General features: G+C 72.7%; 54 protein-coding genes and 2 pseudogenes (1 of these 56 cut by a window edge). 33 read left to right on the forward strand and 23 right to left on the reverse strand.

Annotation, left to right across the window (positions count from 1 at the left end; all coding sequences use genetic code 11):
• Positions 1 to 172: 172 nt before the first annotated feature.
• A complete protein-coding gene (locus ACFRAV_RS06370) occupies positions 173 to 1,612 on the reverse strand; it encodes a DHA2 family efflux MFS transporter permease subunit (protein ID WP_382552135.1) in 1,440 nt (479 codons plus the stop codon).
• 169 nt (positions 1,613 to 1,781) lie between these two features.
• Between ACFRAV_RS06370 and ACFRAV_RS06375 the strand changes: the two genes are divergently transcribed.
• Entirely contained in the window at positions 1,782 to 2,249 is a 468-nt protein-coding gene (locus ACFRAV_RS06375; protein WP_382552137.1) for a MarR family winged helix-turn-helix transcriptional regulator, read from the forward strand.
• 32 nt (positions 2,250 to 2,281) lie between these two features.
• On the opposite strand, the gene ACFRAV_RS06380 is transcribed toward ACFRAV_RS06375, so the two are convergent.
• Positions 2,282 to 4,111, reverse strand: coding sequence for a serine/threonine-protein kinase (locus ACFRAV_RS06380; protein WP_382552139.1), 1,830 nt, complete (start codon positions 4,109 to 4,111; stop codon positions 2,282 to 2,284).
• Positions 4,112 to 4,384: 273 nt separating this feature from the next.
• Positions 4,385 to 4,960 carry a dihydrofolate reductase family protein gene (locus ACFRAV_RS06385; protein WP_382552141.1) on the reverse strand — a complete coding sequence of 192 codons (576 nt, stop codon included), beginning with the start codon at positions 4,958 to 4,960 and terminating at the stop codon, positions 4,385 to 4,387.
• Between the two features lie 350 nt (positions 4,961 to 5,310).
• Here ACFRAV_RS06385 and ACFRAV_RS06390 point away from each other — a divergent pair, with 350 nt between their 5' ends.
• From ACFRAV_RS06390 to ACFRAV_RS06400, 3 genes are read left to right on the forward strand one after another with little or no spacing between them, the layout of a single operon-like run.
• The gene (locus tag ACFRAV_RS06390) at positions 5,311 to 5,889 is read left to right on the forward strand and encodes a hypothetical protein (protein WP_382552142.1); all 579 of its coding nucleotides are present in this window, start codon (positions 5,311 to 5,313) and stop codon (positions 5,887 to 5,889) included.
• 28 nt (positions 5,890 to 5,917) lie between these two features.
• The gene (locus ACFRAV_RS06395; protein ID WP_382552143.1) at positions 5,918 to 6,589 is read left to right on the forward strand and encodes a hypothetical protein; all 672 of its coding nucleotides are present in this window, start codon (positions 5,918 to 5,920) and stop codon (positions 6,587 to 6,589) included.
• Positions 6,590 to 6,632: 43 nt separating this feature from the next.
• Complete coding sequence (locus ACFRAV_RS06400) at positions 6,633 to 7,499, forward strand: DUF1963 domain-containing protein (RefSeq protein ID WP_382552145.1); 867 nt, start codon at positions 6,633 to 6,635, stop codon at positions 7,497 to 7,499.
• 836 nt (positions 7,500 to 8,335) lie between these two features.
• On the opposite strand, the gene ACFRAV_RS06405 is transcribed toward ACFRAV_RS06400, so the two are convergent.
• Both ACFRAV_RS06405 and ACFRAV_RS06410 read right to left on the reverse strand, forming a co-directional pair.
• A complete protein-coding gene (locus ACFRAV_RS06405; RefSeq protein ID WP_382552146.1) occupies positions 8,336 to 9,292 on the reverse strand; it encodes a zinc-binding dehydrogenase in 957 nt (318 codons plus the stop codon).
• A gap of 323 nt (positions 9,293 to 9,615) precedes the next feature.
• Positions 9,616 to 10,476, reverse strand: coding sequence for a 3-hydroxybutyryl-CoA dehydrogenase (locus ACFRAV_RS06410; RefSeq protein ID WP_382552148.1), 861 nt, complete (start codon positions 10,474 to 10,476; stop codon positions 9,616 to 9,618).
• 180 nt (positions 10,477 to 10,656) lie between these two features.
• Here ACFRAV_RS06410 and ACFRAV_RS06415 point away from each other — a divergent pair, with 180 nt between their 5' ends.
• Positions 10,657 to 11,910 (forward strand): glycoside hydrolase family 10 protein, encoded by a 1,254-nt coding sequence (locus ACFRAV_RS06415; protein WP_382552150.1) that lies wholly within the window; start codon positions 10,657 to 10,659, stop codon positions 11,908 to 11,910.
• A gap of 54 nt (positions 11,911 to 11,964) precedes the next feature.
• Here ACFRAV_RS06415 and ACFRAV_RS06420 read toward each other — a convergent pair whose 3' ends face one another.
• Positions 11,965 to 12,189 carry a DUF1918 domain-containing protein gene (locus ACFRAV_RS06420; protein ID WP_382552152.1) on the reverse strand — a complete coding sequence of 75 codons (225 nt, stop codon included), beginning with the start codon at positions 12,187 to 12,189 and terminating at the stop codon, positions 11,965 to 11,967.
• A 242-nt stretch (positions 12,190 to 12,431) separates the two neighbouring features.
• Here ACFRAV_RS06420 and ACFRAV_RS06425 point away from each other — a divergent pair, with 242 nt between their 5' ends.
• Both ACFRAV_RS06425 and ACFRAV_RS06430 read left to right on the forward strand, forming a co-directional pair.
• The gene (locus tag ACFRAV_RS06425) at positions 12,432 to 12,887 is read left to right on the forward strand and encodes a GNAT family N-acetyltransferase (protein ID WP_382552154.1); all 456 of its coding nucleotides are present in this window, start codon (positions 12,432 to 12,434) and stop codon (positions 12,885 to 12,887) included.
• A 90-nt stretch (positions 12,888 to 12,977) separates the two neighbouring features.
• Complete coding sequence (locus tag ACFRAV_RS06430; RefSeq protein WP_382552155.1) at positions 12,978 to 13,571, forward strand: histidine phosphatase family protein; 594 nt, start codon at positions 12,978 to 12,980, stop codon at positions 13,569 to 13,571.
• A gap of 59 nt (positions 13,572 to 13,630) precedes the next feature.
• Here ACFRAV_RS06430 and ACFRAV_RS06435 read toward each other — a convergent pair.
• Positions 13,631 to 14,089, reverse strand: a pseudogene (locus ACFRAV_RS06435) (DUF6314 family protein); the annotation flags it as partial.
• Positions 14,090 to 14,211: 122 nt separating this feature from the next.
• Between ACFRAV_RS06435 and ACFRAV_RS06440 the strand changes: the two are divergent.
• The 4 genes and pseudogenes from ACFRAV_RS06440 to ACFRAV_RS06455 all read left to right on the forward strand — a co-directional run bounded on the left by ACFRAV_RS06440 (position 14,212) and on the right by ACFRAV_RS06455 (position 17,625).
• Positions 14,212 to 15,234, forward strand: coding sequence for an LLM class flavin-dependent oxidoreductase (locus ACFRAV_RS06440; protein ID WP_382552156.1), 1,023 nt, complete (start codon positions 14,212 to 14,214; stop codon positions 15,232 to 15,234).
• Between the two features lie 130 nt (positions 15,235 to 15,364).
• Positions 15,365 to 15,631 (forward strand): hypothetical protein, encoded by a 267-nt coding sequence (locus ACFRAV_RS06445; RefSeq protein ID WP_382552158.1) that lies wholly within the window; start codon positions 15,365 to 15,367, stop codon positions 15,629 to 15,631.
• A gap of 102 nt (positions 15,632 to 15,733) precedes the next feature.
• Positions 15,734 to 16,690 (forward strand): annotated as a pseudogene (locus ACFRAV_RS06450) (GlxA family transcriptional regulator); the annotation flags it as partial.
• 296 nt (positions 16,691 to 16,986) lie between these two features.
• Positions 16,987 to 17,625 (forward strand): DJ-1/PfpI family protein, encoded by a 639-nt coding sequence (locus ACFRAV_RS06455; protein ID WP_382552326.1) that lies wholly within the window; start codon positions 16,987 to 16,989, stop codon positions 17,623 to 17,625.
• Positions 17,626 to 17,672: 47 nt separating this feature from the next.
• On the opposite strand, the gene ACFRAV_RS06460 is transcribed toward ACFRAV_RS06455, so the two are convergent.
• The 3 genes from ACFRAV_RS06460 to ACFRAV_RS06470 all read right to left on the reverse strand — a co-directional run bounded on the left by ACFRAV_RS06460 (position 17,673) and on the right by ACFRAV_RS06470 (position 20,628).
• Positions 17,673 to 18,536, reverse strand: coding sequence for a class I SAM-dependent methyltransferase (locus tag ACFRAV_RS06460; protein WP_382552160.1), 864 nt, complete (start codon positions 18,534 to 18,536; stop codon positions 17,673 to 17,675).
• A 521-nt stretch (positions 18,537 to 19,057) separates the two neighbouring features.
• Positions 19,058 to 19,792 (reverse strand): response regulator, encoded by a 735-nt coding sequence (locus ACFRAV_RS06465; RefSeq protein ID WP_382552162.1) that lies wholly within the window; start codon positions 19,790 to 19,792, stop codon positions 19,058 to 19,060.
• Entirely contained in the window at positions 19,789 to 20,628 is an 840-nt protein-coding gene (locus ACFRAV_RS06470; protein WP_382552164.1) for a sensor histidine kinase, read from the reverse strand. The genes ACFRAV_RS06465 and ACFRAV_RS06470 overlap by 4 nt, the downstream gene beginning before the upstream one ends.
• 138 nt (positions 20,629 to 20,766) lie before the next feature.
• Here ACFRAV_RS06470 and ACFRAV_RS06475 point away from each other — a divergent pair, with 138 nt between their 5' ends.
• Complete coding sequence (locus ACFRAV_RS06475) at positions 20,767 to 21,477, forward strand: ABC transporter ATP-binding protein (RefSeq protein ID WP_382552166.1); 711 nt, start codon at positions 20,767 to 20,769, stop codon at positions 21,475 to 21,477.
• A gap of 29 nt (positions 21,478 to 21,506) precedes the next feature.
• Complete coding sequence (locus ACFRAV_RS06480) at positions 21,507 to 23,783, forward strand: FtsX-like permease family protein (RefSeq protein WP_382552168.1); 2,277 nt, start codon at positions 21,507 to 21,509, stop codon at positions 23,781 to 23,783.
• 161 nt (positions 23,784 to 23,944) lie between these two features.
• Here the strand turns inward: ACFRAV_RS06480 and ACFRAV_RS06485 are convergent, their stop codons facing one another.
• Positions 23,945 to 24,232 (reverse strand): SUKH-4 family immunity protein, encoded by a 288-nt coding sequence (locus ACFRAV_RS06485; RefSeq protein ID WP_382552169.1) that lies wholly within the window; start codon positions 24,230 to 24,232, stop codon positions 23,945 to 23,947.
• A gap of 109 nt (positions 24,233 to 24,341) precedes the next feature.
• Entirely contained in the window at positions 24,342 to 24,530 is a 189-nt protein-coding gene (locus tag ACFRAV_RS06490; protein ID WP_382552171.1) for a hypothetical protein, read from the reverse strand.
• An 84-nt stretch (positions 24,531 to 24,614) separates the two neighbouring features.
• On the opposite strand from ACFRAV_RS06490, the gene ACFRAV_RS06495 reads away from it, so the two are divergent.
• Positions 24,615 to 25,700 carry a hypothetical protein gene (locus ACFRAV_RS06495; RefSeq protein WP_382552173.1) on the forward strand — a complete coding sequence of 362 codons (1,086 nt, stop codon included), beginning with the start codon at positions 24,615 to 24,617 and terminating at the stop codon, positions 25,698 to 25,700.
• A gap of 83 nt (positions 25,701 to 25,783) precedes the next feature.
• On the forward strand, positions 25,784 to 26,242 hold the full coding sequence (locus ACFRAV_RS06500) for a PPOX class F420-dependent oxidoreductase (protein WP_382552175.1): 459 nt from the start codon (positions 25,784 to 25,786) through the stop codon (positions 26,240 to 26,242).
• Positions 26,243 to 26,302: 60 nt separating this feature from the next.
• Here the strand turns inward: ACFRAV_RS06500 and ACFRAV_RS06505 are convergent, their stop codons facing one another.
• Positions 26,303 to 26,821, reverse strand: coding sequence for a hypothetical protein (locus ACFRAV_RS06505; RefSeq protein ID WP_382552177.1), 519 nt, complete (start codon positions 26,819 to 26,821; stop codon positions 26,303 to 26,305).
• Positions 26,822 to 27,011: 190 nt separating this feature from the next.
• Between ACFRAV_RS06505 and ACFRAV_RS06510 the strand changes: the two genes are divergently transcribed.
• The gene (locus ACFRAV_RS06510; protein WP_382552178.1) at positions 27,012 to 27,575 is read left to right on the forward strand and encodes an MOSC domain-containing protein; all 564 of its coding nucleotides are present in this window, start codon (positions 27,012 to 27,014) and stop codon (positions 27,573 to 27,575) included.
• 61 nt (positions 27,576 to 27,636) lie between these two features.
• On the opposite strand, the gene ACFRAV_RS06515 is transcribed toward ACFRAV_RS06510, so the two are convergent.
• The gene (locus ACFRAV_RS06515) at positions 27,637 to 27,969 is read right to left on the reverse strand and encodes a hypothetical protein (protein WP_382552179.1); all 333 of its coding nucleotides are present in this window, start codon (positions 27,967 to 27,969) and stop codon (positions 27,637 to 27,639) included.
• A gap of 201 nt (positions 27,970 to 28,170) precedes the next feature.
• Here ACFRAV_RS06515 and ACFRAV_RS06520 point away from each other — a divergent pair, with 201 nt between their 5' ends.
• From ACFRAV_RS06520 to ACFRAV_RS06530, 3 genes are all read left to right on the forward strand, one after another.
• The gene (locus tag ACFRAV_RS06520) at positions 28,171 to 29,868 is read left to right on the forward strand and encodes a hypothetical protein (RefSeq protein ID WP_382552181.1); all 1,698 of its coding nucleotides are present in this window, start codon (positions 28,171 to 28,173) and stop codon (positions 29,866 to 29,868) included.
• Between the two features lie 61 nt (positions 29,869 to 29,929).
• On the forward strand, positions 29,930 to 30,733 hold the full coding sequence (locus ACFRAV_RS06525; RefSeq protein ID WP_382552182.1) for a hypothetical protein: 804 nt from the start codon (positions 29,930 to 29,932) through the stop codon (positions 30,731 to 30,733).
• An 87-nt stretch (positions 30,734 to 30,820) separates the two neighbouring features.
• Positions 30,821 to 32,197, forward strand: coding sequence for an FAD-dependent oxidoreductase (locus tag ACFRAV_RS06530; protein WP_382552183.1), 1,377 nt, complete (start codon positions 30,821 to 30,823; stop codon positions 32,195 to 32,197).
• 283 nt (positions 32,198 to 32,480) lie between these two features.
• Here the strand turns inward: ACFRAV_RS06530 and ACFRAV_RS06535 are convergent, their stop codons facing one another.
• Positions 32,481 to 33,065, reverse strand: a complete 585-nt coding sequence (locus ACFRAV_RS06535) for a TetR/AcrR family transcriptional regulator (RefSeq protein ID WP_382552185.1) — start codon at positions 33,063 to 33,065, stop codon at positions 32,481 to 32,483.
• A 142-nt stretch (positions 33,066 to 33,207) separates the two neighbouring features.
• Here ACFRAV_RS06535 and ACFRAV_RS06540 point away from each other — a divergent pair, with 142 nt between their 5' ends.
• Positions 33,208 to 34,056: a class I SAM-dependent methyltransferase gene (locus ACFRAV_RS06540; protein WP_382552187.1), complete on the forward strand. Its 849-nt coding sequence runs from the start codon at positions 33,208 to 33,210 to the stop codon at positions 34,054 to 34,056.
• A gap of 42 nt (positions 34,057 to 34,098) precedes the next feature.
• Here the strand turns inward: ACFRAV_RS06540 and ACFRAV_RS06545 are convergent, their stop codons facing one another.
• The gene (locus ACFRAV_RS06545; RefSeq protein ID WP_382552188.1) at positions 34,099 to 35,991 is read right to left on the reverse strand and encodes a DNA/RNA helicase domain-containing protein; all 1,893 of its coding nucleotides are present in this window, start codon (positions 35,989 to 35,991) and stop codon (positions 34,099 to 34,101) included.
• A 610-nt stretch (positions 35,992 to 36,601) separates the two neighbouring features.
• On the opposite strand from ACFRAV_RS06545, the gene ACFRAV_RS06550 reads away from it, so the two are divergent.
• Complete coding sequence (locus ACFRAV_RS06550; RefSeq protein WP_382552190.1) at positions 36,602 to 37,246, forward strand: hypothetical protein; 645 nt, start codon at positions 36,602 to 36,604, stop codon at positions 37,244 to 37,246.
• On the opposite strand, the gene ACFRAV_RS06555 is transcribed toward ACFRAV_RS06550, so the two are convergent.
• Entirely contained in the window at positions 37,189 to 37,806 is a 618-nt protein-coding gene (locus ACFRAV_RS06555) for a TetR/AcrR family transcriptional regulator (RefSeq protein WP_382552191.1), read from the reverse strand. The genes ACFRAV_RS06550 and ACFRAV_RS06555 overlap by 58 nt on opposite strands.
• 88 nt (positions 37,807 to 37,894) lie before the next feature.
• On the opposite strand from ACFRAV_RS06555, the gene ACFRAV_RS06560 reads away from it, so the two are divergent.
• The gene (locus tag ACFRAV_RS06560; RefSeq protein WP_382552193.1) at positions 37,895 to 38,356 is read left to right on the forward strand and encodes a nuclear transport factor 2 family protein; all 462 of its coding nucleotides are present in this window, start codon (positions 37,895 to 37,897) and stop codon (positions 38,354 to 38,356) included.
• Between the two features lie 189 nt (positions 38,357 to 38,545).
• Positions 38,546 to 38,974: a hypothetical protein gene (locus ACFRAV_RS06565; RefSeq protein ID WP_382552195.1), complete on the forward strand. Its 429-nt coding sequence runs from the start codon at positions 38,546 to 38,548 to the stop codon at positions 38,972 to 38,974.
• A gap of 497 nt (positions 38,975 to 39,471) precedes the next feature.
• On the opposite strand, the gene ACFRAV_RS06570 is transcribed toward ACFRAV_RS06565, so the two are convergent.
• Positions 39,472 to 40,293 carry an aminoglycoside 3'-phosphotransferase gene (locus ACFRAV_RS06570; RefSeq protein WP_382552196.1) on the reverse strand — a complete coding sequence of 274 codons (822 nt, stop codon included), beginning with the start codon at positions 40,291 to 40,293 and terminating at the stop codon, positions 39,472 to 39,474.
• A gap of 88 nt (positions 40,294 to 40,381) precedes the next feature.
• Here ACFRAV_RS06570 and ACFRAV_RS06575 point away from each other — a divergent pair, with 88 nt between their 5' ends.
• From ACFRAV_RS06575 to ACFRAV_RS06605, 7 genes are all read left to right on the forward strand, one after another.
• The gene (locus tag ACFRAV_RS06575; protein WP_382552197.1) at positions 40,382 to 41,668 is read left to right on the forward strand and encodes a helix-turn-helix domain-containing protein; all 1,287 of its coding nucleotides are present in this window, start codon (positions 40,382 to 40,384) and stop codon (positions 41,666 to 41,668) included.
• On the forward strand, positions 41,665 to 42,213 hold the full coding sequence (locus tag ACFRAV_RS06580) for a hypothetical protein (protein ID WP_382552198.1): 549 nt from the start codon (positions 41,665 to 41,667) through the stop codon (positions 42,211 to 42,213). Before ACFRAV_RS06575 ends, ACFRAV_RS06580 begins: the two co-directional genes overlap by 4 nt.
• A 241-nt stretch (positions 42,214 to 42,454) precedes the next feature.
• Positions 42,455 to 43,495 (forward strand): N-acetyl-gamma-glutamyl-phosphate reductase, encoded by a 1,041-nt coding sequence (argC, locus tag ACFRAV_RS06585; RefSeq protein WP_382552200.1) that lies wholly within the window; start codon positions 42,455 to 42,457, stop codon positions 43,493 to 43,495.
• Positions 43,492 to 44,643, forward strand: a complete 1,152-nt coding sequence (argJ, locus tag ACFRAV_RS06590; RefSeq protein ID WP_382552202.1) for a bifunctional glutamate N-acetyltransferase/amino-acid acetyltransferase ArgJ — start codon at positions 43,492 to 43,494, stop codon at positions 44,641 to 44,643. Before argC ends, argJ begins: the two co-directional genes overlap by 4 nt.
• Positions 44,640 to 45,605, forward strand: a complete 966-nt coding sequence (gene argB / locus ACFRAV_RS06595) for an acetylglutamate kinase (protein WP_382552203.1) — start codon at positions 44,640 to 44,642, stop codon at positions 45,603 to 45,605. Before argJ ends, argB begins: the two co-directional genes overlap by 4 nt.
• A gap of 38 nt (positions 45,606 to 45,643) precedes the next feature.
• The gene (locus ACFRAV_RS06600) at positions 45,644 to 46,813 is read left to right on the forward strand and encodes an acetylornithine transaminase (RefSeq protein WP_382552328.1); all 1,170 of its coding nucleotides are present in this window, start codon (positions 45,644 to 45,646) and stop codon (positions 46,811 to 46,813) included.
• Positions 46,814 to 46,864: 51 nt separating this feature from the next.
• Positions 46,865 to 47,416: an arginine repressor gene (locus ACFRAV_RS06605; RefSeq protein WP_351112351.1), complete on the forward strand. Its 552-nt coding sequence runs from the start codon at positions 46,865 to 46,867 to the stop codon at positions 47,414 to 47,416.
• Positions 47,417 to 47,444: 28 nt separating this feature from the next.
• Here the strand turns inward: ACFRAV_RS06605 and ACFRAV_RS06610 are convergent, their stop codons facing one another.
• The 3 genes from ACFRAV_RS06610 to ACFRAV_RS06620 are packed head-to-tail and all read right to left on the reverse strand — an operon-like array spanning position 47,445 to position 49,492.
• Positions 47,445 to 48,149 carry a L,D-transpeptidase gene (locus ACFRAV_RS06610; RefSeq protein ID WP_382552204.1) on the reverse strand — a complete coding sequence of 235 codons (705 nt, stop codon included), beginning with the start codon at positions 48,147 to 48,149 and terminating at the stop codon, positions 47,445 to 47,447.
• A 10-nt stretch (positions 48,150 to 48,159) separates the two neighbouring features.
• Positions 48,160 to 48,747 (reverse strand): pyridoxamine 5'-phosphate oxidase family protein, encoded by a 588-nt coding sequence (locus tag ACFRAV_RS06615; protein ID WP_382552206.1) that lies wholly within the window; start codon positions 48,745 to 48,747, stop codon positions 48,160 to 48,162.
• 55 nt (positions 48,748 to 48,802) lie between these two features.
• The gene (locus ACFRAV_RS06620) at positions 48,803 to 49,492 is read right to left on the reverse strand and encodes a hypothetical protein (RefSeq protein WP_382552208.1); all 690 of its coding nucleotides are present in this window, start codon (positions 49,490 to 49,492) and stop codon (positions 48,803 to 48,805) included.
• 172 nt (positions 49,493 to 49,664) lie between these two features.
• On the opposite strand from ACFRAV_RS06620, the gene argH reads away from it, so the two are divergent.
• Complete coding sequence (gene argH, locus ACFRAV_RS06625; RefSeq protein ID WP_351112344.1) at positions 49,665 to 51,092, forward strand: argininosuccinate lyase; 1,428 nt, start codon at positions 49,665 to 49,667, stop codon at positions 51,090 to 51,092.
• Positions 51,093 to 51,241: 149 nt separating this feature from the next.
• On the opposite strand, the gene ACFRAV_RS06630 is transcribed toward argH, so the two are convergent.
• On the reverse strand, positions 51,242 to 52,357 hold the full coding sequence (locus ACFRAV_RS06630; protein ID WP_382552209.1) for an FAD-dependent oxidoreductase: 1,116 nt from the start codon (positions 52,355 to 52,357) through the stop codon (positions 51,242 to 51,244).
• Between the two features lie 54 nt (positions 52,358 to 52,411).
• Here ACFRAV_RS06630 and ACFRAV_RS06635 point away from each other — a divergent pair, with 54 nt between their 5' ends.
• The gene (locus ACFRAV_RS06635) at positions 52,412 to 53,119 is read left to right on the forward strand and encodes a TetR/AcrR family transcriptional regulator (RefSeq protein WP_382552211.1); all 708 of its coding nucleotides are present in this window, start codon (positions 52,412 to 52,414) and stop codon (positions 53,117 to 53,119) included.
• A gap of 69 nt (positions 53,120 to 53,188) precedes the next feature.
• Here the strand turns inward: ACFRAV_RS06635 and ACFRAV_RS06640 are convergent, their stop codons facing one another.
• The gene (locus ACFRAV_RS06640) at positions 53,189 to 53,878 is read right to left on the reverse strand and encodes a lysophospholipid acyltransferase family protein (protein WP_382552212.1); all 690 of its coding nucleotides are present in this window, start codon (positions 53,876 to 53,878) and stop codon (positions 53,189 to 53,191) included.
• Between the two features lie 277 nt (positions 53,879 to 54,155).
• Here ACFRAV_RS06640 and ACFRAV_RS06645 point away from each other — a divergent pair, with 277 nt between their 5' ends.
• On the forward strand, positions 54,156 to 54,310 hold the 5' portion of the coding sequence (locus ACFRAV_RS06645; protein ID WP_382552214.1) for a glycerophosphodiester phosphodiesterase. The gene runs 1,066 nt beyond the window's last position; the window shows 155 of its 1,221 coding nt (coding positions 1-155); it begins with the start codon at positions 54,156 to 54,158; the stop codon falls past the right edge of the window.

A 54,310-nucleotide genomic window follows, 5' to 3' on the forward strand; every position in this document is an offset into this window, starting at 1 on the left:
CGGCGGCTCCGGTCGGTTGGCCGGTAGCTCCGGTCGGTTGCCCGGTTGCTCGGCGACTCCGGTCGGTTGCCCGGTGGCGGAGTCGGGCGCGGTGACGGTGACCCGGGCGGTTCCGGCCGGTCGCTCCGCGGCGGCGCGCGGCACGGGGCACCGCGGCGGAGGCCGAGGCGGCTCAGGCGTCCACGGTCTCCCGCCGCGCGGCGACGGTCCGGTCCGAGGCGGCGATCCGCGCGGCGCGGTCCGGCATCGTGAAGGCGAAGACGGCGGCGAGCGCGGAGACCACCGCCAGCACCAGGTACGCCTGCTGGAACGCGGAGACCGGCGGATGGGCGTCGGCCCCGGTGCCGACCACCGCGGCCGAGGCCAGCACCACGGTCGCCACCGCCGGGGCGGTCGCGCCGGCGGCCTGCCGGACCACCGTGTTCAGGGTCGCCGCATGGGAGACGTCCGCCTTCCCGATGCCGGTGAACGAGGCCACCGTGGTGGGCATGAACACCCCGCCCATCGCCGCGCCCAGCAGGAACATCAGTCCGCGGAACGTCCACAGCGAGGAGTCCGCGTCCAGCCGGGAGAAGGCCACCAGCACCAGCGCGACCCCGAGCAGCCCGAACCCGACGAGCTTGCGCGGACCGATCCGGGCGTAGAGCGGCGTGACGAGCTGCATGGTGAGCAGCACACCGAACGCCTCGGCGAAGGTGCTGGAACCGGACTCCCAGGCACTCAGGCCCAACCCCTGCTGCAGGAACAGCGGTCCGACGAACATCGCGCCCATGAACGCGGTGAAGCCGAGGAACGCGATCACGTTGGTGTCCCGGAACAGACGGTCGGTGAACAGCCGCACCCGCAAAGCCGGTTCAGGCACCCGCAGCTCCACCGCCACGGCCGCCGCCAGCAGCACCGCGCCGCCGACCAGACCTGTCACCACCGGCACGCTGCTCCAGCCCATCTCGGCGGCCTCGCTGACGCCGAACATCAGCCCCGCCGTGCCGAAGGCGGTGAGCACCAGACCGGGCACGTCCAGCCGCCCGGGAACGTGGTCGCGGTGCTCCTCGAGGAAGAGCAGTCCGAAGACGAGGACGGCGACGCCGATCGGCAGGTTGGCGTAGAAGACCCAGCGCCAGGTCATGTTGTCCACCAGCCAGCCCGCGCCCATCGGGGCCAGGGCGGGCGCCACCTGCTGCGGGATGATCATGTAGCGGGAGACCTTCACCTGCTCGGACAGGCTGAAGGTGCGGTACAGCAGAGCTCCGGTGACCGGCAGCAGGATGCCGGCGGCGAAACCCTGGAGGGCGCGCCACAGGACGAGTTCGCCCAGTGACCCGGCCACGCCGCAGAGTCCGGAGGCGACGGTGAAGACGGCGAAGGCCGTCAGGACGGTGCGGCGCCCGCCGAAGCGGTCACCGAGCCAGGCCGACAGGGGCACGGCGAGGCCGACGCAGACGGGGTAGACCACGACGACGGCGTCGAGACCCGCGGTGGCGAGTCCGAAGTCACGGCCGATGGAGGGCAGGGCGACGGTGGTGCCGGCTCCGTCCACGATGGACATGAACGCGGTGACCACACAGACGACAGGGACGACTATGCGCTGGTCGAGGCGCAGCGAGCGAAGCATGTGCTGAGTATACTCAGTATGTGTAGGCTCAGCACATCCGTTCCGGTCGGCACGGACCGAATTCGGGTCGGCACGGACCGATCCGGGCCACCGGGCCCGTTCCCGCCGCGCGGGTGCGGTAGGAACGGGGGCGAGAACCGCCGACCGCCACGAGCACAGGAGCACCAAGGTGAGGAACGTCCCGGGCAGCAGTGACCCGCTGATCGACGAGCTGTTCGCGACGACCCACCGTCTGCGGCTCTTCGTCGACGGCAGGCTGGCCGAGAAGGGCACCACCGTCGCCCAGTTGCGCGCCCTGCGTTTCCTCGCCCACGCCGCCGAGCCGATGCGGATGCGCGACCTCAGCGACATGCTCGGCGTCGCCGCCCGCACGGCCACCAGCCTGGTCGACGCCCTGGAGCGCGACGGCCTGGTCGTCCGCCTCCCGCACCCCACCGACCGCCGCGCCCACCTGCTCGCCCTCACCGACGCGGGCCGCGCCTGCCACCAGGAGGCCGAGGCGATGGACCGCGAGGCCCTGCGCACCGCCACCGGCGCCCTCACCCCCGAGGACCGCACCGCCCTGCGCACCCTGCTGGGCCGCATCCGCGACACCGTCGCGGCGGCCGAACAGGCTGGTGCGGGGTCCCGGCGGTGACCGGACCGTCGGAGGTCGGGTGCGGCCCGCGGTCAGGTGCGGTCGGCCGAGAAGGTCGTGCAGTTCGCCCCGTAGACCCGCCCGTCCATATGACCGGGTGCCGAAGGGTCGTACGCGGCCTGGAGGTCGACCGTGAGGTAACCCGGGGGCTGCTCGATCCAGTTGGTCGCCCGCAGCGTGAGCACCCCGCTCTCGAAGGTCCCCGCCACGGCGAACGACCCGCGCGGCACCGTGGGGTTGGAAGGCGCCGGGTAGAACGCGAACACCCCCGTGACGCTGCCGTCCTGGTACTGATCGACGGTGAGGACCAGGCCGGTGATGCCCTGGTTGCAGACGTAACTGCCGTTCCACCGCCCCGACAGGTCCGTCACCACCTCGGACGGTGACGGCGACGGCGAGGGATCGGAGGGAGCGTCCGCGGGAGGGCCGGTGCTGGAGGAGGCGTCGTACGGGGTGCCGGACGGTGACGATGACGGTGACGCGGTGTCCGAAGGGGTCGGGCCGGCCTCGGGCTGCCCGTCGGACCAGGCGTCGGAGGGCGGGGCGGAGGAGCCGGAGTCCGTCCCGGAGGCCCCGCCGAAGAGGGCGTCCGCCTGCCAGGCCACCAGTCCCGCCGCAAGGGCCGCCACGACGAGCGGGACGATCACCGCGGCACGACGCCTGCCGGAGGCCCCCGGCGGCCTCCCCGGAGGCATCCCCCCGGACCCCCCGGCCCTCGCGCCGCCGTCCCCCGCCCCGGGCGCGACCGCGGTGGGCGTGTACGAGGGCGGGGTGGTGGGCGGCGCGGCGGGCGTGCTGTACGCGGGCGGATCGGTGGGCGGTGCGGTGGGCGTGTGCGCGGGCGAGGGAGTGGACCGGGCCGGCGCGGTGACGGTGGGTGCCTGCCGGGTCGGCGGCAACGGCGCGTCCCCCGCGTCGTGCTGCCCGGCGGAACCCGCGGCGGCGGTCCCGTCCCGTACCTGCCGCACCGTCGCGGCCACCGCCGGCGGAAGCCACGCCGCCCCGGCGAACAACAGCTCCGTACGCGCCGCACCCGCCGCATCCGCCGTGTCCGTCGCATCCGTCAGCTCGGCCAGCAGCTCGCCGACGCCCGGCCGGTCCTGCGGCCGCTTGGCCAGGCACCTGCCGACCAACCCGCGCACCGCGTCCGGCACCGCGGCCAGATCCGGTTCGGCGTGCACGACCCGGTACATCAGGCCCTGCGCCGAACCCGTGCCGAAGGGCCCGGCGCCGGAGGCCGCGAACGCGAGGACGGCGCCCAGCGCGAAGACGTCACTGGCGGCCGTGACGGGTTCGCCGGTCAGCTGTTCCGGGGACATGAAACCGGGTGTCCCGATCACCACCCCGGTCCGGGTGATCACGCTCGCCTCGGCCGCCGTGGAGATGCCGAAGTCGATGACCCGGGGACCGTCGGCGGCCAGCAGCACATTCGACGGCTTGAGATCACGGTGGACGAGTCCCGAGGCGTGGATCGCCTCCAGCGCCTCGGCCAGCCCGACCGCCAGGGTCGTCACCCGGGAGGCCTCCCACGCCCCGTGCAGGGCGACGGCGGTGTCCAGCGAGACGCCCGGTACGTAGGCAGTCGCCAGCCACGGCGGGTCCGCCTCCGGATCCGCGTCCACCACGCCGGCGGTGAACACCCCGTTCACCCGCCTGGCGGCCGCGACCTCGCGCGCGAACCGCTGCCGGAACTCGCGGTCCTCGGCCAGCTCGGGCCGCACCACCTTCACGGCCACCGCCCTGCCGCCCTTGGACCGCGCCAGGTACACCCGCCCCATCCCGCCGGCCCCGAGCCGCCGCACCAGCCGGTACGGCCCGACCCGCTCCGGATCCCCCGCCCCGAGCTCCTCCGTGAACCCCATGCGTCCCCCCACGATCTCCCCGTGATCTCCCCCTGCGAGGGCTCACATCATGACGCCGGCGAACATCGGAAGACGTCCGTTTTACGCAGGCTCGGTACAAGTCGCAAGAACATGAACCGAGTTGGGCAGAATCACGCCAGGTCGAGCGGAATCGGACCAGGCCGGCCCGCGTCCAGGCGGGCCGCGTCCTGGCTGCCCGCGTCCCGTGGGAAGACCGCACCGCGGCTCGGAGCGAGAGGGAACGCCGTCCTCGGGCGTCGGGCGTCGGGCAGGTCAGTGCGGGGTGGGCCGGTAGACCAGCTCCTGGACGCGCCCGTCCAGGGTCCGGCTCTCCAGCAGTTCCAGGTCGAAGTCCTCGGCGCCCGCGAAGACCGGGTCCAGCCCCGTCCGGCCCGTGACGACGGGGAAGAGCGTCACCTGCAGCCGGTCCACCAGCCCGGCCGCCATCAGCGCCCGGTTCATCGACAGGCTGCCGTGCGAGCGCAGGGGCACGTCCGACTCCTCCTTCAGCCGGGCCACCACCTCGACCGCGTCGCCGCTCGCCACAGTGGCGTCCGGCCAGTCGAGGGGCTCCTCCAGCGTCGTCGACACCACCGTCAGGGGCAGGTTCCGCATCCTCGTCACCCACGGGTCGCGCACGTCGGAGTCCTCCGTGCTCTCCGCCAGCATCCGTGCGAACAGCCGGTAGGTGTTCGCACCCAGCACCATCCGCTGCTCCGCCCCGTACAGCCCGAGACGGTGTTCCAGCAGCTCAGGACCTTGCTTGCCCCAGTAGCCGGTCCAGTCGCCGCCGGCGGCCCCGAAGCCGTCCAGGCTCACGAAGACGTCGAAGGTGTAGGTGGCGGTCATGTCGTCCTCCTCGGATGCGGCCGGACGCGGTGACCGGCCAGGTGGGATCCTTCGTCGAACCGTCGTCCCACCTTCGACCCGCGGTCCCCGCGGAACTCATCGCCATGCCCGCCGCCCCCGGCCCCGACCACTCGAACGGCAGGCTCCGGCTCCGCGGAGGAAGCGGGCCGCCGCCGGCGGGCCTGCCGTCGATCTCCGTCGCGTCACACCGGTGTCCCGCCCGTCACGCCTTGTGCCCCGGTGGGTAACAGACGCCCCCTGCCTCTCATCGCTTCGCTACAACTCCAGTGCGGCGCCGCACCGACGGTCCGCCGAATCGGAAAGGGCCCGCCCATTACCCGGGAGGACGCGTGGACGAGGTGACGGTCGAGGGCCTCGCGGCGCAGCTCGACGAGCTGGCCGATCTCGTCGTCGTGCTGTCCGACAAACACGACCACAGGATGGAGGTACTGGAGCAGGCGCTCACGGACCTCCAGGACGGCGTCGTGGGATACGTCTCCCGCAAGGTGTCCGGCGCGGGGGAGAAGCCGCCGCCCGAGCCCTGGACCGCCCGTGCCACCCTGTCGCAGTGGTCGGAACTCGCCGACTGGGTCGACTGGTTGCGGGCCCGGTACCAGCCGGAGGGCGAGTACGGCATCCCGCCGTGCTGGCCCTGCCACCCCGGAGCCGCGGAGGAACTCGCCGCCCTGTGGGCCGCCTGGAAGGAGGCGATGCGCGCGGCCGAGCAGACCCGGGACAACGGGAACCACGCCCTGCTCTGGCACGAACAGCACCTCTGGGGCGCCCTCCTCCGGGCCCACCGCGTGATCCCCGAGGCCTGCCTCGACACCGGCCACGTTCCTGCCGCCACGCCGGAGCCGACGGAACGCATCTGGGGCCTCGCGGCCGAGGAGCCCCCGCGGAGCCCGGGAGCCGAAGACGACGCCTAGCGCATCCCGACGAGAGGACCCGGCTTCCATGAGCCACGTGACCACACCGACATCTCCGCCGCAGTCGGTGATCGCCGGCAAGGCCCGGTTGGACGACGTCCTTGCGGAGCTACGGGCGGCACGGCCCGTCTTCCACTCCGAGGCCGACCTCCAGCACGCCTTCGCCCAGGCGTTGACCTCCGTCGCTCCGGACGTCCGGGCACGCCTCGAAGTGCCGGTACGCCGACCCGGGCTCCGTGCGGAGTACCTGGACCTGCTGTGCCTGGGACCTACGGCCCGGACCGCTGTGGAGTTCAAGTACGTCACCCGACGGTGGGCCGGCGAGGCGGGCTCCCCGCCCGAGGATTACGACCTCCGCCACCATGGGGCGCCGGACCTGGCCCGGCGCAACTTCGTGTTCGACATCGAGCGGCTGGAACGCTTCTGCCGCCGCGAGGACCAGAACGGCCTCGCCCTGCTCATCACCAACGAGGCGGCCCTGTGGCTTCCCCCGCCTCAGGGCCGCCCCCGCACCAGGGACCACGAGTTCAGACTCCACGACGGGCAGACGCTGGCCGGCACCCTCCGCTGGGCCGAGGGCGGCTACGCCCCCCACACCCGCGTCCTGCGCGGCATCCATCCGCTCACCTGGCGCTCGTACGCGCAACTCGGCGGTCCCGGCGGCGAGTTCCGCTGCCTGGCTGTCCTCGTCGATCCGTGACCACGGTCCCCCGGGGGCAAGCTTCCGGACTATCTTCACGGGCATGGATCATCAGGGGGAGTTTCGTCGCGCAGCGCGCGAGTTGGGCATCCCGGACGACGAGATCGGCAGGTTCAGCACGCACCTTCGTCTGGCGATCGGGCTGTCCGCCGGTGGCGGCGGCTCTCCGGTCGGGCACATCGGTGGGCTGCCCCGGCTGCCGGTGGGCACGACGTGGCCGTCCGCCGGGGACCTTCCGTTGCCGTTGCTCCTGTCCGTCGACTGCGGGGCGCTGCCGAGGATCGACGGCTTCGACCTGCCGGCGGACGGGACTTTGCTCTTCTTCGTTCACCAGGAGAGGGACTTCCGCGAGGTGCGGGCCGAGCCGGGCCGGTACGCGCGAGTCGTGTACGTACCGGACGGCGCCGAGACCGCGGTTCCGGAGCCCCCGGACGCCGCGTGCGCCGGCGAACGGATCGACGTCTGCGCCGAACTCGAAGCCGATCTGCCCCTCTGGCTCAAGGAGGGCGACGAGGACTGGCACGAGTTCTGGGAGGACCTCGAGTGGGACGACATGTACCCCTTCCAGCAGCGGCTGGCCCGGTACATGGAGCGTGAACTGCCCCACCTGGACGAGCTTCGGTCCCTGGCCCACGGCCTCTGGTCGTCCGGTGCGTACCTGGTCCTCGGCGGGTACGCCGACGACGAGGCGACGGTCGGCGGCATCACGGCGAAGGCCCTGGCGGAGGGGAAGCCGTTCGCCCCTCTGCCGGAAGAGGACGCGTTCCGGCTGGCGGGCGAATGGATACCCCTCGCCGACGAAGGGCGCGCCTACGAGGAGTACTCCACGAAGTTCATGATCCGCCACGACGACCTGGCCGCAGCCCGGTGGGACAAGGCCCTCACCGTGACGTCCTTCGAGGCCCCCTGACCCGGTTCGTCGCCCTCTGCAGGGAGCCGCCGGTCCGGCTCGGCCGGCACGGATCGCGGCTCCCCTCCGACGCGCTGTGCGTCACCGCGTGGGCCTCGTTGCCCCGGTCGATGGAACGGCACATCGCCGCGTCGACCAACGAGGGTCGCGGCTGAAGGGGTCCGATGCCCGCCCGTCCACCTGGAGCGTCGGTGGGCGGGCGCTGCCCGTGTGACGGGGCAGACCCCCGAAATCAGACCTGACCCAGGGGGAACAGTCATGAGCAACACAAAGCGACGCGTGGCTTCGGTGACAGCGGCCTTTGTCCTCGCGGCCGGCGTGGTCGTCGCCGGCGCGGGGTCGGCGGCGGCCGAGCCGTACTGCAACTACATCTCCGACTCCTCACGCCCCACCGTCTACCCGGGCAGACCTGCAACGGCACCGTCGGCGGCGCGGACGGGATCGTCGGCACCAGCACGTGGTCCCGGCTCTACGCCCCGAAGGCGGCCTGCGCCCTCCAGGCCGTCGGGGGGCGACCGCCGCGCAGGGTGGTGAGCCTGTGCTCGGCCTGGTGCTGCTCCTGGGCGCCGACCGCCGCGGTCCGACCCACCCACCGCGGGCGTGGTCGCGCCCGTGCCCGCTCCTGGAACGCGGTGCCGCACGGGCCGTGCGTGCCGCGGGTACGACCGAGGGCTCCGAGCCGAACTGGCGGCTCGGAGCCCTCGGTCATGCAGTGGGGCCGGCCGCCGGCCGCCGGACGCCGGCCGTAGGGGCGGAGGCCCGAGCCCGTCCCGCGGCCCGAACGGGGCCCGGCCCGGCCTCGCGGCGGCCGATACTCCACGGCAAGTCCTCGGCGGCTAATCCTCGTACAGCGCGATGAGACGGCCCACCACGCCGCCCTTGCGCAGATCGTCCAGCCCTTGGGGGATCCGATCAGGAGTGATGCGCTTCAACGGCGGGTTGAGGTCGCCGGAGCGCATGAGGTCGTACAGCTCCGCCAGGTCCTGCTTCGTGCCCGACTTGGAGCCGTGGATGTTCAGTTGCTTGAGGATGATCTCGTTGGTGCTCACGGTGGATTCCAGACGGCCCATGCCGACCTGCACCAGGGTGCCGAACTCGGCGAGCGTCTCGATCGCCTGGGCGGTGGTGGTGCCGAAGCCGGCGTAGTCCACGACGAGTTCCAGGTTCTTGTCCTTGAACTCGGTGATCGACTCGGCGACGCCGCTGAGCCCGATCTCGTCGGCCAGTTCGCGGGTCTGCGGGTTCACCTCGGCCGCGTACACCTCGGCCCCCTTGAGCACGGCGACGCGCGCGCCGATGTAGCCCAGGCCGCCGAGCCCGATCACTCCGACGCGCATCCCCTGCTTCGCCCCGCCGCGGGTCACCATCGCGTGGTACGAGGTGAGGCCGGCGTCGGTGGCCATCGCACCCAGTTCGAAGGAGACCTCGTCCGGGAGCCGGACCAGGTTGGCGTCGGTGGCGCGGACCCGCGGCCCGTATCCGCCGTCCCAGGCGCCGTACCCGATGGCGTCGCCGTCCGGCATCATCGGCGAGAGGCCGACGCGGTCGCCGGCCTTCCAGTGCTCCATGCCGTCGCCGACCTCGCTGATCACGCCGGCGTTCTCGTGCCCGAGCGTCATCGGCGTACGCGGGAACAGGGCTATCCAGCCCGGGTCGTCGAGCGCGCTGACGTCCGAGTGGCACAGGCCCGCGGCCTTGACGTCGACGACGACCTCACCAGGACCCGCGTGCGGCGCGTCCACCTCTTCCAGGGTCAGCGGCTGATCGGTTCCGTGGAAGCGCCAGGACTTCATGAGCGTGCGTCCTCACATGTCAGCGGTCGGGGGGACCCGACGGAGGGGGCCACGTCCGAACCACGGTGGGAACGCGTGCCCCCTGCATCCCACTATGCATCGCTGTGTTCCGGAGTGCGCGACGTGCTCCCCTCCGGCTTCGGTCGCAGTCCGTGCCGGGCCGCCGGCTCCGCCGCGTGCCGGTGACGCCTCGCTGGACCACCGGCCGCACCACCTCGAGCAGCAGTCCGAGCAGCTCTCGTCCCCCCGACCGCCCGCCCGCGTGACGGGCACGACCACGGGCCCTGAGCTGAACTCCCAGCTCAGGGCCCGTGGTCGAGCGATCAGCCGTACGTGTAGAAGCCCGAGCCCGTCTTGCGGCCCAGACGGCCCGCGTCGACCATCCGCTGGAGCAGCGGGGGAGCGGCGTACAAGGGCTCCTTGTACTCCTCGTACATGGAGTAGGCGACCGAGGCCACCGTGTCCAGGCCGATCAGGTCGGCGAGCTTGAGGGGGCCCATCGGGTGGGCGCAGCCCATCTCCATGCCGTTGTCGATGTCCTCACGGCTCGCGATGCCGGACTCGAACATCCGGATCGCCGACAGGAGGTACGGGATCAGCAGCGCGTTGACCACGAAACCGGAGCGGTCCTGGGCGCGGATGGAGTGCTTGCCGAGCGCCTTCTCGGCGAACAGCTGCGCGCGGCCGAGGGTGCCCTCGGAGGTGGTCAGCGCGGGGATCAGCTCGACGAGCTGCTGCACCGGCGCCGGGTTGAAGAAGTGGATGCCCACCACCTGGTCGGGCCGCGAGGTGGCGACCGCGAGCTTCACCAGCGGGATGGAGGAGGTGTTGGAGGCCAGGATGGCGTCCGGGCGGGTGACCACCTGGTCGAGGACCTGGAAGATCTCCGTCTTGACCTGCTCGTTCTCCACGACGGCCTCGATGACGAGGTCGCGGTCGTGGAACTCGCCGAGGTCGGTGGTGAAGTCCAGGCGCGCCTCGGTGGCCGCGCGCTCCTCCTCGGTGAGCTTGCCGCGCTCCAACGCCCGCTGGAGAGAGGTGAGCACCCGGGTGCGTCCGAACTCCAGGGCCTCGCCGGTGGCCTCGGCGACCTTCACGTCCAGACCGGCGCGGGCGCAGACCTCGGCGATACCGGCTCCCATCTGGCCGGAGCCCACCACTCCCACGCGTTCGATGTCGCTCACATCGTCCCTTTCGTGATCATCGGGTCGGACAGGTTGCCATCGGTCGGCGCCTGCTCCGATCGAGCACGTTACCTTCGCGGCTCCGACGATCGATCGTTCGGGTGGGGCATGCTGGGTGACCGCTGTCCCAGCGGTACTGCCCGTGGCCGGGCGGCCGCGAAACGTGAGGGGTCTCATCCGATGGCAGGACTCTCCCGCAGGACATTCGCCACCGCCGCCGTCACGGCGCTGCCCGCCCTGCTGGCCACGGGGGCCGCGGCGCCGGCGGCCGGCGGTTCGGCCGTGACGGCCCCGGCGGGCGCGGGTGGCGGCGCCGCGGCGCCGGCCAGGGCGATGCGCGGGATGTGGCTGGCCACCGTGGGGAACCGGGACTGGCCCTCACGCCCCGGACTGAGTGCCGCCCGCCAGCGCGACGAACTGCTGCGCCACCTCGACGCCGCGGTGCGACGGCGGCTGAACACCGTGATCTTCCAGGTCAGGCCCACCGCGGACGCCCTCTGGCCGTCCCGGCACGAGCCCTGGTCCGCCTACCTCACGGGCACCCAGGGCAAGAACCCCGGCTGGGACCCGCTGGGCACCGCCGTGACGGAGGCGCACGCCCGGGGGCTGGAACTGCACGCCTGGTTCAACCCGTACCGGGTGGCCGCGCACACCCAGCCGTCCCGCCTGGTGGCCGGACATCCCGCACGCAAGCACCCGGGCTGGGTGGTGCCCTACGGCGGCAAGCTGTACTACAACCCGGGCCTGCCGGAGGTCCGCGCCTTCGTGCAGGACGCCGTCCTCGACGCGGTGGAGCGGTACCCGGTCGACGCCGTGCACTTCGACGACTACTTCTACCCGTACCCGGTGGCGGGACAGACCTTCGGCGACGCGGCCGCCTACAAGGCGCACGGGGCCGCGTTCTCCTCCCGGGCCGCCTGGCGGCGCAACAACGTCGACCTGCTGGTGAAGGAGACCGCCAAACGGATCCGCGCCGCCCGCCCGGGAACACGGTTCGGGATCAGCCCGTTCGGCGTCTGGCGCAACGCCTCCACCGACCGGCGCGGTTCCGACACCCGCGGCGGCGTGCAGACGTACGACGACCTGTACGCGGACACCCGCAAGTGGGTGCGCGGCGGGTGGATCGACTACGTGGTGCCGCAGCTGTACTGGCACATCGGGCAGAGCGCCGCGGACTACGCGGTGCTCGCCGAGTGGTGGGCGGACACCACGCGCGGCACCGGCACCGCCCTGTACCTCGGCGAGGCGCTCTACAAGGCGGGCGACCCGAAACAGGCCGCCGCCTGGCAGAACGTGCGCGAACTGTCCCGCCACCTCGAGCTCGCGGCCGCGCTGCCCGAGGTGGGGGGACACGTCTTCTTCTCCGCCAAGGAGGTCGCGGCCGACCCGAGCGGCGCCATGGCCCGGGTGGTCAAGGACCACTACGGCGGCTGAGCGCACGGGGACTTCGCGGCGGCCGGGCGTTGCCGCCACCGCGTTCGGGCCCCGCTACAGGCGGTGACTGCCGCTGGCGGTGACGCCCGGACCGGTGGTCAGGTGCTTCACCTCGGTGTCCGGGCCGGGCCAGACCATCGCCTCGTTGCCGTCCTCGAACCGCACCCGGTAGGGCGGGGAACCGTCCGGGCCGAGCACCTCGATCACCTCTGCCGTCCGGTCGGCCGCTCCGACCACCCTGCCGTGCGTCAGCAGCCGGTCTCCCACACGTGCGTACATCGGCGGGCCTCCTCGTCCAGTCGTCGTCTCGTCCAGCGATACTTTCCCGGGAGCCCCCTCGTCCGAGTCTACGAGCGGCACGCGCGTCCGGCAGGGGCAGCGGGCCGGGCGGGTGCGGCATGCGGGTCCCGGGCGCGAGGGCCGGGCGGGTTCCGGGCGCGAGGGCCGGACCCCGCGCCCCGCGCACCCCCGCGCCGCATATCGCGTTGCGGCGTCCCGACGGCCCGTGGAAGCCTCCCGTCATGACGCTTCCGCCGGCCCTGCCGTCCCTCCCGCCCCTGCCACAGGGATACGAGTTCTCCGCCGACCCGGCCCGCGTGGACGCCGACCGGGTGCACCACTGGCTGTCCACCGACGCCTACTGGGCGCTCGGGCGTTCCCGGGAGAAGCAGGACGCGGCGATGGCCGGTTCGGTGAACTTCGGGATGTACGACGTCGTCACCGGGGCGCAGGCCGCCTACGCCCGCGCGGTCACCGACCGGGCCACCTTCGCCTGGCTCTGCGACGTCTACGTCGACCCCCAGGTGCGGGGCAAGGGCCTGGGCAGTGCCCTGGTGGCCAGGGTGCGCGAGGAGCTGAGCGGCCTCGGGCTGCGCCGCATCATGCTCGCCACGCACGACGCCCACGACGTCTACGCCCGCCTCGGCTTCGAGCCCCTCGCACGACCGGACGACTGGATGGCGCTGCAGCTCCACTGAGCACCCGGGCGCACGCAGGGGTTACCGGGCGTGTTACCCGCCGGTGTCGGCCCTCTTGACCCGCCCTCCCCGCGGGTCGACCATCACCGCATGCATGTTCGGGTCACCTTCGTTGCAGCCGCGAGCAGCACCCGCCCGATCGCCGAGCGATTCGACGACGACAGCCCGTTGGACCGGGAGGGCTGGGAGGGGATCCAGCGCGTCGTCCCCGGCCTGGCGCCGCTGGCCGCCGCCGACCTGCGCTACTGCTCGCCCACCCCGCGCAGCCGGGCCACCGGGGACCTGTTGGGCTACGTCCCGCTGGTGCAGCCCGCCCTTCGCGACTGCGACATGGGGCGGTGGCGCGGCATGACGCTCGCCGAGGCGATGGCCCGCGAGCCGCAGGCCGTCGACGCCTGGCTGGCCGACCCGCGCTCCGCGCCGCACGGCGGGGAGTCGTTGCACGCCTTCATCACCCGGGTCGGCGGCTGGCTCGACACCCGGCCCGCGGACGACGGGGCCACCATCACCGCCGTCGCGGAACCCGGGGTGATCCGGGCAGCGCTGATCTACGCCCTCAAGGCGCCGCCGTCCGTCTACTGGAACGTCGACGTCCGCCCGCTCTCCGCGATCACCGTCCTGGGCCGCCCCGGCCGCTGGACCCTCCGCCTGGACGTCCCCTACGCCCCGCCGGTGCGGGCCTGACCGGCGACGCCCTCGCGGTGTTCCGTCGTTTCCGGGGCGTGCGAGACCCTCGCCGCCTCCCGCGCGTACTCCGTGGTGAGGACCAGGTCCTTGGCCGGCCCGCGCACCCGCCACACCGTGCGCCACCGGTCCTCGTTCAGCACCGTGAACTCGCCCTCGTACAGGTCGGCGGCACAGGGGTGCGGGGCGACGAACCGTCCCGTCGACAGGTCCAGCGGGTGGAACTCCCGCCCGTCGGCGAAGCGCACGTCCGCCGAGGCGGCCGTGCTTCCGGGCAGCAGCCTCCCGGGCAGCAGCCGCAGCGTGCGACCGGCCGGACGGGAGACGCCCTGCCACACGAAGTCGCCGTCCTCCCGCTGCAGCAGCCCGCCCTCCGGCCCCGGCGACGGCTCGAACGCGGTCGTCCCACGGAACCGGCCCTCGTCCCCGGTGGCCAGGTCGCGCACGGTGCGCTCGGTGCGCCAGGTCCCGGGCAGATACGCCCACAGGTCCGGCACCGGGTGGAACTCCTCCGGCATGACTACCCGCCTCCCCTTCCCGCCTGCGACTCCTCGGGGCGGTCCGCTCCCGCCCCGGCCCCCGCCATCATCGCCGCTGCTCCCGGACGGAATGAACCCGGCCCGGAGGCGTTGAAGAACATATGAAGAAGATCGGCTTCCTCTCCTTCGGTCACTGGTCGGACACTCCGCACTCGCGGACCCGGACCGCCTCCGACGCACTGCTCCAGGCGATCGATCTCGCCGTAGCCGCCGAGGAGGTGGGCGTGGACGGCGCGTACTTCCGCGTGCACCACTTCGCCCAGCAGTACGCCTCCCCGTTCCCGCTGCTCGCGGCGATCGGCGCGCGCACCAGCCGGATCGAGATCGGCACCGGCGTGATCGACATGCGCTACGAGAACCCCATGTACATGGCCGAGGACGCCGGCGCCGCCGACCTGATATCCGGCGGCCGGCTCCAGCTCGGCCTCAGCCGCGGTTCACCGGAACAGGTGATCGACGGCTGGCGCTACTTCGGTTATCAGCCGCCGGAGGACGGCAACGACGCCGACATGGCGCGCAACCACACCGAGGTCCTGCTCGAGGTGCTCAAGGGCAAGGGTTTCGCCCGCCCCAACCCGCGCCCCATGTTCCCCAACCCGCCCGGTCTGCTGCGCCTGGAGCCGCACTCCGAGGGCCTGCGGGAGCGCATCTGGTGGGGTTCCGGATCCAACGCCACCGCCGTATGGGCCGCCCAGCTGGGCATGAACCTCCAGAGCTCCACGCTCAAGGACGACGAGAGCGGCGAGCCGCTGCACGTCCAGCAGCGCAAGCAGATCGAGGCGTACCGCGAGGCGTGGAAGGAGGCCGGGCACGCGCGTGAGCCGCGCGTCTCGGTGAGCCGCTCGGTGTTCCCGCTGGTCGACGACCGCGACCGGGCCTACTTCGGCAGGGAGACCGACTCCGAGGACCACTTCGGCAACATCGACCCCACGACGCGGGCCGTCTTCGGCCGCTCCTACGCCGCCGAGCCGGACGTCCTGGCCGAACAGCTGGCGAAGGACGAGGCGATCGCCGCAGCCGACACGCTGCTGCTGACCGTCCCGAACCAGCTGGGCGTCGACTACAACGCCCACGTCCTGGACGCCGTCCTCACCCACGTCGCCCCGGCCCTCGGCTGGCGCTGAACAGCAGGTCCTGCCCGGGGCTCCCGCAGTCCCGGGCAGCGAGCGGTGATCGCTTGCCTCCGGCCGCACCGGCTGGCAGAGTGCGCCCGTCCGCCGCCGACCGTGCGGCACCAGCACGAAGGACCAAGCCGTGGGCGCTGCCCTGTTCATCCTGATTTTCGCTCTCGCAGGCATCACCGGCGGCGCGGTGGCCGCGTTCAACCTCGGTGGTGCGGCCGACAAGTGGGTGGCGCGGCACAACGCGGTGCGCCGGGAGAAGGCGGCCCGCACCATGGACTTCGCCCTGCTCCAGCCGTCGGGAATGGGGCGCTGGTACTTCACGGTGCTCGGCGCCGTCATCCTGGCCGCCTCCCTGGTCATGCTCGTCGCCGCCATGGCGCTGCTCGCGGGGGTGTGAGTCCGTCCTGCCACGCGCTGCGGCACGGTGCCGCAGCGCGTGGCAGGAAAGGTGGGAAACCCGTCGTTGCCGCCATGACGGGCCCCTGCCAGGCTCGGAGGCATGAGACAGCGGAGCGTGCTCGTCGTCCTCTACGACGGAGTGCAGAGTCTGGACGTCACCGGGCCTTTGGAGGTCTTCGCCGAGGCAGGTGAGGCCGCCGGGCGGCCGGACGCCTACCGGGTGTCCACCGCCGGGCCCGGCGGTGGACCGGTGCGGACGTCGAGCGGGCTGCGCCTGCTGCCGGACACCGACCTGGACGGCGTCGAGCCCCCGCACACGCTGGTGGTGCCCGGCGGCGTGGGGACCGCCGCACCGGACCCGGCGGTGGTCCGCCGGATCCTGGACCTGGCGGCCGGGGCGGAGCGGATCGTGTCCGTCTGCACCGGCGCGTTCCTGCTGGCCGAGGCCGGTCTGCTGGCCGGGCGGCGGGCCACCACCCACTGGGCGTACTGCGACGCCCTCGCGCGCCGCTTCCCGGACACCGAGGTGGCCCCGGAGCCGATCTTCGTGCGGGACGGGAACGTCGCCACCTCGGCCGGGGTCACCGCCGGCATCGACCTCGCCCTCGCGCTGGTCGAGGAGGACCTCGGCCGGGACGTCGCCCTGCTGCTGGCCCGCCACCTGGTGGTGTTCCTCCGACGGCCGGGCGATCAGGCCCAGTTCAGCACCCAGCTCGCCGCGCAGCTCGCGGAGCGGCACCCGCTGCGGGAGGTGCAGAACTGGATCGCCGACCACCCCGACGACGACCTGAGCGTCGAGGCGCTGGCCCGTCGGGCGGCCTTGTCGCCGCGCCACTTCGCGCGGGCCTTCGCCGCCGAGGTCGGCGTGACGCCCGGACGGTACGTGGACGCCGCCCGGCTGGAGACCGCGCGCCGTCGGCTGGAGGACACCGAGGACGGCGTGGAGCGGATAGCCCGGGCCTGCGGATACGGCACACCCGAGGCGATGCGGCGGGCCTTCGTCCGCGCGCTGTCGGTGCCGCCCGCCGAGTACCGGCGCCGCTTCCGGCCGTCGTCGTCCGCCGCGCGCACCGTGCGGGGGACGGCCGGCGGCGGACCCGCGGACGCCACCGCCGCCGTCACCGCCACCGTCGCGTCCACGTCCGGGGGCGCCGCACCGGCCACCGGGGCAGCCGCCGCCGTTGGGCCGCCTGCCGTTCGGCCACCCGCCGTTGGGACGTCCATGGCCGAGACGGCCGCTACGGGCACGTCCACCGCCCACGCACCCGGCACCTACGCATCCCCAACCGACGCATCCACAGCCGACGGGCCGTCGCACTGGCCCGACACACCTCACGGAGGTAACCGATGAGCATGAAGATCGCCGTCCTGCTGTACGACAACTTCACCGCGCTGGACGCGGTCGGGCCCTACGAGGTCCTCTCCCGCATCCCCGGCGCGGAGGTCGTCTTCACCGCCGCCCGACCCGGCCCCGTGCGCACCGACATGGGCAGCCTCGCCCTCACCGCGGACGCCGGGTACTCCGACGTGACCGACGCGGACGTGCTCCTCGTGTCCGGCGGCCCCGGCTGCGCGGACCTGCTCGACGACGGACCCACGCTGGACTGGATCCGCAAGGTCGACGCGGGCGCCACCTGGACCACGTCCGTCTGCTCCGGCTCCCTGCTGCTCGCCGCGGCCGGCCTGCTCACCGGCCGCCGGGCCACCTCGCACTGGATCTGCCTCGAGATGCTGGAGGCGTTCGGCGCGACCCCCGTCGGTGACGAGCGGATCGTCGTCGACGGCAAGTACGCCACGTCGGCCGGGGTCTCGGCCGGGATCGACCTGGCGCTCCACCTGGCCGGCCTGACCGCGGGCCAGCGGGTCGCCGAGTCGATCCAGCTGGTCATGGAGTACGCGCCCGAGCCGCCCTACGCGACCGGCTCGACGGCCGACGCCCCGCCCGAGATGGTGGAGGCGCTGAGGGCGAGCAACCTGGTCGTCGAGGGCTGAAGGCCGGGGGCCGGGGGCGATGGATCCAGCGCTCCCGGCCCCGCGCTTCAGGCGTCCGTGCCGTCCGTGCCGCGGGTCGCGGTGATCATCAGGAACTCCCAGTCCATCACGAGGCCGTCGCCCTCACCCCGGTCGTGCTCCCGGGCGAGGTCGGCCAGGCCTCGGTCCAGCTGGGCGATGCGGTCCGGGTCGTCGCCGATGGCGCGGTAGGCGGCGATGGTCGGGCCGTACCGCTCCCTGAAGTAGTCCCGGAACTCCTCGGGTGACGCGAACGCGTCGACCACCAGCTCGCGGCGTTCCGCGCTCAGCCCGCCGACCCGGTCGCCGAGGAGCTCGCGGACGTGCTCCTCCCTGCCCCAGAGCGGGGGCGGCTGAGCACCGGGCGGCAGCGGCGGCATGAACGGCTTCATCACCGCCAGCATCTTGCCCAGGAAGCCCTCCGGGGTCCAGGCGATCAGCCCGATCGTGCCGCCCGGGCGGGAGACGCGGAGCAGTTCGTCGGCGGCGGCTTGGTGGTGCGGCGCGAACATGATGCCCACCACGGAGAGCACGACGTCGAACTCGGCGTCACCGAACGGCAGTCGCTCCGCGTCCGCCTCGCGCCACTCGACCTCCACGCCGCGCTCGGCCGCCAGAGCGCGCCCGACCTCCAGCAGCTCGGGGGTCAGATCGCTCGCGACGACCTCCGCGCCGGTCAGCGCGGCCGGAATCGAGGCGTTGCCGGTACCCGCCGCGACGTCCAGCACCCGCTGCCCAGGGCCCACCCCGCTCTGCTGCACCAGCAGGGGGCCCAGACCGGCGATCAGATCGGCGGCGATCGAGGGGTAGTCGCCCTGCGCCCACATCGCCCGGTGCTTGGCCTTCAGCGCGTGGTCCGCCGTGGCCGCGTCGTCGGCGTTCGGGTTCGTCATGCGGTCTCTCACCCTCCAGGTTCAGGCTTCCTCGGCCTTCCTCGGCGTCGTGCGGCCCTCGGGCGCCGCCGTCGGCCGTCCCTCCACGATGGGGACCGCCCGACCCGGTGGACGCGCAGCCGCGCCGGGCCGGGGGCGGGCGTCACCGGGATGGTCGCCCGGGGGACCGATCCCCGGGGAACCGGAGAGGGCGCGGCACCGGCGGCCCGGGCGACGAACGCCTCCATCGCGTCACGGGCCTCCGCGCCACGGCGGGCGAGCTCTCCCGGGTCGGCCGCCTTGTGCATCCCGGCGGCGAGTCCCCAGGCCCTCCGCCGGCGAGTGCGCCCGCGAAGTCGCTGAACACGGCGAGCCGTTGCGAGAGCCGCTCGGCGCGGTACTGGTTGCTCGTGACGGGAATCAGCTGCTCGGCCACGCGGCGGTGAGCGTCCTCGACGCCCCGGGTTCCTGGCGGTGGGGGGCAGGTCGGTGTGCCGGAAGCCCTGGCGCGGCGAGTCGTCGCCGGGGGCGGCTGCGTGGACTCACGGCTCGCTCGGGCCGGACTCCTTGGTGGAGGCGTCGGCGAACTCTCCTGGCGAGACCAGTCCTGTCTCGTAGGCGACGACGACGGCCTGGGCCCGGTCGCGCAGGGTCAGCTTGGCGAAGATCCGGGCCACGTGGGTCTTCACCGTCGCTTCACTGAGCGTCAGCCGCCGCGCCAGTTCGGCATTGGACAGCCCCCGCCCCATGAGCGTCAGCACCTCGAGCTCGCGCGGCGTCAGCGCGGTCAGGTCCCGGTGCACGGCCGGTGTCGCGAGATCCGCATCGGCGCTGCGGTCGCTTGAGGCGAAACGCTCCACCAGGCGGCGGGTGATCGAGGGCGCGAGCAGCGCGTCACCTGTGTCGACCAGGCGCACGGCGGCGGCCAGATGCGCGGGGGTGACGTCCTTGAGCAGGAATCCGCTGGCTCCGGCGGCGAGGGCGGCGTAGACGTAGTGGTCGAGGTCGAAGGTGGTCAGCATGATCACCCGGCAGTCCGGAGACTGCCTGAGTATCCGGCGGGCGGCCTCCAGGCCGTTCATGGTGGGCATGCGGATGTCCATCAGCACGACGTCGGGCCGCAGCCTCCGCACGGCGGCCACGGCCTCGGCTCCGTCGCCGGCTTCACCCACCACGTCGATGCCGCGGGCGGTCAGAATCAGGCGGAAGCCGGTGCGGACCAGTTCCTGGTCGTCGGCGATCACGACGCGAGGGGTGGGTCCAGGGTGCGTCGTCATGGCCGGTCCAGCGGGATCCGTGCGCGGACGCGGTAGCCGCCGCCGAGTCGGCGGCGGGCGTCCAGGTCGCCGCCGTAGAGGGCGACCCGCTCCCGCAGGCCGATCAGCCCCCGTCCCGTCCCGTCCGGCCGGACCGGGCGCGGCCCACTCGGCGTGGGCCGGCTGCCCAACAGGGTGCTCGGTCCGCTGTTCAGCACCTCGACCCGCAGGTAGTGGTCCGCGTATCGCACCGTCACCTCGGCTGATGCTCCGTCTCCGTGTTTGAGGGCATTGACCAGGGCCTCCTGGATGATCCGGTAGGCGGTGACGTCGATCCCGGTGGGCAGCGGGCGGGGCTCGCCGGAGACGCGCATCTCCACGGGCAGGCCGGCGAAGGCGATCCGGTCGATCAGCGGGCTGAGACGGGTCAAGCTCGGCTGCGGTGACAGGTCCGTTCCGTGCGACTCGTCCTCGCCGTTCTGCGCGGGTGCGAGCAGGCCGAGCAGGTGCCGCAGTTCGGTCATCGTGTTCCGCCCGGCGGTCTCGACGGCGCTCAAGGCCGTCGCGGCCTCCTCCGGCATGGTGGCCAGCACCTCGCGGGCGGCCGCCGCCTGGACCACCATGAGGCTCACGTTGTGGCTGACGATGTCGTGGAGCTCGGTGGCGATCCTGGCCCGCTCGGCGTCGACCGCGATACGCGTCGCGCTCTCGCGCTCCCGCTCCAGCAGCCAGCCGCGCTCCTCGACGGCCGCCCGGTGCAGTCGCCGCGCCCTGGCCAGCGCCCCGTACAGATACCCGGCGGCGCCCACTGCCGCAGCAAGGGCGACGACCAGTACGAGCGTCCCGGATCCCCACACCGGACCATCTTCGCAGCCGCACGACGCGCCCCACATCGGCCCGGGGATGCAGCTCCGTACATCCCCAGGATGACCTGCCCGGACGGTTACATCCGGGAGCCGACGCTCCGTCAGGGGACGCCGCCCTAAGTTCGAGCCATGACAACTGATCACGACAGTGCCCGGCGCACGGTGGTGCGGCTGGACGGCGTGCACAAGGAGTACGGCGACGCGAAGGCCCTGGACGGCCTGTCGCTGGAGATCCGGGCGGGCGACGCGGTCGCCGTGATGGGCCCCTCCGGCTGTGGCAAGTCCACCCTGCTCAACATGGTGGCCGGCCTCGACCGGCCGACCTCGGGCACCGTCGAGGTACAGGGACATGACCTCGGGAAGCTGAACGAGACGGGACTGGCCCTGTTCCGACGGCGGAACGTCGGCATGATCTTCCAGTTCTTCAACCTCATCGACGATCTCCCCGTCCTGGACAACGTGGCGCTGGCCGCGCAGCTGACCGGCACGACCGTCAGGCAGGCGCGCCGCCGGGCCCTTGAGCTCCTGGACGAACTCGGCGTCGCCGAGCGCCGGAACAACCATCCGGTGACGCTCAGCGGTGGAGAGCGCCAACGCGTCGCCGTCGCACGGGCCTTGATGAACCGCCCGGCCCTGCTCCTGGCCGACGAGCCGACCGGCGCCCTCGACAGCCGGTCGGGCGAGCAGGTGATGGACCTGCTGATCGACCTCAACCAGATAGGCCAGACCCTGTTGATCGTCACCCACGATCCGCAGCTGGCCACCCGCTGCGCCAGCCGGCTGATCGAGGTCGCCGACGGCAGGGTCGCCCGTGAGAGCACGCTGGAGGCGACCGCGTGAGCGCCGTATGGACAGCCTCTCGCGCGGCTGTGAAGCGCCGTCGGCTCCAGACCTGCGTCATCGGACTCGTCGTCCTCTGCTCCACCACGACGGTCCTGCTCGCCCTGGCGCTGCTGAGCGCCGCCTCGAGTCCCTTCGACAAGGCCTACGCCGCACAGCGCGGGGCCCACACGGTGGCGGCTTTCGACGCCACGCAGGTCTCGCGAGGGCAGCTGGCGCGGACCGCCCGGCAGCCCGGAGTGGCGGCTGCGGCCGGACCGTTCGGGCAGACCGTCGTCGACATCCCCAAGGACTGGCTGTGGATGGCCGGCGGCACCCTCACCGTGGTGGGCCGGGCCGATCCGGCCGGCCCCGTGGACCGGATCGAGCTCCTCGCGGGCCACTGGGCCACCGCACCCGGCGAGATCGTCGTCAACTGGCCCGCCCAGGGTTCCCCCGGCACGGACCTCCTCGGCACCGAGCTGGAGATCCCCGGCAATGTGACGCTGACCGTCGTCGGATTCGCCACCAGCATGAGCAGGTCGGCGAGCGCCTGGGTCTCGCCCGAACAGATGACGGCACTGCACCCGGCCTCCGCCCAGATGCTCTACCGCTTCACGAACTCCTCGACGGAGGCACAGCTGAGCACCGGGCTGACGCGGGCCACCGCAGGACTGCCCGAGGAAGCGCTGACCGGCGCGCAGACGTACCTCACCCTCAAGCAAGCCTTCTCCGCGCTGGCCGACTCCTACCTTCCGTTCATGACGTTCTTCGGCGTCCTCGGCCTGCTCGTCTCCGCCCTGATCGTCGGCAACGTGGTCAGCGGCGCGGTCGTCTCCGGGTACCGGCACATCGGAGTGCTCAAGGCCCTGGGCTTCACGCCGAACCAGGTCGTCGCCGTCTACCTGACGATGCTCTCCGTACCTGCCGTGGTGGGCTGTGTACTGGGCACGCTGGCCGGCAGCGCACTCGCCGGGCCGATCCTGAAGGTCGCGTTCACCGGCATCGAGGTGGGCCGCGCCACGATCGGCGACGTCAGCCTGTGGCCGTCCGTCGCCTGCCTCGTGGGCATGCCCGCGCTCGTCCTGTTGGCCGCGCTGGTCCCCGCACTGCGAGCCCACCGCCTGTCCGCGGCACGGGCGATCAGCGCGGGCGGCACGCCGCGCACCGGGCACGGGCTGCGCGTCCAGCGGATGCTCGGCGCCACCCGGCTGCCGCGCCCGGTCAGTCTGGGCCTGGGCCAGCCGTTCGCCCGTCCCGGCCGCACCCTGCTGACCATGGCGGCCATCGTCCTCGGGGTCACCACGGTGACTCTGTCGACCGGACTGACCAGCACCATGGTGGCGTACGGCAACGTCGGAAGGGAGGGCGGAGGCGCCCGGATCCACGTGACGACCGAGGTCTCGGGCAACGACCGGACTCCGTCCGGGCTCAGCGACCTGGAGATCGAGGAACACCTGCGGTCCCTGCCGGGCGCCGAGGGCGTACGCGCCCGCGCGTTGTCCCAGGCGAACATGACCGGGCAGACCGAGCCCGTGTTCGCCGACTTCTACCGCGGCGACGATTCCGCGTACGAGCACACCATCGTCGAAGGCCGGGCGCCGGCCGCGGCGGGCGAGATCGTGGCCGGGCCCGCTTTCCTGACCCAGCGCGGGCTGACGCTCGGCGACCGGGTCACCCTGGGGCTGAACGGCAGGAAGATCACCGCCACCGTCGTGGGCCGGCTCATGGAGGGCGATGCCCGGGCCCTGGAGGCCGACTGGGCCAGCCTCACCCGACTCGCACCCGACGCCCACGCCACCGAGTACATGGTGCGGCTCACCCCGGGCGCCGACGCGCGCGCCTACACCGAGGCGGTCGCGGCGCTCGACCCGGACCTGCGCGCGTCGGTGACGGACTCCGGCAACGCCGGCACCGCCACCGTCGTCACCTTCTCGGTGGTGTTCACGGTGGTGCTGGCCCTCGTCGCCTCGCTCGGCGTCTTCAACACCGTCCTCCTGAACACCCGTGAGCGGCGGCGTGACCTGGGCATGCTCAAGGCGATCGGGATGACCCCCCGGCAGGTGGTGGTGATGACGGTGACCTCGGTCACCGGACTCGGTGCGGTCGGCGGGCTGCTCGGCATCCCGCTCGGGATCGTGGCGCACCGTCTCGTCGTGGACAACGTCGGGGTGGTCGACTTCCCCGCGTACATGAAGGACGTGTGGCACACGCCGCAGCTGGCCGCGATGTTCCTGGCAGGTGTGGCGATCGCCGTCCTCGGCGCCCTGGTCCCGGCCCGGTCGGCAGCCCGGACGACCATCGCCTCGGTGCTGCACACCGAGTAGACGACCGCTCGGCACCGACCCTGTGGAACCGGACCAAGGCAGCCGACGGCGTCCGCCGTGGGCTGCCTTGCTCCGCCTGCGCTCATGTGCCGGGCCTGGCGCGGATCACGGCTCACGATCCGTGCGGGGCCGCCCGGCAGCTCCGAGCCGTGCTGCCGTCGTCAGATGGCGTCGAACTCCACCTCCTCGTACACCCGGCCCCACCAGGCGTCCGGATCGAACGCCGGCGGGTCCAACTCGCGCCTTCGGTCCCGCACGGCGAGGCCGAAGGCGACCCGCGCCTCCCCGACGGGGTCGTCGTCAGAGTCGGGGTCGTCCGGCTCCAGGTCGTCGAAGTCGTCGAGATGCTCGCAGCGGTGCTCCCAGGCCGCGAGAGCGTCCAAGCAGGCGAGCAGTGAGGAGTTGACGAAGCGCTCCGCCGGATCGACGCCCGGGGCGAGCGCCCACACGGCCGTGCCCGTCGAGCACGAACTCGGGGGTGTGCATCGCCTCGTCCACGGCCAGTCGCCAGAAGCGGTCGTCCACCCGGGAGAAGGGAGGGCGGTCCGCCGTCCCCGGTCAGCAGTGATCCGCCTCGGTCGGCAGCCCGTACCGGTGCGCCACCTCCAGCGCCCGGCGCACCGGCGCCGCCCAGGCGGCCACCTCCGCCGTGTCCGTCGGAGGAAGGCCACGCAGACCCTCCGCGCCCCAGTGGGCGTCCCGCAGCCACCCGCAGGTGTACCCGTCGTCGCCCTGTCCGTCCGTCATCCCGAACTCCCCTCCCCACGAGCGCCTTGGCGGCTGTGGCACGATCCCCCACGCATCGTCCGCAACGTCCGTGGGGGCACGCCCGTGACCGTCACCGCCCGGCACCTCGCCACCGTCCGCGTTCCGCTGGGCAGTTCGGACCGGCTCGAGCATCTGGGCGTGCTGTGTCCGCCCGGTGGCGGCCGGAGGCTGCTGGTGCAGCGGGGCGACGCGGAGGTCGCCGTCCTGGACCTCGACGCCGAGGGCGCTCCGGAGATCCGCATACCGGCACCCTGGCCCAGCGGCTACGGCACCGTGACCGTGTCCCCCACGGGGGACCTGGCCGTCTTCTCCGGCGTGCACGCCGTCCGTGCCGTTGACCCCACGGGCGCCGTGCGCTGGGAACTGCGGCACGGCTGTTGGTCGGAAGCGGTGTGCGAGGCGGCGCACCTCTCCTTCGACGAGTACGCGAACGACTGGCACCACGCCCACGCGAGCCGGGCCTCCGCCGCGTTCTCGTCCGACGGCAAGCTGGTGTGGGCCCACATCTGCCGCGGACCGGACGCGGACCACGAAGAGGAGTGGGTCGTCCTGGACGCCGCCGCCGGCACCCTCCTGGGAAGCGCGCGGACCGGCACCGTCGGCTCCAGCTTCCACACACCGCACCCCGACCCCGCGCGCATGGGCCTGACCGTCGGCGAGGGCGACGAGGAGTCGCCCGCGCTGTGGGGGCACTGGGACGGCCGGACCCTCACCTTCCGCCGACTGGACGAGACGGTGCTGCTCGCCGCGAGCCCTGACGGCCGGCACGTCCTGGCCACCGACCCGGGGCAGTGGTCCCTCTCCCTCCTCCGGGCCGAGGACGGCGGGGAACTCCGCCGGGCGGCCGGGGACTGCCCCCGTACCGCGGACGACGACGCCGTGCCGCCCGCACCGGGTGAGGACCAGGTCTGGTGGGGCTACCAGGCGGCCTTCCCGTACGACGACGCGGCGGTGGTGGGCAGCGAGGTCCACGGGGAGGCAGCGATCCCGCGGCACTGGCTCCTCGACCCGTCCGCCATGACCGTGCGCGGGCCGGTCTCCTACCCGTTCACCGTTCACGGGAGTCCGCTCGGCGCAGGCCCCGGCCAGTGGTGCACGGTGTCCGAGGACCGGTCGGCGATCCACCTCTGGGCACTCGACGGACGCTGACCCTGACCGCGCGGATCCGAGGGTCCATGCGGTCCATGTCGACTGCCGGAAATAGCGGACAGAAGTCGGGAGTTGGTGCCGTCATGACTCAAGGACCCGCACCCCGCGCACTGTCCGACGACGCTCTCTCCGACCTGCTCGGCGGTCAGCAGTTCGGCACGCTGGCCACCATCAAGCGCAGCGGTCATCCCCACCTCACCACCATGCTGTACCACTGGGACCCCGAGGCCCGCGTCGCCCGCTTCTCGACCACCGCCGACCGGGTCAAACTCCGGCACCTGCGGCACGACCCGCGGGCGTCGCTCCACGTCCAGGGCGGCGACGTCTGGTCGTTCGCCGTGGCGGAGGGCGAGGCCGAGGTCTCCGACGTCACGACGGAACCGGGTGACGAAGTCGGTCGCGAACTCCTCGCGATGGTCCCGGAGCGCGCGAAGCCCGAGGACGAGCGCGCGTTCCTCGAGCAACTCGTCGCCGAGCGGCGCGTGGTGATCCGGCTGAAGGCGGACCGGCTCTACGGCACGGCCCTCGACGTCGAGGGATAGCGCCCGACGGGCCGGCACACGGCGCTGCCGGCGCCCGCTGAGGCCGCAGCCCCGCCACCGTCACCGCGGGGAGAGGCCCTTGGGAGCAATGAGCCCCTTCGACGGGTGGGCGCGGAAGGCGGCCGTCCACGCGGTGGGCGGGCAGGAGACGCCGTTGGGGTGCTGCTCCGTGAGCTTCACCCGCCGGGTGTCCGTCGTGACGACGCGCTCGTCCTTTCCCGCTGTCACCGTCAACCGCACGGTGACCGTCTTCCCGCCGATGTCCTGCTTGAGCGGCACGGTGAGCCGCAGCACGGGACCATCCGCATCGACGGAGAGCCTCTCCTTGCACTTGCCGTCCACGCACACCCGGACGATCGTGGCCTCGTCGGGGAAGTCGGCGGTCCGCCACCCCACGGAGACACCGGAGTCCATGCCGATCATCGTGCATATGGGGCCGTTGCCGGGGCCTGAGCAGCCCATGAGCGTCGTCAGGGCCGTCAAGGCGCCCGTCGCGAGCGGCAGACGGCGCCGCCGCATGCCGGCGCCTCGCACGACGGCGCGGCCGCACCGGCCCTGTTCCGTAACTGCTCCGGCCATGACTGGGGGTCCTTCCGATGGATGCGCGACGGCCTGCCAGGACTGTCGGGACCGCAGGTACTGCCGGGACGCGACATGTCGGCGGCCCCCGCCCGCTCGCCGGTCATCATGCCACCGCCGTGCACCGCGGCATCCCCGGCGGACGTGACCGCGACGCCCTCTATGATCGGCCGCCGCAGACCGACGACAGATGGGGGACTACGCCATGGCCGAAGGCCGGATCACCGCGGTGAGCCGCAACGCGGAGTACTCGTTCAGCAAGCCCAACCAGTCGTCCGTCACGCTGCTGGAGGGCCTCGGCGTGGAGGGCGACGTCCACGCGGGGAGGACCATCCGCCACCAGTTCCGCATGACGTACGAGCCCGAGCTGCCCAACCTCCGCCAGGTCCACCTGATGCACGAGGAACTCTTCGCGGAGCTCGCGCTGAAGGGCTTCGACGTCTCCGCCGGCCAGCTCGGCGAGAACATCACCACCCGCGACGTGGACCTTCTCGGCCTTCCGACGGGCACCCTGCTCCACCTCGGACAGGACGCGGTGATCGAGGTCACCGGGCTGCGCAACCCGTGCGCGAAGATCAACGACTTTCGCCAGGGCCTGCTCGGCGAGATGTTCACGATCGACCCGTCCTCCGGTGACTTCACCTTCAAGGCGGGCGTCATGGCCGTGGTGCGACAGAACGGGACCGTCCGCCCGGGCGACGCCGTCACCGTGGAACTTCCGCCCTACCCACACCGGCCGCTGGAACGCGTCTGAGGCGGGGCCGGGCAACAGCCCGAGGTCGGGCGGGGCGAGCAGGGAGCGATTCTCGCCGCCCTCAGTAGTTCTCCATGAATCGCCGCCGCCAATGTCCGCACGCTCCGAACGGTGGCGTCAGCACGAGGTGAGGGCTGAGGGGGACGAACCTGCGGTCGAACTCGGCGTCCAGCTTGGCCACGATCCTGCCCAGGTCTGTCCGAGCACCACGGGGAAGCCGCAGCAGCGCGGCCTCCAGGCAATCCCGCGCCACCAGAGGATCACAGTGGCTGCAGTTCATCTCCGGATCCGGCAGGAAGCGCCCGGGCTTCTCCAGATACCGCCGGCACTCCGCCAGGTCGGCGGCGACAGCGCCCGGCCACAGGAGCTCCTCCTCCAGCCTCCTGATCGCCACGCGAGTCGCCGCGGAAACACCGCGGACCTGACGAACCGGGACGCCTCGTGCGGGCCGCCAACGCTCAGCGCGCAGCCCTTTCGGACGCCTACGCGGCATCGGTCCTTCGGATCAGCATGCCGTCATCCTGCCAGGCCCGCGCCACCGCCGCCCGGGAAAACCGCTGGTGGAGCGGGTGGCAGCCCGCGTTACAGTCCGTCCATGACGGCGTACGGACTCGGCCCCACCCAGCTCCACACCCCGGCCGAACGGCTGTTGCACGGCAGGAGCGTGACGTCGTCGGCCGACGCATGGACCGCGGAGGAGTGGGTCGACCTCGACAGCGAGGTGCACGTGAGCACCGCGGGGGAGTTCGGCACCTGGAGATCCGAGGGAAGGCGACGGGTCGGCTTCCGGTGGTTCGACCGACGGGAGATCGCGGACTGGAGCCGGGCACCGTACTGGCAGGACGGCCCAGGTGCTGCCGGCGCTCCCTCCTGGAGTTCGCCGCCCACCTCGTCCGAGATCGCCCTGTGCCTCAGTCACGTCGACCCGCGCGTCCGCATGGCGGCGCTCGGCCTTGCCGCGCCCGGGACGCTGCCCGATTCCCTCCTGCCGCTCGTCCTGATCCGCACCGCGGACCCGCACCGGCGGGTTCGGGACCTCGCCCGCGCCGTCGCCCACCAGGCCCTCGCCGCCGCGGACCTCGTCGCCTCGCGGCAACCTGCCACCCTGGCCGCTCTGGCGGTGCTGGTGGCGCAGTGGCGCCACGGGGTCTGGGTTCGGGACGCGGTGCTGGGCCGTCCGGGCGGGCTGCCCGGACAGGCGCTGACCCAACTCCTGTCCGGCAGTGCACAGGAGACCCGTCTGGCCGGCCTGAGCGCGGGTGCCGCCCACGGACGGCTCGGCCTGGCACGGGCCTGGGAGGTGGCGGCGAACGACCCCGTGGAGAGCGTGCGGGTACACGCCGTTCGCACCGCGATACGCCTCGCGCTCGCGTCCGGCAGCCCTGCCGACGTCGTCGACGCCCGCACCCGGGTCCTCGCCCGTCTGAACGCCGACCGCGCGTGCGGCCCCCGCCTCGACGTGCTCGCCTCGGCGGTGGAAGCAGAGCTGCTCGACGCCCAGGACCTGGCCGGACTCGCCGTCGCGCACGGGTACCGGAAGCTCCGGCGGCACGCGTGCGACGCCGTCCTCGCTCACCCCGAGGCGGACACCGTCCTCGGCCAACTGCTGTCCGCACAGGACACCTACGTGCGGTCCGCCGCCGTGACGCGGCTGAGCGAGAGCGACCAGGCCGACCGGGGCGGCGAGCTGCTGCGGTACCTGACCGACCCCTCCGGCGGCGTCCGCGTGGCGGCGTGCCGCGGCCTCCGCGCCCTGGGCGAGGCCCCCCGCACCCACTACCTGGCCCTGTGCACCGACCCGGCCGCCGTGTGCCCCGCCGCGGTGATCGGCCTCGCCGAGCAGGGGCACGCGGAGGACGCGGCCCTGCTGCGCACCTTCACCCGCCACCCGGACGCCGCGATCCGTGCCCGCGCCCTGTCGGCGCTGCGGCTGCTTCGCGCCCTCCCCGACGAGGCGCTGCAACCGTTCGCCGACGACCCCGACCCCCGTGTGCGCGCCACCGCCCTCACCGGCATGCGGGACAGCGCCCCCCTCCTGCGCGGCCAACTCCACAACCGGCACGCGGGCGTGCGTGCCCGCGTGCGGGACCTCCTCGAATGGCACCGTTGGCACAGGGCGGACACCTGCCGCTGCTGCGCGACTCCGGCAGCCGTGCGTCCTGTCCTGCGGCGGGGAACCGGGCCGGCGGTGTGGAGACCGCAACCCGCTGAGCCCCAACCGACCATGACCACCCGCCCGGACGCCACGCCCTTCGGCGCGTTCCCCTCACCCGACCACCGCACGAGACGCTGACGGCGACCCCCACGGTCTCCGCCCGCCCGAGACGGTGAACTGACCTGCGACGATGGGCCGCATGTCCGACAAAGCGAGCCCCCTGCAGAGCCAGTGGCCGCCCGCGCCGTCCGGGGCCGCCGACTGGCTGCGGGAACTGTGCGGCGACGGGATCACCGGCTTCATGCCCCCGGCGATGCCCGACGCGGTATGGGTGCTCAACGCCATGTACGAGCACGAGCGCGGGCCCGGCGAGGTCACGTACGACGATCACCACCGGGCGAGCGCGGCGGACGGGACCGTGCAGCGGCACGTCGTCGGGGACATCGACCTCGACGCCGTGGGCGTCGCCACGGGCGGAGGCCTGGGCCGGGCCCGGCACCCGGGCCCCGCCTGGCGACGGCTGCGCTGGGCCGAACTCGCGCGGCGGACCGGCGACCCGGTCGTGCCGGACGGGCTGTTGCCGTGCTTCCGCTGCTTCCCCTCGGCAAAGAAGGGTGGCAGCTGGCCCCTCGGCGTCGTCCCGCCGGCCGAGGGAAGCCTGGACCGCGAGACCTGGACCCGGCTGATCGCCGTCCTCGCCGACCACAGCCCCGCCGGCCCGCACACCCCCTGTCTCGCCTATTACAGCCCCCTGTTGCTCGGCGACCTCGACGACGTCGACGCCCTTGACGTCCGTGTCGGCCGGCTCGGCGACGCCGAGGTCCTGTACGACTGCTCCGAGGCCGACTTCAGCCCGTCCAACCTCTGGGCAGCCGACCGCTCCTGGGTCCTGTGCACCGACTACGACCTCTGGGGCACCAAGATCGCCGGTCCGCCCGGCCTCGTCGAGGCGGTGCTGAACGACCCCGACCTCGAGGCGCTGCGCCTGCCCTGGGCCCACTGACGCGACAGCCCACTGACGCGACATGGGACCCGTTCACGCGGGGTTCAATGCCCGGGCTCTACGAGGGCCCCGTCTAGCCTGAGCCCCATGGGCGCGACCGAGGTGGATCTTGCTGTCATCGGTTTCGGCAAGGGTGGCAAGACGCTCGTCGGGGCGCTGGCCACGGCGGGCAAGCGGGTGATGCTGATCGAACAGTCCGATCAGATGTACGGCGGGACCTGTATCAACACCGGCTGTGTCCCGACCAAGGCCATGATCTTCCAGGCCGAGCACCCCGACCCTCGGGTCGACGCGGCGACCTGGTTCCACCAGGCGGCCGAGAAGAAGACGACCCTCGTCGAGGCGATGCGGGCGAAGAACTTCCAGCTCTTCGACTCGCCCGAGACGTCGACCGTGATCACCGGCCGGGCCCGTTTCGTCGACCCGCACACCCTCGTCGTCGCCGCGGGCGGGGACGAACTCACGGTCAGGGCCGCCACCATCGTGATCAACACCGGCTCGGTCTCGCGACTGCCGCCCATCCCCGGCCTCGCCGACTCGAAACGGGTGGTGACGAGTACCGGGCTGCTGGCACTGACCGAGCGGCCGCGTGAACTGGTCATCCTCGGTGGCGGTTACGTCGGGGTGGAATTCGCCTCGATGTACGCCGCCTTCGGCGCCAAGGTCACCGTGATCCAGCGTGGCGCGCAGCTGCTGCCCGCCGAGGACCCTGACATCGCCGCCGAGGTGCGGGCCCTGCTGACGGCGGCGGGCGTCACGGTCCTCACCGACGCGACCGCCGAGGCGGTCACCGACGACGGTGACCGGGCCGTGGTGACCTACCGCGCGGCCGACGGGGCGAGCCGCACGGCGGCGGGGGAACTCGTGCTCGCCGCGTTGGGCCGGCGTCCGATGACCGACGGGCTGGGGCTGGCGGAGGCCGGCATCGAGGTCGGCCGGCGAGGCGAGGTCGTGGTCGACGAGCACCTGCGCACGACGCTGCCCCACGTGTACGCCGTCGGCGACGTCAACGGCGGGCCGCAGTTCACCTACGTCTCGTTGGACGACTTCCGCATCGTGCGCGACCAGCTCACCGGAGCCGGCGAGCGGTCGACCGCGGATCGCGCCTTCGTGCCGCACGTCGTGTTCACGACCCCGCCGCTCGCGCGGGTGGGCATGACCGAGGCGGAGGCCCGTGCCACCGGTCGGCCGCTGAAGACCGCGGTACGGAAGGTCGCCGAGATGGCGACAGTGCCGCGCGCCAAGATCGTCGGTGACGCGCGCGGCATGATGAAGGCGATCGTGGACGCCGAGACCGACGAGGTGCTGGGCGTGGCGATGCTCGCCCACGACGCGCACGAGACGGTGAACACGCTCGCGGTCGCGCTCCGGCTCGGTGCCACCGCGAGCGTGTTGCGCGACGGGATCTACACCCATCCGTCGATGACCGAGGCGTTCAACGATCTTTTCGGCAACTTGTCCTGACGGGACCGGACCGGACCGGACCGGACCGGGGCGGCGCCGACCTCGACCCGAAGCACTGAAGGCCCGCAACCCGGCCGGAGGCCGCGGTCAGTCTCACCGTCCAGGACGTCGAGAACCCGTACCACCCGGTGGACGTCCGCGGCACCGCCGAACTGATCGAAGAGGGGGAGGAGCCGCTTCGGGGCGAGCGCTCGCGGAAGCGCCGCGGCGAGGACCGCCGGCCGAGTCGGACGCGTCCTCCGGTCGGCCGTCCGGGTGACCGCGCGGAAGGTCTCCGGCCTGGCTACCCCTTCACCATTTCCGCCACCAGGCGCTCCATCCGCGACCGGGGATCGGGGCTGCCCGGCCAGGCGGTCATCAGCAGATGGTGGGCCGCCCCGACAACGGCCAGGGCGGCGGTGTGCGGGTGGAGGCGCTGAGGTATCCGCCCGAGCTCCCGTTCCTCATCCAGGTAGCGGACGACGGCCCCCTCGATCGCGGTGAAGCCGGGGGCCCCTGCCGCCAGGGCCTCACGGAAGCGCTGTGCGGCCGCGGGGCGGACCATGGCGAGGCTCGCCAGGGCGGGTCCTCCCGAGTCGAACATGACGAAGGCGACGGTACCGAGGTTCTCCTCGACCGTGTTCCGGCCCACGAGGCCGGACAGCTCCCGCGCCTTCGCCGCCGTCCGCGCCAGGCGGTCCAGGCAGAGCTCGGCGACGAATTCGTCGAGCCCCGCGAAGTGCGCGTGCAGCAGGCCCTTGGCGCAGCCTGCCTCGGTGGTGACGGCCCGGCTGGTGAGCGCGCCCGGGCCGTCCCTCCCGACGACGCGCTCGGCGGCCGTGAACAGCCTCTCGCGCACGTCCGGAGTGGCCACTCCGCGCGGTGCCATGGATCGGCCTCCCGGGTTCCCTGTCGCTTGCTGACTTCAACAGGGCCGATTCTAACCGGGGTTGTGAGAATGGGCGCTCGCCCATACTGTTTGGGCGAGCGCCCAAACCTCGCGCTCCGTCAATCCGTCTCCAGGGGGACTCGTGTTGGAAGTCGTCAACACCGAACAGGCGCAGGCGTGGAACGGTCCGGAGGGCGACCACTGGGCCCGCCACCAGGACCGCTGGAACGCCGTGAACGAGGGCTTCAACGAGCCGCTGCTCGACTCGGCGGACATTTCGGCGGGCCATCGGGTGCTGGACCTCGGCTGCGGCTCGGGGCAGACCACCCGCCTCGCCGCCCTCCGGGCGTCCGCGGGGAACGCGGTGGGACTGGACCTCTCCGCCGCCATGCTGGCGGAGGCCCGGTCCCGAGCGGACCGGGAGGGCGTCGCCAACACCTCGTTCATCCAGGGTGACGCCCAGGTACACGCCTTCGAACCCGGCGCCTTCGACACGGCGATCAGCCGGTACGGGGTGATGTTCTTCGCCGATCCCGTGGCGGCCTTCGGCAACATCGCCCGTGCCCTGCGCCCCGGCGGGCGGCTGGCCTTCGTCTGCCCGGCCGACCCGCCGCTCAACGAGTGGGTGGCGGCCCTCGCCTCGCTGGGTGACGTCCTGCCGGTCGGCGACCTCGGCAGGCCGGGCCTCCCCGGGATGTTCTCCCTGGCCGCCCGGGACCGCGTCCTCGACGTCCTCGGCAAGGCCGGGTTCACCGACGTCGCGGTCGAGCGGACCCAGGCGTACGGCAGATGGGGGCACGGCGCCGAGGACGCCGCGCGGTTCATGCTGGGATCGGGACCCGGCCGGCACCTGCTGGCGCAGACCGACCGGGCCGGAAGGGCGCGGGCGCACGAGGTCCTGACGGGCCATCTGCGGGACCACGGCGCGGAGGACGGCACAGTGCGGCTGCTCAGCACCTCGTGGCTGGTCGTCGCCGACCGCCCCGAGTAATCCCAGGGCGGTAGCCCGAAGCCCCGTCGGCGGGCGGGAGGCCTAGACGCGCAGAGAGCAGTCGGTACCGACGGACCCGGGGACGAGGGACCTGAGCTTCTCCCTGGTCTCGGGGTCCGTCGAGTACACAACCGTGCCGATCATCCCGCGCGTCAGGAGCACCTTGTACGTGTTGCGGACGAGGCGTCCGAAGTCGTCGTCCGAGGTCGCCTTGGTGAAGACCGGGTCCTTGGACGCGGAGCGGTCGACGACCCAGCGATCCGTACGCCAGACCAGGTCGGGGCCGATGACGACGCCCGACCAGTCGTACTCGAAGCCCTGAGCGGTGTAGACGCAGCCCACCTGGCCGAAGCCGGCCGGGTCCGTGGCCCAGAGCGCGGCGGGCGGGGCGCCCAGGACGGAGCGGTCACCGTAGACGTTCCAGGGCCGGGCCCAGTCGCCGATGACGACGTCCGCGGGCAGCGCCGTCATGTCGGGGGTGACCTTCTTCGTCCACGGCCAGCAGTAACCGGCGGTCATCCGGGCCGTGTAGCCGCCCTCCCGACGGGAGGAGAGGAACGCCTCCATCTCCTGGGGCGTCTCCGCGGTGAGCAGTTCCACCTTGCCGTCCGGTTCCCAGGCGACCGGGCCTTCGCCGTCCAGGCCGAGGAGCGAGGCGACCCACGCCACATAGGCGTCGCTGCCGCCGCAACGGAACTGGCTGTCCAGCTCGACCACCGTGCACCGCAACCCCTGCGCGGCGGCCGCGGCCTTGATCTCGTCAACGGTGCCCAGCTCGCCGGGACGGACGACCTGATGCTGGTCGAGCAGGAACACCGGCACCCGCGCCGCGTCGATCAGTTCGTCGATCTGGGGGCGATCGGTGCGCAGCGACGCCCTGGTGTAGCGGTTGGCGGACGTCCGTCGGAGGCGGTGTGCCTCGTCGCAGATCAGCACGTCGAGGTCGTTGGGTTCTGCCTCCATGAAGCTGTTGAAGTACTTGAACAGCCCCTGCACCTCGGGCTTGCGGGCACCCGCCACCTTGCGCATGGTCTTGGTGAACGACTGCGAGCCGGTGGCGTGCAGGGCTGCGTTGCCGCGTCGGTACAGCTCACCCAGGAGGGACAGGGCGATCACGCTCTTGCCGGAGCCGGGGCCGCCGGCGACCACCACCACCTCCTTGTGATTCGATCGCTGCGCCGTGCGGACGGCCTTCATCACCAGCTCGTAGGCCAGCCGTTGCTCGGCGACCAGGACGAACTGCTCACGGTCACGGATCTCGGCCGCCGCGACGGACAGCAACTGCTTCGACGGGCGGATCCTGCCGCTCAGCAGAGCGTCGGCGGCGTCGGCCCCAGGGGTGGGCGCGAGCCTGCCGCGCAGGAGGTCGAGGAAGGCGCCCCGCTGCTCACCGGTGTACAGGCGGCCGTGCGGCCCCTCGGGCACGTCCCGGAGCCCCGCCACGCCGAACTCGGTGGCGTTGTGCAGGTAGGCCACGCCGGCCAGCGCCTCGGGCGTCTTCTCCAGGGCGCCGTTGAAGGCGAGGAGGTACTCGCAGTATCCGCGAACCTGCTCGATCGGGTTGAGCACGGGACGCGGGTAGGCGTCGATGCGGCAGAGGAGCGGTTCGTCCTCCTCCGGGTACGCGCTGCTCCACTGCTTCAACTCGACGACGACGTAGGAGGGCTCACCCGTCCTCGGATGGTGCCCGGCGAGTATCGCGTCCACTCGCCGACTGGTCAGCGGCAGGCTGTACTCAATGATCATCTCGACGTCGCCGAGCCCCGCCTCGAGCAGAGCGTTCGTGAGGGCGGGAAGACTGCGTTCCCACGACCGGACCTCCGAGGTGCCGGGGCGACGGTTGTGCTGGTGCACGAAGTTGTCCGTCAGTTGCAGAGGCAGCGATCCGTCCATGATGCGGGCGGCCACGGACGCGGCGGACTCGCGGAACAACAAGAAATGCCCCCAGGCAGCACGAAGAAGACTCGTGCGGGTGGGGGCATGTCCGTTGGTCCGTTGTCATGGACCGGAAGCCCGTCGGGCCGCATATGACGTGGTCTCATGTTAAACGAGTTGGCGCGTGTGACACCCGACGGTCGAGGAGGTAGCTCACCGGGGGCGGGGAACAGGGCGACGCGCGGCTCGTCCTTGTCGGCCGTGCCCGGGAGGAAGCGCACGCGGGCACGACGGGAGACGGAACAGCAGCACATCGTCGGGGCGCCGTTCAGCGACTTCACGACATCTCTGGCGTGACGAGTTGCCGAGCGTTCGCGACGGTGGAGTCTGACCATTTCGTCAGACAAAGCGATAACAGCAAGAAGCGGCGACAATCTGGAGCAAGGACCGCCGGGGTCTCCGGTGACCCTGGGCGCCTCCCTGACTTCCTCAACCCAGACCGAAAGGCCCCGCGCAGGTCAGCCAGTTGCTCGACGGCCGGGGGCCGGATACCGTGCGCCGACCTGTCCGCGGTGATCAGGTGATCAGGTGATCAAGGGAGTCACGGAGCATGGGCCTTGTCACGAGTGTTCGCGGCGAGGGCGACGCGAGGGCGCCCGAGTGTGACTCCGTGCATGAGGATCTCCTCGTCCGCACCGCCGACGGCGTGCGGCCGTGGCGCCGACCTCCCGCAGGGGCCGGCCGTGTGGTCGGCCTGCTGCTGTCCGTCGTCCTGCTCGCCGGCGGACCGGTCGGGTGTTCCGTGCTGTCCCCGTTCGAGGGCTGCGAGGGGACGGAGAGCCTGATGCGAGAGCTGGAGGACACGCCCTTGCTGGCCTCCCCGCCGCCCGGCGCCAAGGCGGCCGGGGGAGACGCCGCGGTTTCCTCCTCGTGCTCGGACGAGAGCGGTGACGCGTGGCTCTCGGCGCGGCGGCTGTTCGTCCACCCCGGTACCGCGGAAGAGGTGATCGCCCATTACCGCCGGGTGGCGCGCGCGGACGGGTGGAGGTACTTCGCGTACCCCGAACCCTCCGACGTCCCACCGCCGATGGAACTTCCGGCACCCCCGCCTGGCGCCGGGAGTCGGCACCAGGACGTGTGCTTCACCAAGGGCGGCGACGGGAGCGCGCGGGTCGTCACGCTGTACTTCACCAGCGCGGAGGAAGTCCGTCGCACGTACGGCCGGGGCCTGGGGTCCGACATCCCGTCGGGGCAGCTCTACGAGATCGAGGCCGGAGCGGAACCGGACGGGTCCGTCGTCTCGCCGCCCTGCTGAGCCAGCAGTGCCGCCACGGCCGACCGCGCCTGCCGGGCCGACGCCGGATCCCCGGTGATGCCCGCAGTGACGACGGCACCCTCGGCCAGCAGGAAGACCGCGTCGGCGGCGTCCGGCGCCCCCGCGGCGCGCACCCACTCGGCGATCTGCGAGCGGAACGCCCGCTTGTGGGAGCGGACTTCGGCGAGGACGGCGGGGGAGGAAGAGCCGAGCTCGCCATGGGCGTTGATCCAGGCGCAGCCCCGGAAGCCGGGCTCGGCGAACCAGTCGGCCAGCCAGTCGAAGACCGTCAGGACGCGTTCCCGGGGATCGGTGACCTGCTCCACGCGATCGGCCAGGCTCGCGCGCCAGCGCAGGTCACGGCGTCGCAGCATCGCCACCACCAGGTCCTCCTTGGTGGGGAAGAGGCGGTAGATCCGCTTCAGGGGGAGATCGGATGCCGCCCGGACCTGGTCCATGCCCACGGCCTGGACGCCCCGTTCGTAGAACAGCTTCTCCGCCGCGTCCAGCAGGTCCTCGCGTGCCCGGCGGTTCTGCTCCTCCGTGAGTGGGGCGGGCATCGGCGACTCCTTGCGTCGAGAACGGGCGTTCTCTACCTTAGTCGGCGAGGCGTGGAGAACGTGCGTTCTCCACCTGGAGGAGGCTGACATGACCGACGATCGACCGCCCTACCCGCCGTTCACCCGGGAGACCGCCCTGCGGAAGGTCCAGGCCGCCGAGGACGCCTGGAACACCCGCGATCCGCTGCGCGTGGCGTCGGCGTACACACCCGACTCGGTCTGGCGCAACCGCGACGTCTTCGTCCGAGGGAGGGAGGAGATCGTCGCGTTCCTGACGCGCAAGTGGGAGCGCGAGCTCGACTACGCGCTGCGTAAGAGCCTGTGGGCCTTCGACGGCGACCGGATCGCGGTGCGCTTCCAGTACGAGTGGCGCGACGCGGAAGGCCAATGGTGGCGCAGCTACGGCAACGAGCTCTGGGAGTTCGACGGACGTGGGCTGATGCGGCGGCGCGAGGCGAGCATCAACGACGTCGCCATCGCGGAGGCCGACCGGCGCATCCGCGGCCCCCGGGCCGCGGAGGAGCACGGGGCTGACATCCCCCTTGCCTAGGCCTGCGCGGCCGCCCGCTTCCACCCGACGGTCACAGGCCCTGCACCGGATCCCTCCCGTTCCTCGACCCGGTCTCGGCCAGTGCGTCCGACTTCTGCTGAACGATGCGGAGCCGAGAAATCGGTTCGAGGCAGATCAAGACCAGGACCAACAACGCAGGCGCCGTGACCGCGCCGGATGGGGACCGCCATGAGTGACTACGGGCAACTGCCGCCGGAGCGGCACGGATACGACCGCGACCTGCGCCAGACCACCCCGCGGCACGTGCCTGCCGAGCCGGCCCACTTGACGGACCCACCCGCTCCGGCCCCGGCTCCGGTGGTCAGGCCGCGCGGCGACGGCACCGGGCAGCTGCGTGCCGCCCTGGTCATCCACACGATCGCCGACATCGCGGCCGCCTTCCTCGGCCTGTGGATCGTGCTGTACCTGTTCGACGCCAACCAGGGCAACGTGTTCGTCGACTTCGTGAAGGACGCCGCCGACGGCCTCGCCTGGTGGTCGCAGGACATCTTCAGCATGGACGCCGAGGTCTTCCGGACCTTCCTCAACTTCGCGCTGCCGGCCGGGGTGTACCTGCTCGTCGGGCACGGGGCGGCGGCCTGGCTCCGGCGGTTCTGAACCGGTCTCCGTCTCCGGCAGGGCCTCCTCGGCGCGATGTTCACGATCGATCCGTCGTCCGGTGACTTCGCCCTCGCCTACGTCGACGACCGAACAGGCGCCGTCGTCCAGCGTGGCGAAGGGCAAGGCGCTGATCAACCAACCCACCGAGGCAGCCGCCAGCTACGCCCACGACTGTGCGGGCGAAGGCTGCTTCCCCGCCGCCCCGCCCCGGAGAACCAGGGCGGGGCGGCGGGTGCCGTCGGGCCGGAGCCCCGCGACGTCAGCTGACCGGGCGGTAGCCGAGGACGAACGCGGAGCGCCGTTCGGTGTCAGCAGGTGATAGGGCGGCCGGAACCGCCTAGGGCGTACATGCCAACTTTCGATCCCCGGTCGGCCGCCCCGCCGTGCTCAGGGCTCGACTTCTGCCGGCGTGCTCGCACCGGGCAGGGGGCGGCCTGGCGGAGGGCCGCCCGCGCGGTTGTGGGACGGCTCGGGCGGGCGGGGCGGCTCCGTCGTCAGCCGGTCAGCTGCCACAGCACCCGGTAGTAGGTGATCCGCTCCGGGTCCGCCTCGACGCCGTAGGCGTCGAGCAGGGCTTCCTCCCACCCGGGGCCGTAGTTCCAGTGGGTGCTCCACGTGGCGACGGCCAGGTCGGCCCAGCGGTCCGCCACACCCAGGGCGCCGAGGTCGACGTGGCCGGCGGGTTCGCCGTCGTCGCCGACCAGGGTGTTGGGGGCGCAGGCATCGCCGTGGCAGACGACCAGGCGGTCGGCCGGGGGCGGGTCCTCCAGCAGGCGCATCGCGCGCTCCACGGTGCCCAGCCGGCGCAGTTCCGGCGGCCATGCGGCAGGGTCCACGGCACCCGACGCGGCCCGGGACCGCGCCTTGGTCAGTCGCCGTTCCACCGACCAGTCGAACGGGCAGTCCGCGACCGGGAGGGCGTCGTGCAGGACACGCAGCCCGGCGCCGACGGCGCGGACCGCGGTCGCCGGGTCCGCCTTCCACCGCTCGTCCACGGCGGAGACGCCCGGCAGGCCCCGGGTGAGGAGCCAGGTTCCCGTCGCGTCGCCGCCCTCCGCCAGCACGGGCGGCACTGCGGTGTACGAGGCGGCCCAGCGCAGCCGGACGGCCTCGGCCGGGAGGTCCGACCCGCAACCGGCGGGCGCCCACTTGGCGAAGTGCGGAGGGGCGTCGGGGTCCGCACCGGCATCGTCGCCGATGCGGAAGGTGAGGCCGCCGACCAGGTTGCGCCACACCGCCCGGACCGGCCGTCCGGCGGCCAGCGCGGCGACGGCGGGCGGGAGTTCGACGGGTTCCCCGGGAGGCGCGGCGATCACGCCCCCATCCTGACCGCGGACGGCTCGGAGTGGAAGGCCACCCGGACGGGGCGTTGCGATTTTCGCAACGCGGGGCTAACGTCACTGTATGGACGAGTCTGTGCACCACCGGGTACGCAAGGTCATGGACGCGGCCTCCCTCAGTCAGGCGGCGTTCGCGGAGCGGGTCGGGCTGACCGCGGACAAGCTGTCCAAGTCCCTCAACGGCGTCCGCCGCTTCAGCTCACTGGACCTCGCCCGCGTCGCGGAGTTCGGCGACACGACGGTCGACTGGCTGCTCAGCGGCCGCGAACCGCTCCGGCCGAGCTTCGCCGCGAGGACGGCGGGGGCGGCGAGGGCGGGGAGGAACAGCCCACCCGCACCCCCGGACGGGCGGACCGGCGGGGCACCGGGAGCCGGCAGCCCCTCCGACGCCTCGCTCGAGTCCTTGCTGCGGCGCTTCACCGGCGCGTACGAGGTGCTCGAAGCCCTCGGGCGCGCCCGGCCCCTTCCCGAACTGCCCGCTCCGCCAGAGGGCGTGGAACGGTTCGTCGACCAGGGCGAGGCGCTGGCCCGGGAAGCCCTGGCCCTGCTGGAGTCCCACGGGGTGGCCTCGGTGGCGGAGCTGGACACCCCCCAGCTGGTCGACGTCGTCGACCAGGTCTTCGGGATCGACGTCGCCCAGGTCGGCCTGCCCGCGGGGGTGGACGGCGTCGCCTGGCACACCGACGCGTTCCGCCTCGTCCTCCTCGCCCGCACCGACCGGTGGACGCGCCAGCGCTTCACCCTCGCCCACGAGCTGGGCCACGTGCTGGCCCGGGACGCCCAACAGCCGCTGGCCGAGCGGCACCTGGCGCCGGGACACCAGAAGAGCTACGACGAGGTCCGCGCCAACGTCTTCGCGGCCGGGTTCCTGATGCCGGAGCGGGAGGTGGGGCTCGCGGTGGAGAAGGCGGGGCACCTGCCCGGGGCCGCCGGCACGGCCGACCTCGCCGCTTCCGCCGATCCCGCCGATCTCCCCGAGGCGACCCAGGCCGCGCTGGTCGTACGGTTCCAGGTCTCGCCCAGCGCGCTGGCCGCCCGCCTCCACCAACTCGGCGTGATCTCCGGCGAGGCGAGGAAGGCACTGCGCGGCATGACGACCGAGCAGTGCCACCTGCTCGTCGGCGAGGCCGGCCGGCTGCAGGACCGCACGGCCTCCGCCGTCGCCGAGCGCGTCCCGTCCGGCCCGGCCCGCGGCCTCTACGACGCGTACGAGGCGGCCGAGACCACGCTGCGGCCGCTCGCCGCCTACCTGGACCGCGAGGCCGACGTCCTGCGCGAGCAGCTGGCCCCCGAGGCGTCGGCCGCGGCCCTGCCCGCCGAGGAGAAGGGCGACCTCGTCTTCCAGCCATGAGCAGACCTTGGTGGTTCCCCGACAACACTGTCCTGTGCAGCTTCGCGGCGGTGGACCGTCTCGCGTTACTGGAGAAGGTCCTGGACGACCGGGGCCGCTGGACCCAGGCGGTCGCCCACGAGGCGCGGCGGTCGGCCGTCCACCTCCCGGCCCTCGGCCCACTGACCGACGGGGCGGGCTGGCTGGGCGAGCCGATCGAGGTCGACGGCGAGGTCGAACAGGCCCTCGTCGAGCGGCTGCGGCGCGTCGTCTTCGGCGGCCTCGCCCACCGGCCGCTGCAGCACCTCGGCGAGGCCGAGACGCTGGCCGTCATCGAGACCCGGCGGGAGTTCCGCACCGCCGTGTGGATCACCGACGACGCCGACGCGGGCCGCTACGCCCACCGTCGCGGCATCCGGGTGCTCGACACGGTCGGCGTGATGCGCGAGGCCATCGCCCGCGGCCTCGTCCCCGCCGCCGACGGCCACCGCCTCCTCGTCGCCATGCGCGAACGCGGCCGCCACCTGCGCGGCATCCCCCTCCGCCCGGAGGACCTGCTCGGCTGAGAGCCCTTCGCCGACGGTCCGGGGCGCGCGGCAGGCGTCCCCACCTCGACACCCTTACTGGCCGCCCGCGCCCCCCGGTGGCCGCCGCCCGTACCCCCGCCGCGCTGGGGTTCCGCGCCGTCCGCCGCGACCGACTCGCCCCGCCGATCAGGACCGCACCAGGCCCACGTCCGCTCCCTGATCACCTCATTGCATAAAAATGCGCGCCACCGTATAGTCGTGCCATCGATAGGGAGGACCCATGACGGTACGAGCGGCGGTTGCCGGAGCGAGTGGATACGCGGGCGGAGAGCTGCTGCGGCTGCTGATCGCGCACCCCGAGGTGGAGATCGGCGCGCTGACCGGGAACTCCAACGCGGGGCAGCGGCTCGGCGCGCTGCAGCCGCACCTGCTGCCGCTGGCGGACCGGGTGCTGGAGGCGACCACCCCCGAGGTGCTCGCCGGGCAGGGCCGACGGCACGATGTGGTTTTCCTCGCGCTGCCGCACGGCCAGTCCGCCCCCGTCGCCGAGCAGCTCGGGCCCGACGTGCTGGTGATCGACGTGGGCGCCGACTTCCGGCTGAAGGACGCCGCCGACTGGGAGAAGTTCTACGGCAGCGCCCACGCCGGCACCTGGCCCTACGGCCTGCCCGAACTGCCGGGCGCCCGCGCCGCGCTGGAGGGGTCCAAGCGTGTCGCGGTGCCCGGTTGCTACCCGACCGCCGTGTCGCTGGCCATGTTCCCCGCCTACGCCGCCGACCTGGCCGAGCCGGAGGCCGTGATCGTCGCCGCCTCCGGCACCTCCGGGGCCGGCAAGGCCGCCAAGCCGCACCTGCTGGGCAGCGAGGTCATGGGCTCCATGTCGCCCTACGGCGTCGGCGGGGGCCACCGGCACACGCCGGAGATGATCCAGAACCTCAGCGCCGCCGCCGGGGAGCGGGTGAGCGTGTCGTTCACGCCGATGCTCGCGCCCATGCCGCGGGGCATCCTCGCCACCTGCAGCGCCAAGGCCAAGCCGGGCGTCACCGCCGGGACCGTGCGCGACGCCTACGCGAAGGCGTACGCGGACGAGCCGTTCGTCCACCTGCTCCCCGAGGGGCAGTGGCCGGCCACCGGCTCGGTCGTCGGCTCCAACGCGGTCCAGGTGCAGGTCGCCTACGACGAGGCCACCGGCCGGGTGATCGCCGTCGCCGCCGTCGACAACCTCACCAAGGGCACCGCGGGCGGCGCCGTGCAGAGCATGAACATCGCACTGGGTCTGGACGAGACCACCGGACTTTCCACGATCGGAGTCGCACCGTGAGCGTCACGGCAGCCAAGGGATTCACGGCGGCGGGCATCGCCGCCGGCATCAAGGAGAACGGCAACCCCGACCTCGCCCTGGTCGTCAACAGCGGCCCCCGCCTGGCCGCCGCGGGCGTCTTCACCTCCAACCGCGTCAAGGCCGCGCCGGTGCTGTGGTCCGAGCAGGTCCTCAAGGGCGGCGAGGTGTCCGCTGTGGTCCTCAACTCCGGTGGCGCCAACGCCTGCACGGGGCCGAAGGGCTTCCAGGACACGCACGCCACCGCAGAGAAGGCCGCCGAGGTCCTCGGTCTGAACGCCGCCCAGGTCGCGGTCGCCTCGACCGGACTGATCGGCGTGCTGCTCCCGATGGACAAGCTGCTGCCCGGCATCCCCGCGGCCGCCTCGCAGCTCTCCGAGCACGGCGGCGAGAAGGCCGCCATCGCCATCAAGACCACCGACACCGTGCACAAGACCTCGGTGGCCGGCGGCGACGGCTGGACGGTCGGCGGCATGGCCAAGGGCGCGGGCATGCTCGCCCCGGGCCTGGCCACCATGCTCGTGGTGATCACCACCGACGCCGACCTGGACTCCACCGTCCTGGACAAGGCGCTGCGCGACGCCACCCGCGTCACCTTCGACCGCGTCGACTCCGACGGCTGCATGTCCACCAACGACACCGTGCTGCTGCTCGCCTCCGGCGCCTCCGGGATCACCCCCGGCGAGCAGGAGTTCGCGGCCGCCGTCCGCGCCGTCTGCGACGACCTCGGCCAGCAGCTGATCCGCGACGCCGAGGGCGCCAGCAAGGACATCAAGGTGGAGGTCGTCAACGCCGCCACCGAGGCCGACGCCGTAGAGGTCGGGCGCTCGATCGCCCGCAACAACCTCCTCAAGTGCGCCATCCACGGCGAGGACCCCAACTGGGGCCGCGTGCTCTCCGCCATCGGCACCACGGGCGCCGCCTTCGAGCCCGACCGGCTCAACGTCGCCATCAACGGCGTCTGGGTGTGCAAGAGCGGCGGCGTCGGCGAGGACCGCGAGCTGGTCGACATGCGCTACCGCGAGGTGCACATCGTCGCCGACCTCGCGGCCGGCGACGAGACCGCCACCATCTGGACCAACGACCTCACCGCCGACTACGTCCACGAGAACAGCGCGTACTCCTCATGACGACAGCCGAGAACAAGAGCGACAAGAGCAGCAAGAACAGCAGCGGACCCACCCGCCGGCACACCGCCCTGCCCAAGGCGCAGATCCTCATCGAGGCGCTGCCCTGGCTGACCCGCCACCGCGGGAAGACCGTCGTCATCAAGTTCGGCGGCAACGCCATGGTCGACGAGCAGCTCAAGGCCGCCTTCGCCCAGGATGTCGTCTTCCTCCACCACGCCGGCCTCAAGCCGGTCGTGGTGCACGGCGGCGGCCCGCAGATCAGTGCCGCGCTCGACCGGCACGGCATCGTCAGCGAATTCAAGGCCGGGCTGCGGGTCACCACCGAGGAGGCCATGGACGTGGTCCGGATGGTGCTCGCCGGGCAGGTCCAGCGCGAACTGGTCGGCCTGCTCAACCAGCACGGCCCGCTCGCCGTCGGCCTCACCGGCGAGGACGCCCACACCCTGACCGCGACCAAGCACCTGGCCGAGATCGACGGCGAGCTCGTCGACATCGGCCGGGTCGGAGAGATCACCGCGATCGACACCGGCGCCGTCGAGGCGCTGCTGGCGGACGGCCGGATCCCGGTCGTCTCCTCGATCGCCCGTTCCCAGGACGACGGACATGTCTACAACGTCAATGCTGATACGGCGGCTGCGGCACTCGCTGCGGCGCTCGACGCGGAAACCCTCATGGTCCTCACCGATGTCGAGGGCCTCTACGAGGACTGGCCGAACAGCGACGAGGTGATCAGCCGCCTCACCGCGAGCGAGCTCGAGAAACTCCTGCCGGAGCTTTCCGCCGGCATGGTGCCGAAGATGGAGGGCTGCCTGCACGCCGTGCGCAACGGCGTCGGCAACGCCCGTGTCATCGACGGCCGGGTCCAGCACTCGATCCTGCTGGAGATCTTCACCGACGAGGGCATCGGCACGATGGTCGTGCCGGACGAGCCCGTCGTCGCCGACGAGGAGGGGCAGTCGTGAGCGACACCGAACTGAAGGAGCGCTGGAGCGGCGCCCTGATGAACAACTACGGCACCCCCCGGCTGGCGCTGGCCCGCGGCGAGGGCGCCAAGGTCTGGGACGCCGACGGCAAGGAGTACCTCGACTTCGTCGGAGGCATCGCCGTCAACGCCCTCGGCCACGCCCACCCGGCGATCGTCGAGGCGGTGTCCCGGCAGATCGCCTCGCTGGGCCACATCTCCAACTTCTTCGCCGCCGAACCCACCGTGGCGCTCGCCGAGCGGCTGATCGAGCTGTTCGGGCGGAGCGGCCGGGTGTTCTTCTGCAACTCCGGCACCGAGGCCAACGAGGCCGCCTTCAAGCTCGGCCGGCTCACCGGCCGCGGCCACGTGGTGGCCACTCAGGGCGGCTTCCACGGCCGCACCATGGGCGCGCTGGCCCTCACCGGCCAGCCCGGCAAGCGGGAGCCCTTCCTCCCGCTGCCCGGCGACGTCACCCACGTCCCCTACGGCGACGCGCAGGCCCTGGCCGCCGCCGTCACCGAGGACACCGCCATGGTGATCATCGAGCCGGTGCAGGGCGAGAACGGCGTGGTCGTGCCCCCGGCCGGCTACCTCAAGGCCGCCCGGGCCATCACCGCCGCGAGCGGCGCGCTGCTGGTCCTCGACGAGGTGCAGACCGGCATCGGCCGCACCGGCCACTGGTTCGCCTACCAGGCCCACGAGGGTGTGCTGCCCGACGTGGTGACCCTGGCCAAGGGCATCGGCGGCGGTCTCCCGCTCGGCGCCGTCGTCGCCTTCGGGCGGGCGGCCGAGCTGTTCCAGCCGGGTCACCACGGCACCACGTTCGGCGGCAACCCGGTCGCCTGCGCGGCCGGCCTCGCCGTCCTGGACACCATCGCCGCCGACGGACTGCTCGACAACGTCAAGCGGCAGAGCGAGCGTCTCGTCACCGGAGTCGAGGCGCTGGGAGCCGAGTCGATCTCCCACGTCAGGGGCGAGGGACTGCTGCTGGGTATCGTGCTCACCGGGCCGCTCGCACCCCGCGTGCAACAGGCGGCCCAGGAGGCCGGGTTCCTGGTGAACGCGCCCGCCCCCGACGTCGTCCGGCTGATGCCCCCGCTGACCCTGACCGACGCGGAGACGGACGCCTTCCTCCAGGCGCTCCCCGGCATCCTCGCCACGGCCGCCGACACGGTCACGGCGACGGCCGACGCCACGACCCGCTAGGCGGAAGAACCGCCGAGGACGGACGAACCGGATCCGGAGACGAAACACACGATGAGTCAGGCGCAGGACCACGAGCAGCACGGCGGGCCCGCCGTGCCGCAGACCCGCACCGCCCGGCACCGCCGGATCGTCGACATCCTCAACCGGCAGCCGGTGCGGTCGCAGAGCCAGCTGGCCAAGCTGCTCGCCGACGACGGGCTGAGCGTCACCCAGGCGACGCTCTCCCGGGACCTCGACGAGCTGAACGCGGTGAAGATCCGCAACACCGACGGCGAGCTGATCTACGCGGTGCCCAGCGAGGGCGGCTTCCGCACCCCGCGCGCGCCGCTGGGGGAGTCCGCCAAGGAGGAGCGGATGCGGCGGCTCTCCGGGGAGCTGCTGATCTCCGCGGAGGCCTCCGCCAACCTCGTGGTCCTGCGCACCCCGCCCGGGGCCGCGCAGTTCCTCGCCTCCGCCATCGACCAGGCGGAGCTGCAGGACATCCTGGGCACCATCGCCGGTGACGACACCCTGCTGCTGATCAGCCGGGACCCGTCCGGCGGCCAGGCCCTCGCCGACCACCTGCTGTCGCTGGCGCAGAACAGCCGGCGGACCACCCCCTGACCGGCCGTCGGGCGCGCCCGACGGCCGGTCAGTAACGCGTGATCGCCGTCGGCCCGTCCGCCGTGCCGATCGCGATGTGCGGGGCGCGGGCCGGGTCGGCCCAGCGCAGGACGCGGCGCATCGCTTCGGCCGGCACGGAGACGCAGCCGGCCGTCGCGCCACGGCCGTTCACGTGCAGGAAGATGCCCGCGCCGCGTTCGCGCACCGGCCTGCGGTAGTTGAAGCCGATCACCAGCGCGTGCGCGTACTGCGCGCGGTAGGCGACCAGGTGCTCGGCCTCGCCGGGCCGGCAGTCCGCGGCCAGCGGCTCGCTCCACCGGTTGTAGGCGTGGCTGTCGTTGTCCTGGCACCACCAGGAGTCCGGCCCCACCCGCCGGTACCGGACGCGGACGTCCGCGGGCGCCGGCTCGATGCCGAAGGCGAACGGCAGGTCGTACAGGCCGGTGGGCGTGGTGGAGGTGCCCTGGCGGCGGGTCGCCCCGTCGGCCAGCCCGTTCGCCCCGAACCGGGCGGACGCCGACCCCGCCCGTGCCCAGCCGGCCGGGGTGCGGTCCCACCAGGTGACGGTGCCGGTCGTGCTGCCGGTGGCCGCCGCCTCCGCGGTGATCAGCTGGGAGCCGCCGCCGGTGTCCGCCATCCGTGCGGGCAGCGGCGGTGGGGGAGCGTCCGGTGCGCTCCAGGCGGCGAGCAGGGGCAGGCACAGGGCGATGGCGACACCGTGGCGCAGGCGCATGCGCCCATCGTCAGGGAGCCACCGGAGGCAGCGGGAGCGGCACGCCGGGCAGGCCGTCGATGCTCGTCGCGATGTGGTCCTTCTTGGCGAAGTACGCGCTCAGCGACTCGTCGTCCTCGCGGGCGAACCGCTTCGCGTGCAGTTCGCGGTCGGAGTCGTACTCCATGTACGGCACCGCGAACCCGCAGGCGTCGCGGATCAGTCGGGCGGTGACGACCACGATCGCCCGCAGACCGTGGTTCCCGGACTCGATGTCCGGGAAGTGCGCGAACAGTTCCGGGAAGCGCGGGTCGTCGCGGAAGACGGCCTCGCCGGTGCCGTGCACCCGCAGCACCGTCGGCGGACCCTGCCAGGCACACCACATCAGGGTGATCCGCCCGTTCTCCCGCAGGTGCGCCACGGTCTCGGCGTTCGAGCCGGCGAAGTCCAGGTACGCGACGGTGCGGTCGTCCAGGACCGCCAGGGAACCCTTGAGGCCCTTGGGGGAGAGGTTCACCGTGCCGTCGGCGGCGAGGGGAGCGGTGGCGGTGAAGAAGACGGGCTGAGCCTCGATGAACGCGCGGAGCCGGTCGTCGATCCGGTCGTATGACTTACCCATGCGGTCATCTTCCTGCGAACTCGCGTGCGGCGTGCGCCAATTCCGAGGAGTGGATTCAGCCGCACTCGTGGACCGGGCAGAGCTCGACGTCGTCCGACACGTCCTCCAGGGCGACGATCGCCGCGCGCAGCCGGGCCTGGCGGTCCTCGGGGAGGTCGTCCGGGAAGCGGACCTGAAGAGTCCAGCCCGAGTCGTTGCCCAGCATGAACACGTCGGTGGCCCCGAGGCGTTCCAGATGGCCGGTCGGGAGTCCCGCCCGGCCCGGCCCCGGGGCGACGGTGAGCTTCGCCCGGAAGGTGTGCGGCGAGGCGAGCCGAGGGCCGATCTCCAGCCGCCACGCACCCCACAGGAACGCGATCACGGAGGCCGTCAGGACCAGGGCTCCGAGGCCGGTCAGTACGCGCCCACCGATCCTGCCCCGGCGCGGGCCGGCCGCGGACGCCGCCGCGAGCAGGAGAGCCGCCGGGAAGAACGGGAAGAGGGCGAAGAAGACGCCGAGCACCGACATCACGGTCAGGTAGCCGCTCAGGATCGCGCAGCGGCGCGTGAACGACCGTTGGGTCAGGCCGCGCCGGAGCGTGATGCCCAGGGGAGCGGCCACCGTCACACACACGAAGAGGAGGCCCGCAGCCACATAGGTCGCGCACACCGTCCCCAACACCACGCAGGCGAACGCACCTGCCAGCAGGACACGCTGGCGCCGGTGAACGCCCGGGTCCGTTCCCTGGTCCTGTACAACCGTCATGCCCCACCCCCGACATTTTTTGAACATGTTCAACATAGATCACAATGTGGCCGCGGCGGATCCCCGTGGGTGAATTGACGATTCATGCGGAGCACTGCATAATCATGCATAGCGGCGACGGCGCACCACTCGGTCGCACCCCATCGGCCTTCGGCAACGAGGAGCACAGCAAGTGAGCAGCAACAGCGGTGACGTCCGCCTCTGGGGCGGCCGGTTCGCGGACGGCCCCGCCGAGGCGCTGGCGAAGCTGTCGGCGTCGGTCCACTTCGACTGGCGGCTGGCGCCCTACGACATCGCGGGCTCCCGCGCCCACGCCCGGGTGCTGCACCAGGCCGGTCTGCTCACCGCCGACGAGCTCGAGCGCATGATCGCCGGCCTCGACCAGCTGGAGCAGGACGTCGCCTCCGGCTCCTTCGTGGGCACCATTGCCGACGAGGACGTCCACACCGCCCTCGAGCGCGGGCTGCTGGAGCGGCTCGGCCCGGACCTCGGCGGCAAGCTGCGCGCCGGCCGGTCCCGCAACGACCAGGTCGCCACGCTGTTCCGGATGTACCTGCGCGACCACGCGCGGATCGTCGGCGGGCTGATCGCCGACCTCCAGGACGCCCTGATCGGCCTCGCCGAGGCGCACCCGGACGTCGCCATGCCCGGCCGCACCCACCTCCAGCACGCCCAGCCGGTGCTCTTCGCCCACCACGTCCTGGCCCACGTCCAGGCGTTCACCCGGGACGCCGAGCGGCTGCGGCAGTGGGACGAGCGCACCGCCGTCTCCCCCTACGGCTCGGGGGCGCTGGCCGGATCCTCGCTCGGCCTCGACCCGGAGGCGGTCGCCAAGGACCTCGGCTTCGAGCACGGCTCGGCCGCCAACTCCATCGACGGCACCGCCTCGCGCGACTTCGTCGCGGAGTTCGCGTTCATCACCGCGATGATCGGCGTCAACCTCTCCCGGATCGCCGAGGAGATCATCATCTGGAACACGAAGGAGTTCTCCTTCGTCACCCTGCACGACGCCTTCTCCACCGGCTCCTCGATCATGCCGCAGAAGAAGAACCCGGACATCGCCGAGCTGGCGCGCGGCAAGTCCGGCCGTCTCATCGGCAACCTCACCGGACTGATGGCCACCCTCAAGGCCCTCCCGCTCGCGTACAACCGCGACCTGCAGGAGGACAAGGAGCCGGTCTTCGACTCCATCGACCAGCTCGAGGTCCTGCTCCCCGCCTTCACGGGCATGATGGCCACGCTCACGGTGCACCGCGAGCGCATGGAGGAGCTGGCCCCGGCCGGATTCTCGCTGGCCACCGACATCGCGGAATGGCTGGTCAAGCAGGGCGTGCCGTTCCGGGTGGCGCACGAGGTGGCCGGCGAGTGCGTGAAGGCCGCGGAGGCGGAGGGCAAGGAACTGGACGAGCTGACGGACGAGCAGTTCGCGAAGATCAGCGAGCACCTCACGCCGGAGGTGCGCAGCGTGCTGAACGTTCCCGGCGCCCTGGCCTCGCGCGACGGCCGCGGCGGCACCGCCCCGAGCGCGGTCGCCGTCCAGCTCGCCGAGGTCAAGCAGGACGTCGCCGCCCAGCACGCCTGGTCCACCGCCCGCGCCTGAGCCCCGCTCCGGCCGCACGGCCCTGACGTCCGAATCCGACGCCCGGATCGGCCGCCCGGCTCCGGCACACGGCTTCGGCCCCGTCCCGTTCGCGCGGGGCGGGGCCGAAGCCGTGTTCCCCGGCTCCACCCGTCCGCCGGTCAGGGCGGCTACGACGGCTGGACCTCGTCGAAGAGCGCGAGGGCTCCGGCCGGGTCCGGGCTCACCAGGCGTTCCAGTCCGGCCGCCGTCATCTCCGCCCACCTGCCCGCCCGCGCCCACATCCGTTCCTCGAAGGCGCGGACGGCCTCGTCCGGATCGGAGCCGCCGGCCAGGGCCTCGGCGAGTTCGGCGCCCTCCAGCATCGCGAGGTTCGCGCCCACCCCCAGCGGGGGCATCAGATGGGCGGCGTCGCCCAGGAGCGTCACCCCGGGGACGTGCGGCCAGGTGTGTGCCGCCGGCAGGACGTACAGGGGGCGGTGGAGGAAGGCGGTGGCGGGGGCGAGCAGGTCGAGGACAGGGGAGGCCCAGCCGTCGAACAGGGTCAGCAGGCTCGATCGCACCGCTTCCACGTCGGTCAGATCCAGGTCCGTGTGCCAGTCCAGCGGCGCCCGGAACTGGGCGTACACCTTGACGTGGCCGCCGCTGTTGCGCTGCGCCACCAGGCCCCGGTTCATCCCGTGGACGGCCACGGAACCGTCGCCGACCAGCCGGGCGAGCTCGGGATGGCGGGTGTCGACGTCGTCGACGGAGGATTCCAGGCAGGTGACGCCGGTGTAGTGGGGCGTCGCCGGCGAGACGGCCGCGCGGGTACGGGACCAGGCGCCGTCCGCGCCGACCACGAGGTCGAACGCCTCCTGCCGCCCGTCCGCGAAATGGACCACGGCGCCCTCCGGCGTCCCCGGCTCCACCCGCGTCACCTTCCGTCCCCACCGGACGTCGAGAGGGCCGAGCAGCAGGTCACGGAGCTGACCGCGGTCGATCTCCGGATTGGCCCGCTCGTCCGGACCGGGCCGCCAGTCGCGCAGGACGGTGCCGTCCGGGGCGAGGACGCGCATGGCCTGCCCCTCGGGACGGGACAGCGCCTGGAACTCCGTCAGCAGGCCCGCCTTGTCCAACGCGGTCTGGCCCAGCCCTTCGTGCAGGTCCAGCGTGCCGCCCGGCGGGCGGGCGTCGGGGGTGGGATCGCGCTCGAGGACGGTGACGGGGCAGCCGTGGCGGTGCAGGACACGGGCGAAGGTGAGGCCTCCCGGGCCACTGCCCACGACAGCGATACGATGTCTCATGGCGATACACTGTATTGTCTCGATACGGTGTATCACAGAGGAGCGGTGAACCTCATGAGTGTGTGGGACCGGCCGGAGCCGCCGAACCGCCCCGTGCCGCTCGACCGGGAGCGGATCGTCGCCGCCGCCGTCGCGCTGGCCGACGAGGGCGGGCTGGAGGAGGTGTCGTTGCGCAAGGTCGCGGCGCGGCTCGACGCGGGCCCGATGCGGCTCTACGGCTTCATCTCCACCAAGCAGGAACTGCTCGACCTGATGCTGGACGAGGTGTACGCCGAGATCCTGCCCGAGGAACGGTCCGGTGACTGGCGTGAGGCGCTGAGCGTCCTCGCCCACCGCACCAGGGCCGCCGCCCTCCGGCACGAATGGCCGGCCGACCTGCTGGGCGGCCGGGCGGCTCTCGGCCCGAACGCCCTCGCGGTGGGCGAGGCCTCGCTGGCCGCCCTGGACGGGCGGGCCGGCATCGACACCGCACTGCGCGCGGTGGAGACGGTCAACGCCTACGTCACCGGCGCGATCAGACGCGAGATCGCCCACGTGCGGGCCGAGCGCGCCACCGGCATGTCGAAGCACGACTGGCAGCGCGACTCCGGGCCCCGGCTGACACGGATGCTGGACACGGGCCGTTTTCCCGCGCTGGCCAAGGCCGTGTACGACGGCACGGACGTGGACGCCGAGACGTCCTTCGCGACCGGCCTGGACTGGGTCCTCGACGCGGTGGCCGCCAAGCTCACCCCGCCGCCGCCGCCTTCGCAGCAGGCCTGACGCCCGCCCCGCGCCGGCGGCGGGCGGATCCGCGGCGGCGGGCGGATCGGGGGCGGCCCGCCCCGCGGGTCAGGCCGCCTTGGCCTTGGTGGCGTACATGTCGACGTACTCCTGGCCCGAGAGCCGCATGACCTCGGTCATGACCGAGTCGGTGACCGCCCGCAGCACGTAGCGGTCGCGGTCCATGCCCTCGTAGCGGGAGAACTCCATCGGCTCGCCGAACCGCACCGTGACCCGGCCCGGCCGCGGCATGCCGTTGCCGCCGGGCTGCAGCTTGTCCGTGCCGATCATGGCGAACGGCACCACCGGCGCCCCGGTCATCAGGGTCAGCCGCGCGATGCCGGTGCGGCCCCGGTAGAGACGGCCGTCGGGGGAGCGGGTGCCCTCCGGGTAGATGCCGAAGACCTTGCCCTCCTCCAGCACCCGCCGCCCCGTCATCAGCGCCGCCACACCGCCGTTCGCGCCGTCACGGTCGACCGGGATCATGCCGACGCCGGTGAAGAACCAGGCCATCAGGCGGCCCTTGATCCCCTTGCCGGTGACGTACTCGTCCTTGCCGATGAAGAGGACCTGCCGGTCGGTGACCAGGGGCAGCACGATGGAGTCGATGAAGGTCAGGTGGTTTCCGGCCAGGATCACCGCCCCCGTCCCGGGAATGTTCTTCGCGCCTTCGACGCGTGGGCGGAACATCAGGCGCATGATCGGTCCGAGCACTGCCTTGATGAGCGCGAAGCGGGACAACGAGCCCTCCCATGTCAAGGGGTCCGACGGAAACGGACGAGTCCGTGCAGGTGAGGACGATACTCGCGCGGATGCCCATGGCGCACATCCGGTTGACGGACCCGTTGCACACTGTTGACCTCACGTCACCTGCCCGGCCCGCCACGACATCGGTACGTCACACGGGTGGAACGCGGCACGAGTCCGAGCGGACACCCGCTGTTTTCCGCCCCGTCGTTCCGGGGACCTTCAACCGTCATGGACGCGCACCTACGATCCGGCCGACCTGTTGTCGTGATCTCACGAGGGAGCACCGATGGCGAGAAGCGAAGGAACCGCAGGACCCGCAGGACCGGCGCAGTCCGCGGGCCCGGCGGCCTCCGGGGAAGGCGTCCGGGGCGCCGGACGGCGGGCCGTACTGGGAGCCGCGCTGCTGGGCGCCTCCGCGGCCGCGCTGGGGACGGGCGGCGC

Origin of the sequence: Streptomyces sp. NPDC056600 (genome assembly GCF_042792855.1) — a bacterium.
Lineage (GTDB): Bacteria > Actinomycetota > Actinomycetes > Streptomycetales > Streptomycetaceae > Streptomyces.

What these genes read in the sequence shown, in the direction of transcription:
- ACFRAV_RS06520 (WP_382552181.1), top strand. Translation starts at nt 28,171, where the DNA reads ATGACGGCGTACGGACTCGGCCCCACCCAGCTCCACACCCCGGCCGAA.
- ACFRAV_RS06630 (WP_382552209.1), bottom strand. Translation starts at nt 52,357, where the DNA reads ATGAGACATCGTATCGCTGTCGTGGGCAGTGGCCCGGGAGGCCTCACC.
- ACFRAV_RS06455 (WP_382552326.1), top strand. Translation starts at nt 16,987, where the DNA reads ATGAAGATCGCCGTCCTGCTGTACGACAACTTCACCGCGCTGGACGCG.
- ACFRAV_RS06575 (WP_382552197.1), top strand. Translation starts at nt 40,382, where the DNA reads ATGGACGAGTCTGTGCACCACCGGGTACGCAAGGTCATGGACGCGGCC.
- ACFRAV_RS06565 (WP_382552195.1), top strand. Translation starts at nt 38,546, where the DNA reads ATGAGTGACTACGGGCAACTGCCGCCGGAGCGGCACGGATACGACCGC.
- argB (WP_382552203.1), top strand. Translation starts at nt 44,640, where the DNA reads ATGACGACAGCCGAGAACAAGAGCGACAAGAGCAGCAAGAACAGCAGC.
- ACFRAV_RS06500 (WP_382552175.1), top strand. Translation starts at nt 25,784, where the DNA reads ATGACTCAAGGACCCGCACCCCGCGCACTGTCCGACGACGCTCTCTCC.
- ACFRAV_RS06510 (WP_382552178.1), top strand. Translation starts at nt 27,012, where the DNA reads ATGGGGGACTACGCCATGGCCGAAGGCCGGATCACCGCGGTGAGCCGC.
- ACFRAV_RS06465 (WP_382552162.1), bottom strand. Translation starts at nt 19,792, where the DNA reads ATGACGACGCACCCTGGACCCACCCCTCGCGTCGTGATCGCCGACGAC.
- ACFRAV_RS06635 (WP_382552211.1), top strand. Translation starts at nt 52,412, where the DNA reads ATGAGTGTGTGGGACCGGCCGGAGCCGCCGAACCGCCCCGTGCCGCTC.
- ACFRAV_RS06400 (WP_382552145.1), top strand. Translation starts at nt 6,633, where the DNA reads ATGGATCATCAGGGGGAGTTTCGTCGCGCAGCGCGCGAGTTGGGCATC.
- ACFRAV_RS06425 (WP_382552154.1), top strand. Translation starts at nt 12,432, where the DNA reads ATGACGCTTCCGCCGGCCCTGCCGTCCCTCCCGCCCCTGCCACAGGGA.
- ACFRAV_RS06620 (WP_382552208.1), bottom strand. Translation starts at nt 49,492, where the DNA reads ATGACGGTTGTACAGGACCAGGGAACGGACCCGGGCGTTCACCGGCGC.
- argC (WP_382552200.1), top strand. Translation starts at nt 42,455, where the DNA reads ATGACGGTACGAGCGGCGGTTGCCGGAGCGAGTGGATACGCGGGCGGA.
- ACFRAV_RS06385 (WP_382552141.1), bottom strand. Translation starts at nt 4,960, where the DNA reads ATGACCGCCACCTACACCTTCGACGTCTTCGTGAGCCTGGACGGCTTC.
- ACFRAV_RS06535 (WP_382552185.1), bottom strand. Translation starts at nt 33,065, where the DNA reads ATGGCACCGCGCGGAGTGGCCACTCCGGACGTGCGCGAGAGGCTGTTC.
- ACFRAV_RS06415 (WP_382552150.1), top strand. Translation starts at nt 10,657, where the DNA reads ATGGCAGGACTCTCCCGCAGGACATTCGCCACCGCCGCCGTCACGGCG.
- ACFRAV_RS06560 (WP_382552193.1), top strand. Translation starts at nt 37,895, where the DNA reads ATGACCGACGATCGACCGCCCTACCCGCCGTTCACCCGGGAGACCGCC.
- ACFRAV_RS06530 (WP_382552183.1), top strand. Translation starts at nt 30,821, where the DNA reads ATGGGCGCGACCGAGGTGGATCTTGCTGTCATCGGTTTCGGCAAGGGT.
- ACFRAV_RS06615 (WP_382552206.1), bottom strand. Translation starts at nt 48,747, where the DNA reads ATGGGTAAGTCATACGACCGGATCGACGACCGGCTCCGCGCGTTCATC.
- ACFRAV_RS06420 (WP_382552152.1), bottom strand. Translation starts at nt 12,189, where the DNA reads ATGTACGCACGTGTGGGAGACCGGCTGCTGACGCACGGCAGGGTGGTC.
- ACFRAV_RS06370 (WP_382552135.1), bottom strand. Translation starts at nt 1,612, where the DNA reads ATGCTTCGCTCGCTGCGCCTCGACCAGCGCATAGTCGTCCCTGTCGTC.
- ACFRAV_RS06505 (WP_382552177.1), bottom strand. Translation starts at nt 26,821, where the DNA reads ATGGCCGGAGCAGTTACGGAACAGGGCCGGTGCGGCCGCGCCGTCGTG.
- ACFRAV_RS06555 (WP_382552191.1), bottom strand. Translation starts at nt 37,806, where the DNA reads ATGCCCGCCCCACTCACGGAGGAGCAGAACCGCCGGGCACGCGAGGAC.
- ACFRAV_RS06490 (WP_382552171.1), bottom strand. Translation starts at nt 24,530, where the DNA reads ATGACGGACGGACAGGGCGACGACGGGTACACCTGCGGGTGGCTGCGG.
- ACFRAV_RS06605 (WP_351112351.1), top strand. Translation starts at nt 46,865, where the DNA reads ATGAGTCAGGCGCAGGACCACGAGCAGCACGGCGGGCCCGCCGTGCCG.
- ACFRAV_RS06395 (WP_382552143.1), top strand. Translation starts at nt 5,918, where the DNA reads ATGAGCCACGTGACCACACCGACATCTCCGCCGCAGTCGGTGATCGCC.
- ACFRAV_RS06440 (WP_382552156.1), top strand. Translation starts at nt 14,212, where the DNA reads ATGAAGAAGATCGGCTTCCTCTCCTTCGGTCACTGGTCGGACACTCCG.
- ACFRAV_RS06580 (WP_382552198.1), top strand. Translation starts at nt 41,665, where the DNA reads ATGAGCAGACCTTGGTGGTTCCCCGACAACACTGTCCTGTGCAGCTTC.
- ACFRAV_RS06600 (WP_382552328.1), top strand. Translation starts at nt 45,644, where the DNA reads ATGAACAACTACGGCACCCCCCGGCTGGCGCTGGCCCGCGGCGAGGGC.
- ACFRAV_RS06610 (WP_382552204.1), bottom strand. Translation starts at nt 48,149, where the DNA reads ATGCGCCTGCGCCACGGTGTCGCCATCGCCCTGTGCCTGCCCCTGCTC.
- ACFRAV_RS06380 (WP_382552139.1), bottom strand. Translation starts at nt 4,111, where the DNA reads ATGGGGTTCACGGAGGAGCTCGGGGCGGGGGATCCGGAGCGGGTCGGG.
- ACFRAV_RS06405 (WP_382552146.1), bottom strand. Translation starts at nt 9,292, where the DNA reads ATGAAGTCCTGGCGCTTCCACGGAACCGATCAGCCGCTGACCCTGGAA.
- ACFRAV_RS06460 (WP_382552160.1), bottom strand. Translation starts at nt 18,536, where the DNA reads ATGACGAACCCGAACGCCGACGACGCGGCCACGGCGGACCACGCGCTG.
- ACFRAV_RS06525 (WP_382552182.1), top strand. Translation starts at nt 29,930, where the DNA reads ATGTCCGACAAAGCGAGCCCCCTGCAGAGCCAGTGGCCGCCCGCGCCG.
- ACFRAV_RS06475 (WP_382552166.1), top strand. Translation starts at nt 20,767, where the DNA reads ATGACAACTGATCACGACAGTGCCCGGCGCACGGTGGTGCGGCTGGAC.
- ACFRAV_RS06430 (WP_382552155.1), top strand. Translation starts at nt 12,978, where the DNA reads ATGCATGTTCGGGTCACCTTCGTTGCAGCCGCGAGCAGCACCCGCCCG.